The sequence below is a fragment of the Duganella sp. GW821-FHT01E12 genome (assembly GCF_059422325.1).
This window is the reverse complement of record NZ_JBWKWR010000001.1, coordinates 1070530-1127406: the sequence shown is the minus strand read 5'-3', so window position 1 is coordinate 1127406 and position 56877 is coordinate 1070530. Positions and strand designations below refer to the sequence as shown.

General features: G+C 66.9%; 48 protein-coding genes (2 of these 48 cut by a window edge). 17 read left to right on the top strand and 31 right to left on the bottom strand.

Annotated elements, in window-relative coordinates; translation table 11 throughout:
* From AC07WS_RS04850 to AC07WS_RS04795, 12 genes are all read right to left on the bottom strand, one after another.
* Positions 1–604 carry the 5' portion of a TonB-dependent receptor plug domain-containing protein gene (locus AC07WS_RS04850; RefSeq protein WP_494727947.1) on the bottom strand. 1865 nt of this gene lie to the left of the window's left edge, so 604 of the gene's 2469 nt are visible here — the first part of the coding sequence; it begins with the start codon at positions 602–604; its stop codon lies beyond the left edge, outside the window.
* 44 nt (positions 605–648) lie between these two features.
* The gene (locus AC07WS_RS04845) at positions 649–1161 is read right to left on the bottom strand and encodes a RidA family protein (RefSeq protein WP_494727946.1); all 513 of its coding nucleotides are present in this window, start codon (positions 1159–1161) and stop codon (positions 649–651) included.
* An 11-nt stretch (positions 1162–1172) separates the two neighbouring features.
* Positions 1173–1586, bottom strand: a complete 414-nt coding sequence (locus tag AC07WS_RS04840; protein WP_494727945.1) for a c-type cytochrome — start codon at positions 1584–1586, stop codon at positions 1173–1175.
* Positions 1583–3190: a flavin monoamine oxidase family protein gene (locus tag AC07WS_RS04835; protein ID WP_494727944.1), complete on the bottom strand. Its 1608-nt coding sequence runs from the start codon at positions 3188–3190 to the stop codon at positions 1583–1585. The genes AC07WS_RS04840 and AC07WS_RS04835 overlap by 4 nt, the downstream gene beginning before the upstream one ends.
* A 313-nt stretch (positions 3191–3503) precedes the next feature.
* A complete protein-coding gene (locus AC07WS_RS04830) occupies positions 3504–5411 on the bottom strand; it encodes a TnsB C-terminal domain-containing protein (RefSeq protein WP_494727943.1) in 1908 nt (635 codons plus the stop codon).
* Between the two features lie 233 nt (positions 5412–5644).
* On the bottom strand, positions 5645–7882 hold the full coding sequence (locus AC07WS_RS04825) for a DEAD/DEAH box helicase (protein WP_494727942.1): 2238 nt from the start codon (positions 7880–7882) through the stop codon (positions 5645–5647).
* A gap of 226 nt (positions 7883–8108) precedes the next feature.
* Entirely contained in the window at positions 8109–8354 is a 246-nt protein-coding gene (locus AC07WS_RS04820; RefSeq protein ID WP_494727941.1) for a hypothetical protein, read from the bottom strand.
* A gap of 39 nt (positions 8355–8393) precedes the next feature.
* Positions 8394–8702, bottom strand: coding sequence for a hypothetical protein (locus AC07WS_RS04815; RefSeq protein ID WP_494727940.1), 309 nt, complete (start codon positions 8700–8702; stop codon positions 8394–8396).
* Between the two features lie 112 nt (positions 8703–8814).
* Complete coding sequence (locus AC07WS_RS04810; protein WP_494727939.1) at positions 8815–9474, bottom strand: hypothetical protein; 660 nt, start codon at positions 9472–9474, stop codon at positions 8815–8817.
* A 361-nt stretch (positions 9475–9835) separates the two neighbouring features.
* Positions 9836–10096, bottom strand: coding sequence for a hypothetical protein (locus tag AC07WS_RS04805; RefSeq protein WP_494727938.1), 261 nt, complete (start codon positions 10094–10096; stop codon positions 9836–9838).
* A gap of 39 nt (positions 10097–10135) precedes the next feature.
* A complete protein-coding gene (locus AC07WS_RS04800; protein ID WP_494727937.1) occupies positions 10136–10444 on the bottom strand; it encodes a hypothetical protein in 309 nt (102 codons plus the stop codon).
* A gap of 143 nt (positions 10445–10587) precedes the next feature.
* Positions 10588–11394 (bottom strand): SDR family oxidoreductase, encoded by an 807-nt coding sequence (locus AC07WS_RS04795; protein WP_494727936.1) that lies wholly within the window; start codon positions 11392–11394, stop codon positions 10588–10590.
* 73 nt (positions 11395–11467) lie between these two features.
* Here AC07WS_RS04795 and AC07WS_RS04790 point away from each other — a divergent pair, with 73 nt between their 5' ends.
* The 3 genes from AC07WS_RS04790 to AC07WS_RS04780 all read left to right on the top strand — a co-directional run bounded on the left by AC07WS_RS04790 (position 11468) and on the right by AC07WS_RS04780 (position 14312).
* Positions 11468–13096, top strand: a complete 1629-nt coding sequence (locus AC07WS_RS04790) for a M28 family peptidase (RefSeq protein ID WP_494727935.1) — start codon at positions 11468–11470, stop codon at positions 13094–13096.
* Positions 13097–13173: 77 nt separating this feature from the next.
* The gene (locus AC07WS_RS04785) at positions 13174–13872 is read left to right on the top strand and encodes a dienelactone hydrolase family protein (protein WP_494727934.1); all 699 of its coding nucleotides are present in this window, start codon (positions 13174–13176) and stop codon (positions 13870–13872) included.
* Entirely contained in the window at positions 13872–14312 is a 441-nt protein-coding gene (locus AC07WS_RS04780; protein WP_494727933.1) for a thioesterase family protein, read from the top strand. Before AC07WS_RS04785 ends, AC07WS_RS04780 begins: the two co-directional genes overlap by 1 nt.
* 9 nt (positions 14313–14321) lie before the next feature.
* On the opposite strand, the gene AC07WS_RS04775 is transcribed toward AC07WS_RS04780, so the two are convergent.
* Complete coding sequence (locus tag AC07WS_RS04775; RefSeq protein WP_494727932.1) at positions 14322–14813, bottom strand: DUF3016 domain-containing protein; 492 nt, start codon at positions 14811–14813, stop codon at positions 14322–14324.
* Positions 14814–15031: 218 nt separating this feature from the next.
* Here AC07WS_RS04775 and AC07WS_RS04770 point away from each other — a divergent pair, with 218 nt between their 5' ends.
* The gene (locus tag AC07WS_RS04770) at positions 15032–16954 is read left to right on the top strand and encodes a PhoX family protein (RefSeq protein ID WP_494727931.1); all 1923 of its coding nucleotides are present in this window, start codon (positions 15032–15034) and stop codon (positions 16952–16954) included.
* Positions 16955–16986: 32 nt separating this feature from the next.
* On the opposite strand, the gene AC07WS_RS04765 is transcribed toward AC07WS_RS04770, so the two are convergent.
* Complete coding sequence (locus AC07WS_RS04765; protein WP_494727930.1) at positions 16987–18006, bottom strand: PDDEXK nuclease domain-containing protein; 1020 nt, start codon at positions 18004–18006, stop codon at positions 16987–16989.
* 364 nt (positions 18007–18370) lie between these two features.
* Between AC07WS_RS04765 and AC07WS_RS04760 the strand changes: the two genes are divergently transcribed.
* From AC07WS_RS04760 to AC07WS_RS04750, 3 genes are all read left to right on the top strand, one after another.
* The gene (locus AC07WS_RS04760) at positions 18371–19876 is read left to right on the top strand and encodes a response regulator (protein ID WP_117014315.1); all 1506 of its coding nucleotides are present in this window, start codon (positions 18371–18373) and stop codon (positions 19874–19876) included.
* Positions 19877–19969: 93 nt separating this feature from the next.
* A complete protein-coding gene (locus AC07WS_RS04755; RefSeq protein ID WP_494727929.1) occupies positions 19970–22447 on the top strand; it encodes a TonB-dependent receptor plug domain-containing protein in 2478 nt (825 codons plus the stop codon).
* Between the two features lie 12 nt (positions 22448–22459).
* Complete coding sequence (locus AC07WS_RS04750) at positions 22460–23377, top strand: SAM hydrolase/SAM-dependent halogenase family protein (RefSeq protein ID WP_494727928.1); 918 nt, start codon at positions 22460–22462, stop codon at positions 23375–23377.
* 69 nt (positions 23378–23446) lie between these two features.
* On the opposite strand, the gene AC07WS_RS04745 is transcribed toward AC07WS_RS04750, so the two are convergent.
* From AC07WS_RS04745 to AC07WS_RS04735, 3 genes are all read right to left on the bottom strand, one after another.
* Complete coding sequence (locus AC07WS_RS04745) at positions 23447–25390, bottom strand: GAF domain-containing sensor histidine kinase (protein WP_494727927.1); 1944 nt, start codon at positions 25388–25390, stop codon at positions 23447–23449.
* Between the two features lie 125 nt (positions 25391–25515).
* Complete coding sequence (locus AC07WS_RS04740) at positions 25516–26058, bottom strand: FxDxF family PEP-CTERM protein (RefSeq protein WP_494727926.1); 543 nt, start codon at positions 26056–26058, stop codon at positions 25516–25518.
* A 140-nt stretch (positions 26059–26198) separates the two neighbouring features.
* Complete coding sequence (locus tag AC07WS_RS04735; RefSeq protein WP_494727925.1) at positions 26199–26699, bottom strand: hypothetical protein; 501 nt, start codon at positions 26697–26699, stop codon at positions 26199–26201.
* A 407-nt stretch (positions 26700–27106) separates the two neighbouring features.
* Between AC07WS_RS04735 and AC07WS_RS04730 the strand changes: the two genes are divergently transcribed.
* Both AC07WS_RS04730 and AC07WS_RS04725 read left to right on the top strand, forming a co-directional pair.
* Positions 27107–27763, top strand: a complete 657-nt coding sequence (locus AC07WS_RS04730; RefSeq protein ID WP_494727924.1) for an Npun_F0296 family exosortase-dependent surface protein — start codon at positions 27107–27109, stop codon at positions 27761–27763.
* A gap of 13 nt (positions 27764–27776) precedes the next feature.
* Positions 27777–28328, top strand: a complete 552-nt coding sequence (locus tag AC07WS_RS04725) for a PEP-CTERM sorting domain-containing protein (RefSeq protein ID WP_494727923.1) — start codon at positions 27777–27779, stop codon at positions 28326–28328.
* A 77-nt stretch (positions 28329–28405) separates the two neighbouring features.
* Here AC07WS_RS04725 and AC07WS_RS04720 read toward each other — a convergent pair whose 3' ends face one another.
* A complete protein-coding gene (locus tag AC07WS_RS04720; protein ID WP_494727922.1) occupies positions 28406–28651 on the bottom strand; it encodes a hypothetical protein in 246 nt (81 codons plus the stop codon).
* Positions 28652–28866: 215 nt separating this feature from the next.
* On the opposite strand from AC07WS_RS04720, the gene AC07WS_RS04715 reads away from it, so the two are divergent.
* Positions 28867–29259, top strand: coding sequence for a hypothetical protein (locus tag AC07WS_RS04715; protein ID WP_494727921.1), 393 nt, complete (start codon positions 28867–28869; stop codon positions 29257–29259).
* A 15-nt stretch (positions 29260–29274) separates the two neighbouring features.
* On the opposite strand, the gene AC07WS_RS04710 is transcribed toward AC07WS_RS04715, so the two are convergent.
* Both AC07WS_RS04710 and queC read right to left on the bottom strand, forming a co-directional pair.
* Positions 29275–32307 (bottom strand): CHASE domain-containing protein, encoded by a 3033-nt coding sequence (locus AC07WS_RS04710; protein ID WP_494727920.1) that lies wholly within the window; start codon positions 32305–32307, stop codon positions 29275–29277.
* Entirely contained in the window at positions 32308–33015 is a 708-nt protein-coding gene (queC, locus tag AC07WS_RS04705; protein WP_494727919.1) for a 7-cyano-7-deazaguanine synthase QueC, read from the bottom strand.
* A gap of 202 nt (positions 33016–33217) precedes the next feature.
* Between queC and AC07WS_RS04700 the strand changes: the two genes are divergently transcribed.
* Together AC07WS_RS04700 and AC07WS_RS04695 are read left to right on the top strand one after the other, a co-directional pair.
* Positions 33218–34996: an autotransporter assembly complex protein TamA gene (locus AC07WS_RS04700; RefSeq protein WP_494728049.1), complete on the top strand. Its 1779-nt coding sequence runs from the start codon at positions 33218–33220 to the stop codon at positions 34994–34996.
* Positions 34996–39609, top strand: coding sequence for a translocation/assembly module TamB domain-containing protein (locus AC07WS_RS04695; protein ID WP_494727918.1), 4614 nt, complete (start codon positions 34996–34998; stop codon positions 39607–39609). Before AC07WS_RS04700 ends, AC07WS_RS04695 begins: the two co-directional genes overlap by 1 nt.
* Before the next feature lie 155 nt (positions 39610–39764).
* Here the strand turns inward: AC07WS_RS04695 and AC07WS_RS04690 are convergent, their stop codons facing one another.
* Positions 39765–42224 (bottom strand): alpha/beta hydrolase family protein, encoded by a 2460-nt coding sequence (locus AC07WS_RS04690; RefSeq protein ID WP_494727917.1) that lies wholly within the window; start codon positions 42222–42224, stop codon positions 39765–39767.
* A 171-nt stretch (positions 42225–42395) separates the two neighbouring features.
* Between AC07WS_RS04690 and AC07WS_RS04685 the strand changes: the two genes are divergently transcribed.
* Positions 42396–42923 carry a CcdC protein domain-containing protein gene (locus AC07WS_RS04685; RefSeq protein ID WP_494727916.1) on the top strand — a complete coding sequence of 176 codons (528 nt, stop codon included), beginning with the start codon at positions 42396–42398 and terminating at the stop codon, positions 42921–42923.
* A 1-nt stretch (position 42924) separates the two neighbouring features.
* On the opposite strand, the gene AC07WS_RS04680 is transcribed toward AC07WS_RS04685, so the two are convergent.
* Positions 42925–43767, bottom strand: coding sequence for an alpha/beta hydrolase (locus tag AC07WS_RS04680; RefSeq protein ID WP_494727915.1), 843 nt, complete (start codon positions 43765–43767; stop codon positions 42925–42927).
* Positions 43768–43847: 80 nt separating this feature from the next.
* Between AC07WS_RS04680 and AC07WS_RS04675 the strand changes: the two genes are divergently transcribed.
* The 3 genes from AC07WS_RS04675 (at position 43848) to AC07WS_RS04665 (ending at position 45280) form a co-directional block, all read left to right on the top strand.
* A complete protein-coding gene (locus AC07WS_RS04675) occupies positions 43848–44369 on the top strand; it encodes a DUF2975 domain-containing protein (RefSeq protein WP_494727914.1) in 522 nt (173 codons plus the stop codon).
* The gene (locus AC07WS_RS04670) at positions 44369–44611 is read left to right on the top strand and encodes a helix-turn-helix domain-containing protein (protein WP_494727913.1); all 243 of its coding nucleotides are present in this window, start codon (positions 44369–44371) and stop codon (positions 44609–44611) included. Before AC07WS_RS04675 ends, AC07WS_RS04670 begins: the two co-directional genes overlap by 1 nt.
* 111 nt (positions 44612–44722) lie before the next feature.
* Complete coding sequence (locus tag AC07WS_RS04665) at positions 44723–45280, top strand: hypothetical protein (protein ID WP_494727912.1); 558 nt, start codon at positions 44723–44725, stop codon at positions 45278–45280.
* 3 nt (positions 45281–45283) lie between these two features.
* Here AC07WS_RS04665 and AC07WS_RS04660 read toward each other — a convergent pair whose 3' ends face one another.
* The 5 genes from AC07WS_RS04660 to AC07WS_RS04640 form a co-directional block, all read right to left on the bottom strand.
* On the bottom strand, positions 45284–48115 hold the full coding sequence (locus AC07WS_RS04660) for an ATP-binding protein (RefSeq protein ID WP_494727911.1): 2832 nt from the start codon (positions 48113–48115) through the stop codon (positions 45284–45286).
* A 9-nt stretch (positions 48116–48124) separates the two neighbouring features.
* Entirely contained in the window at positions 48125–48913 is a 789-nt protein-coding gene (locus AC07WS_RS04655; protein ID WP_494727910.1) for a hypothetical protein, read from the bottom strand.
* On the bottom strand, positions 48906–50261 hold the full coding sequence (locus AC07WS_RS04650; RefSeq protein WP_494727909.1) for a hypothetical protein: 1356 nt from the start codon (positions 50259–50261) through the stop codon (positions 48906–48908). The genes AC07WS_RS04655 and AC07WS_RS04650 overlap by 8 nt, the downstream gene beginning before the upstream one ends.
* Before the next feature lie 61 nt (positions 50262–50322).
* Positions 50323–51087, bottom strand: coding sequence for a DUF3108 domain-containing protein (locus AC07WS_RS04645; protein WP_494727908.1), 765 nt, complete (start codon positions 51085–51087; stop codon positions 50323–50325).
* Position 51088: 1 nt separating this feature from the next.
* Positions 51089–52264, bottom strand: a complete 1176-nt coding sequence (locus tag AC07WS_RS04640) for a DUF3108 domain-containing protein (RefSeq protein WP_494727907.1) — start codon at positions 52262–52264, stop codon at positions 51089–51091.
* Between the two features lie 116 nt (positions 52265–52380).
* On the opposite strand from AC07WS_RS04640, the gene AC07WS_RS04635 reads away from it, so the two are divergent.
* Entirely contained in the window at positions 52381–53124 is a 744-nt protein-coding gene (locus tag AC07WS_RS04635; RefSeq protein ID WP_494727906.1) for a PhaM family polyhydroxyalkanoate granule multifunctional regulatory protein, read from the top strand.
* A gap of 16 nt (positions 53125–53140) precedes the next feature.
* Here AC07WS_RS04635 and AC07WS_RS04630 read toward each other — a convergent pair whose 3' ends face one another.
* The 4 genes from AC07WS_RS04630 to mnmC1 all read right to left on the bottom strand — a co-directional run.
* Positions 53141–53323 carry a hypothetical protein gene (locus AC07WS_RS04630; protein ID WP_494727905.1) on the bottom strand — a complete coding sequence of 61 codons (183 nt, stop codon included), beginning with the start codon at positions 53321–53323 and terminating at the stop codon, positions 53141–53143.
* 166 nt (positions 53324–53489) lie between these two features.
* Positions 53490–55208, bottom strand: coding sequence for a tetratricopeptide repeat protein (locus tag AC07WS_RS04625; protein WP_494727904.1), 1719 nt, complete (start codon positions 55206–55208; stop codon positions 53490–53492).
* Complete coding sequence (locus tag AC07WS_RS04620) at positions 55205–55930, bottom strand: sensor histidine kinase (protein WP_494727903.1); 726 nt, start codon at positions 55928–55930, stop codon at positions 55205–55207. The genes AC07WS_RS04625 and AC07WS_RS04620 overlap by 4 nt, the downstream gene beginning before the upstream one ends.
* Before the next feature lie 118 nt (positions 55931–56048).
* A protein-coding gene (mnmC1, locus tag AC07WS_RS04615; RefSeq protein WP_494727902.1) for an FAD-dependent 5-carboxymethylaminomethyl-2-thiouridine(34) oxidoreductase MnmC1 crosses the window boundary here: on the bottom strand, positions 56049–56877 show its final stretch. The gene runs 917 nt beyond the window's last position; only the last 829 of its 1746 coding nucleotides appear in the window; the start codon falls outside the window, past its right edge; its stop codon occupies positions 56049–56051.

Here is a 56877-nt window from a genome sequence, read left to right as displayed (position 1 = left end):
CGCCGCCGGTGGCGCTGGCGGTGCCGCCATGGTTGTTCGACTTGAGGATGATGTTGATCACGCCGGCGATGGCGTCGGAGCCGTATTGGGCGGCCGCGCCGTCCTGCAGCACTTCGATGTGGTCGATGGCGGAGACCGGGATGTAGTTCAGGTCGGCGGCCGCGCCGCCCTGGTATGGCCCGCCCAGCACGGCCAGGTTGGCGGTGCCGTGCCGGCGTTTGCCGTTGATCAGCACCAGCGTGTTGTTGGGGCTCAGGCCGCGCAGGCGGGCCGACAGCGTCAGGTTGGCGGTGTCGCCGCCGAAGGCCTGGGCGGTGAACGACGGCAGGTTCTGCGCCAGCGCCTGGATCAGGTCCGGCTGGCCGGTGCGCTGCAGCGAGGCCGAGTCCAGCACCTGGATCGGCGAGGCGCTGTTCTCCACCTTGATGCCGCTCGAACGCGTGCCGGTGACGATCACCGCGCTGACGACGGCGTCGCCCGTGGGCTCGGCGGCCGGCGTGGCGGCGGCGCTGTCGTCGGCGCCCGCTGCGGCGGCGTAGGCGGAGCCCAGCGCCAGGGTGGACAGCACGGCGGCGACGCCGGTCTTGAGTATGGCCTTATGCATAGTTAATCCCCATTGAATGAAAAAAAGTAAGACCTGCTGCGTAATTATTTTTTTGCGGCGACGACTTCGATTTCCACCAGCCAGCCCGGATTGCTCAGGGCCGCCACCTGCACCACGGCGCGCGCCGGCAGCTTGGTCTGGGCGCCGCCGAAGTGCTGGGTGTAGGCCTCCATGAAGCCCTTGGTGTCGGCCTTGCCGCCCTTCGCCGGATCGCCGACCAGGTAGACGGTCATCTTGACCACGTCGCTCATGTCGAGCTTCATGCCCTCCAGGACTTCCTTGATCTTCTTGAGCACCGATTCGGACTGCGTCCTGGTGTCGCCGAAGGCGGCCACGGTGTCCGGCGCGGCGCTGGCGTCAGCGATGGCGGGCACCTGGCCGCTGACGAAGTGGATGGTGGCGGTGGACGGCACGGTGACGGCCAGCGCGATCGGGAAGTCCGAGCCGGGGATCTTGTGGCGGACGATGTCGGCGGCGGCTTTCGGCGCGGCGCCCGCGGCGGCGGGCAACAGCGCCAATGCGGCCGGGATCAACAGGGAGGCGATAGTTTTTTTCATGCGTTCTTCCTTCAGTGTTTGTTGGACATCTGGCCGTTGCTAAAATGGTCGACTTGCAGCGCGTCGCGCAGCGCCAGCACCTCGGACTCGCTGAGCGGCGATGCCTGGTTGCCCCAGCTGCTGCGCACGAAACTGAGCACGGTGGCGATCTCCACGTCGCTCAGGCTGTCGCTGAAGTCCGGCATGCCGCCGCGCCCCTTGAGCAGCACCGTGGCGACGTCGGCGCCCTTCCCCTGCACGAATTTGTTCCCCGCCAGCGCCGGGAAGGCGCCCGGTATGCCCTTGCCGGTGGGCTGGTGACAGGCCGCGCAGTTCTTCAGGAACAGCGCCTTGCCGTCCATCTGCTGCGCGCGCGACGGCGAGCTGGCGCCGGCGGCCAGCAGCGCGACCACCGCCATCGCCGTCTTAATCAACGCTTCCTTCATGCGCTGGCCCTTTCGTGGATCTTGGCGATCTGCTGCCAGGCCGATTCGATGGCGCCGGCCTGCCAGCCGGTCAGGTAGCTCAGGTGCTCGCCGGCCAGCAGCACGCGGCCCTCGCCTTCAAGCAGGATCGGGTAGGCGGCGGCGCGGGTCTTCTCGGTCCACTCGGCCCAGCCGCCAAGGTTGTACTGCACGCGGTGCCAGGCGACCGAGAACGCGCTCTCGAAGTTCTCGGTGTACTGCGGGAAGATCTTCTGCCCCGCCGCCAGCGCGAACGCCACGCGCTCCTTGGGCGACAGCGCGCTGGTCTCGATGGCGGCCGTCTGGTACTGGTAGTACCCAAGCAGCACGCCCTTCTTCTTCTGCCAGCCGTAGGACGGCATCGAGATGGTGTTGATGCCTTTGAGGTCGGTGAGGATATGGCCGCCGTACAGGTGCTCGTCCTCCTCCCAGAAGCGGCGCTTCATCTGCAGGCCGATCTTGCCGACCGGCGCGTAGGCGACCGTGGCGACGGCCTTCTTGAACTTGTCCGAGAAGTCGGTGTCGATCTGGCGCAGCACCGACAGCGGCATCGCCACCAGGCAGTAGTCGGCGCCGATGCTGGCGCTTTTTCCGGTACCGGTGTCCTTGTAGGTGACGGTGACGCCCTTGTCGTTCTGGCGGATAGTCTGCACCTCGGCGCGGTAGCGGATGTTCTTGCCGACGCGCTTTTCAAACGCCTTGGCGATGGCGTCCATGCCGCCGACCGGCTGGAACATGGTGTTCTGCATCGGGAAGTCCTGCACCGCGCTGTAGACGTTGCCCAGCTTGGAGGCCAGCAAATCCTTGAAGCCCAGCGGATCGGACGGCGTGCCCGGTCCCGGCGACAGGCCGGCGCCGGGGTTGACGGTGAAGCCACGGCCGCTGCGGCCCTTGTATTGCAGGTCGGCGCCGGCCAGCTGGCCTTCGTGCGCCAGGTAGTCCAGCAGCAGGCGCTGGTCGTCGGCGGTCAGCTCCTGGTCCAGCTGCTTGTTCTTGACCGACTTGGCCAGCAGCTCGGAGACGTGGCCGCGCATGTCGGCCTTGATCTCGGCCACGCGCATGCGCTTGTCGGCGTAGGGGCCGGCGTTCTCCGAGTAGACGAAGGCGTGGTCGTTATCGTTGACCATGACCTCCAGCGGCACCTCGAACAGCCGCGTGTAGTGCAGCGTGGACTGGTGGTGCAGCGGGATGCGCCATGGGCCGTGGTTGATGTAGTGGCCGTCGTCGAAATCGCAGGTCTGCTTTTCGCCTCCGAGTTCGGTCAGGCTGAAGCCCTTGCGCGCGGTCTGGCAACGGCCGCCGGCGAAGGCGCGCGCCTCCAGGATCTGGCAGTGGTAGCCCAGCTTTCCCAGCTCGTAGGCGGCGGTCATGCCGGCCAGGCCGGCGCCCAGTATCAGCACCTTCTTGCCCTTGCCGCTGCCGCTCAGCGCCGGCGGCGCGGACGCCGTCGAATCCATGCCCATGCCCCAGGCGTTCATGGTGTTGAGCAGCAGGCCGGTGCCGCCGACCGCTGCCGCGCGGTACAGGAAATCCCTTCGAGTAAATGAACTAAACGATTTAAACGATTTTACTGTTTTGCTATTCATCGACGCCCTTTCGTGACTTGCGATTCCATAGCCCCTGTCTAGCAATCGGCGTGCCACGGAGCGGGACAAAATAAACATGCTTCGCCGTTGAAGCGATCCTTATGGCATAAGGCTGAACGACATAAAACAATGTTCTTTCGCTGCCCCATGGCCGGCGCGCCAGAGGCATGAAAAGGCGGCGGCGGCGACAGACTTTATTTGCGCCGGCGGCGCGAAAAAGTCGGATGCGAAGGCGATGCGCCGCACCAGCGAGAGGCGCGCACCGGGATGGAGGGAAGTGGAATGCACGGCGCTGGACAGCGCCGTGGGTGTTTCAGTTGGCGAAGCTGACGACGGCGTGCGTAGTGCTACGTAGGGGCGCTGCTGGGATGGTGGGAACTGGGCGCGGCAGCATGGCGATTTCCGCCGCCGCCAGGTGGCGCTGCGCGCTGCCGCCGTCGGCCATGTGGCAGGCGTGGTATTGCATCGGCGCGTTGGGGTCCAACAAATAAATCATCTCCATGCCGGCCGGATCGTAGGCCACCCGCACATGCCATTGTCCGCGCGAGCGTGCGCGCTCGAACCAGCGCTCGGTGATGGCGCGCGCGCAGGTGTAGGCGATGCCGAACAGCTCGATGCCATCGGCGGTGACGGTGGCCTGCGCCACCGGCATCAGGCTGCAGCGCAGCAGCTGTTCGGGGTAGGTCTTCAGGCTGCCGCCGCGCTGGGCCACGCCCCACTCCCACAGCGCGCGCGGCGTGGCGCGGCCTGCGTGCGGCAGCGGCGCGCTGTTGTTGTGGTACAGGATGCAGTCGATGACGATGCGGGTGAACTGGTCCAGATCGAGCACGCCGTCGAGACGGCACGGCGTTCCGGCGGCGTCCGGGGCCAGCAGCTGGAAGCGCTTGGCCAGCACCGCGCGCCAGTCGTCCGGGCCGTCGTTGGCGGCGACGCAGCGCAGGTTGAAGTTGTTGAGCAGCGTGTCGCGCTGGGCGCCGCCGCTCAGGGCGGCGTGGGTGGAGAGCGTGTCCGGCAGATGGCGGCTGGGCCACTGGCCGGCATCGATGCGGCGGCCGAACTGCTGGCTGTAGCGCTGCTTGTCGGCGCCGCAGTGGGCCAGCGCCAGCATGGCGTGCTGCCAGCTGGCGGCGCCCATGCCGATGTAGACGCCGGCCACCATGCGGCTGAAGGCGTCGACCGCCACGTACACCAGCGGCCGGCCTATGGTCTGCTGGCGGTCGGCGCGCGAGACCAGCTGCACCTCGGCGCGCACCACGTCAAGGTGGAAGCAGGCGCCGGGGCGGCCGTCGATCTGCGGCTGCCGGTCGCCGTCGATGACGCCATGGCCGGCGGAGGAGCCGGGGCCCGCGCCGCCGTCAGCCCCGGGGCCGGCGATGACGCCCGCGACCAGACCGGCTCCCGCCGGCTGCGGCCCGCGCGCGGTGGCGGCGGCGCTGCGGCGCGCCACCTCCGGCGGGCGGTCGTCGTCGTGGTCGAGCCAGTAGTTGAACTGGCCGAAGGTCGGCAGCACGGCCGCCGGCGCGTCCGGCGCGGCCAGCACGCGGCCGCTGCCGGCGTCGATGCGGCGGCCGCCGAAGAAGTCGGCCAGCATCTGCTGGTAGGCGCCCAGCCGCGAGAACTTGGCGTGGCCCGCCGCGTAGTGCGCGATGGCGACGCGGAAGGTGCGGCGGATTTCCTCGTCGGCGTTCAGGCCCGGGCCGTCGCCGGCGCCGTTCTTGCGCGGGCGGCCGCGCTTGACGCCGGCCGAGGCCTGGCGCACCTTGCCGCGCCCGCCCGAGTTGCAGTAGTCGGGCAGCAGCGCGTTGGGCGTCTGCCCGCGCTGCCAGTAGCGGCGCAGGTAGCGGTAGATGGTCGGATGGGAGACGCCGTGGGCGATGGTGGCCTGCGCCACCAGCTGGCCGCGCAGGCGCGCCTCGTAGATGCCCGGCTCCTGCGCCACCAGCGCCTCGACGATGCGCCACGCGCGCTCGCGCAGCTGCAGGTGCTTGGGCGGCAGCAGCTCCTGGCTGACCACCATCAAGTAGGGATCGGCCGCCAGCACGCGCGCGCGGCCGGCGCGCAGGTCGGCCTGCAGCAGCGGCAGCGCCACCAGTTCGACGTCGGCCGACCGCGCCGCCACGTCGAACACATAGGCGTGGCTTTGCTCGGGGGCGATCCACAGCACGCGCAGCGTGCGGGGCGCGGGGTGCGTGTACTGCAGCAGGTCATTCCGCAGCAGCATCGGCGCCTCGGGAGTGTAGAAACAATGCGGTCATTCCGTGCTCCTTACTCAACGACTGGTCGGTTTCCCTTAATCGAATGCAATAAACGGGCCAGCCGCCGTTCTCCTATGAAGGCGAGGGAGCGGGCGCGCAGGCCAGGCGTGCTTGTGGTGCACGGTGGCGGCCGGGCGCACCGTGCGCGTGCAGGCGGCCCATATGAAAACAGGGCCTTGCGGCCCTGTCGTTTGAGTTATCAGTACTTCTTCTTGAACTTGTCCTTGGCGCCCGGCGCCGGCTTTTTAGGCGGCGTCGATTTGCCGGACTCCGGCGGCATGCGCTCGGCGTGGCTGATCTTCAGCTGCGCGCCGCCGACCCACACTTTGCCCAGGTGCTTGAACAGGTCCGGCGGCATCCCGTCCGGCAGCTCCAGCATGCTGTAGGTGTCGAAGATTTCGATGCGGCCGATATGCTTGGCCTCCAGCCCCGCCTCGTTGGCGATGGCGCCGACGATGTTGGACGGCGTGGCCGCGTGGTTGCTGCCCACCTCGATGCGGAAGGCGCTCATCGGCAGCGTGACCTTGCCCGGCTTTTCCTTTTTCTTCTTCGGCGCGGCTTCTTCCACCTCGACCGGTTCCACGCGCGCGGCCTTGGCCAGCGGCGAGGCGGCCGGCGCGGACGACGGCGCAGCCTTGGCGGCGGCCGGCGCGCGGGCCGGCACCGGACGGGCCGCTGGTGCTGCCGACGGCGCCGACGGCGCGGCGTCGCCGTTATCGCGGCTGATGCGCAGCTGCTGGCCGCCCACCTTGATGCCGGCCAGGTGTTCGAGCACGTCGGCGGTCAGGCTGTCCGGCATATCGAGCACGCTGTAGTCGTCGTAGATCTCGATGCGGCCGATGTTCTTGGAGTCGATGCCGCCCTCGTTGGCGATGGCGCCGACGATGTTGCCCGGCTTGACGCCGTGCTGGTAGCCCACCTCGATGCGGAAGGTCTGCATGCCGGGATCGGCGGCGCGCACGATGCGTTCCTTTTTCGGGAAACGTTCGCTGCGTTCGGCGCGGTCGGTGCGCTCGAAACGGTCGCCGCGGTCGTTGCGGTCATGGCGCTCGAAGCCCACTTGACGGCCCGGACGCTCGTCCCAGGTGGCGGCGGCCACTTGCTGCTTTTTGTCCAGCAGCAGCGGCACGTCGCCGCGCGCCATCTTGGCCAGCGCGGCGGCGATCTCGATCGCCGGGATGTTCTGTTCGCGCTCGAAGTCCTCGATCAGCGACTGGAACTGTTCCAGCTCGCCCTGGGCCAGCGTCTCGCTGATCTGCGACTTGAACTTGGCGATGCGCACGTCGTTGACGGCCTGGATGGTCGGCAGCTCCAGCATGCCGATCGGCTGGCGGGTGGCGCGCTCGATCGATTTGAGCAGGTTTTTTTCGCGCGGGGTGATGAACAGGATCGCCTCGCCGCTGCGGCCCGCGCGGCCGGTGCGGCCGATGCGGTGGGTGTAGCTTTCCGGATCGTGCGGCACGTCGTAGTTGACCACGTGGCTGATGCGCTCCACGTCCAGGCCGCGCGCGGCGACGTCGGTCGCCACCAGGATGTCGATCTTGCCGTCCTTGAGCTGCTGGATGGTGCGCTCGCGCTGCGCCTGCTGGATGTCGCCGTTGATGGCGGCGGCCGAGAAGCCGCGCGCCTGCAGCTTCTGCGCCAGCTCCTCGGTACCGAGCTTGGTGCGCGAGAAGATGATCATACCGTCGAAGTTCTCGGCTTCCAGGATGCGGGTCAGCGCGTCCAGCTTGTGCATGCCGGACACCAGCCAGTAACGCTGGCGGATGTTCTCATTGGTGCCGGTCTTGGCGGCGACCGTGATTTCCTTCGGATTGCGCAGATAGGTGTTGGCGATGCGGCGGATGGCCGACGGCATGGTCGCCGAGAACAGCGCGGTCTGGCGCGATTCCGGGGTCTCTTGCAGGATGCGTTCGACGTCGTCGATAAAGCCCATGCGCAGCATCTCGTCGGCTTCGTCGAGCACCAGCGTTTTCAGCTTGGACAGGTCGAGCGAACCCTTGTCCAGGTGATCGATGACGCGGCCCGGCGTGCCGACGACGACGTGCACGCCGCGGCGCAGCGCCGACAGCTGCGGGCCGTAGCTTTGGCCGCCGTAGATCGGCAGCACGTGGAAGCCGGGGATATGGCCGGCGTAGGTCTGGAAGGCCTCGGCGACCTGGATCGCCAGTTCGCGGGTCGGCGCCAGCACCAGCGCCTGCGGCGTGGTCTGTTTGATATCGATGCGCGACAGGATGGGCAGCGCGAAGGCGGCGGTTTTCCCCGTCCCGGTCTGCGCCTGGCCCAGCACGTCCAGGTTATCGAGCAGCAGCGGGATGGTCGCGGCCTGGATGGGCGACGGCGACTCGTAGCCGACTTCCTTCAGGGCCTTGATCAACGGCGCGCTGAGGTTCAGATCGGAAAAAAGGGTGATGGGGGAGGTTGGGGTTTCAGACATGGCGTCACTCACAAGTATGTTCGAATCGCCTAATTGCGAAAGAAATTTGTGCGTAGTTTACTCTCTATCGACGCCTTGGGCCGGTTTTTGGGCAAAAACGGCCATTTGCCGGCAAAAGCGCGACGTTCGCCGGGCCCCAAAAAAAAGACAGGCCGGAGCCTGTCTTTTTCTTGCGCCGCCCAGGCCAGAGGTCCGGGGCGGCACGTCCTGCGCTAGCGGATGCGGATTACTTGCTGGCCGCTGGAGCCGATGCTGCGGGCGCCGGGGTCGAAGCTGCCGGTGCGCTGGCGGCTTTGGTGGTCTTGGCCTTCTTGTGATGCACTTTCTTGGCCGGTGCGCTCGATGCCGGTGCCGATGCGGCTGGGGCCGGGGTCGATGCGGCGGCGGTGGCTGGTGCCGAAGCGGCTGGAGCCTGGGCGAATGCGGCGCCTGCGAACAGGGTGGCGATCAGGGTGGCGATTACTTTTTTCATGATGTATTTCCTTTAAATTGGTTTATATGGTTTATTAAATTACTTGGCTGCTGCTACTTTGGTGTCTACTTTCGCAGCGGCGACTGGCGCTGCGACTTTGGGTTCTTTGTCTGCCTTGACTTTGTGATGCGTCTTGGTCTTCGCGGTCTTCACTTCGGTCTTGGTTTCGGCCTTGGCTTCGGTTTTGACATCGGCGGTTTTGACTTCGGCGGCTTTCACTTCGGTCTTCGCTTCGGTTTTCACCACGGCCGGCTTGGCGGCTGGAGCGGTGGTGGCGGCGACTGGCGCTTGTGCGAATGCTGCGGTTGCGAACAGGCCGGCGATCAGGGAAGCGATAATTTTGGTCATGATGTGATTTCCTTTTTCTGGGTTTCGGCATCGGGACTATCCCGTGTCGCATGAGCAAAAAACGGCGCAGACCATCGATCAGTTGACGACCATTACAACCTCTTACCGACTCTTACACTCGCTTACAAGTCGCCGCAAACACTCTCAGTGCGGTTTCGCCTGGTTCTTCAGCGCCTGCGGCTGATCGCGGCCACGTTTGACTGGCTGGGAGATGGCGCGCTGCGGGCTGGCGCGCAGACGGTTGCGGCGGCGCCGGAGCGCGTTCGCCTTCGGCCGGGCGGCTGTCAGCCTGCGCGCCGCCCTCGTGCAGACGCGCTATCGCGGCTTTGCGCGCCGAGCGGCAAACGTCGGCCAGCAGCCATTCGTTGCTGCCGGGGAGGCGCAGCCACACCGCTTTCCACGCATTGCGGTTGCCACTACCGTGCAGATTCGCGAAGCACGATGGCGATACCGTGTGCCCTTCATATTTGATTTCCGCTCCAACCACCGTGGCGAAATAGGGCTGGCTGCCGAAGCTGGCGCGCAGCCTGGTGCCCTCGGGAAGAAAAACCTGCTTCCATTGATATCCGGCCTCGGACACCGCCGCAGGCTGTTGCGGGACAGGCGGCGGATTGATGTAATTGCGGATCGCTTCGATGACGAAGGGCTCCTGCGCCAGGGAATCCGACCAGAAATTGCCGGTGAATTCGCCCAGCTCGACCAGCACGTCGTCAGGTACGCGGATTGGGAATTGGAGGTTGTACGTGGGCTTAATCTTGGGCGAGGTAGGCATGGGGGGGGGCTCTCTAAAATCGGTTTTTACTAAGCGCTGCTAACCACTACTAACCTGTACTACACAGCGCTATCACGTACTAAAAATGCCGTGCCGAATGCTAATCGCTACTAATTTTTTCGACCTGTATTCGTTAGAGGCGATTAGTATTTTTTAGTTCCGAAAATAGCGCGGAGTCTCACGAAATATCGATGGTTAGCATGGGGTAGTAGTGGTTAGCGCGTTTTAGTAAAAGCCGAAAAAACAGACCCCGCCCTGCATATGCCTGAGACGTGATTGGGATGAACGAAAAAAATGCCGCCCAGTGTGAACTGGGCGGCATTCCGGCCGAAGCCTCGCTGCGTTCCGCGATAGCGGCGGATTACTTGCTGGCTGCTGGAGCCGATGCTGCCGGCGCCGGGGTCGAAGCCGCTGGTGCCGAAGCTGCCGGTGCGCTGGCGGCTTTGGTGGTCTTGGCCTTCTTGTGATGCACTTTCTTGGCCGGTGCGCTCGATGCTGGCGCCGAAGCGGCTGGAGCCGGGGTCGATGCGGCGACGGTTGCGGAGGCCGAAGCGGCTGGAGCCTGGGCGAATGCGGCGCCTGCGAACAGGGTGGCGATCAGGGTGGCGATTACTTTTTTCATGATGTGATTCCTTTAAAATGGCTTATATGGTTTAGTGAATTACTTGGCTGCTGCTACTTTGGTGTCTACTTTCGCAGCGGCGACTGGCGCTGCGACTTTGGGTTCTTTGTCTGCCTTGACTTTGTGATGCGTCTTGGTCTTCGCGGTCTTCACTTCGGTCTTGGCTTCAGCCTTGGCTTCGGTTTTGACATCGGCGGCTTTGACTTCGGCGGCTTTCACTTCGGTCTTCGCTTCGGTTTTCACCACGGCCGGCTTGGCGGCTGGAGCGGTGGTGGCGGCGACTGGCGCTTGTGCGAATGCTGCGGTTGCGAACAGGCCGGCGATCAGGGAAGCGATAATTTTGGTCATGATGTAGTTCCTTTTTCTGGGTTTCGGCATCGGGACTATCCCGTGTCGCATGAGCAAAAAACGGCGCAGACCATCGATCAGTTGACGACCATTACAACCTCTTACCGACTCTTACACTCGCTTACAACTCGCCGCGAACACGCTCAATGCGGTTTCACCTCGTCCTTGAGCGCCGCCAGCGCCATGCGCTCCACCAGACCGGGCGCGATCAGCTTCATCCAGCGTCCCAGCTTGCCCTTGGCCGACATCACCACCTCGCGCCGGCGCGCCTGCATGCCGTCGACGATCAGCCGCGCGCACTCCTCCACCGGCATCGCCTTGTCCTCTTTCAGGCTGCTGCTGCCCAGCGCCCCGCCGGCCGCGTTAAAGCCGCGATAGCGTATCTGGGTCGCCACCACGCCCGGATAGGCGATCGTCACGCTCACGCCGGCCGCCTTCAGTTCCGCGCGCAAGGCCTCGAAGAAGCCGCTCATGGCGAACTTGGTGGCGCCGTAGGCCGTGCGTCCCGGCACGCCCACCAGCCCCGCCAGCGACGACACCGCGACGATGCTGCCGCGCGACTGCTTCAGGTACGGCAGCGCCGCATGCGTGCACCACACGCTGCCCCACAGGTTGATCTTCATGAGCTCCTCGTACCAGGCCAGGTCAGCCACCTCCTCGAACAGCGCGTGCGCCGAACGGCCGGCGTTGTTGATCAAGGCGTCGACGCGGCCGAAGCGCGCCACGCAGGCCGCCACCAGCGCCACGCACTGCGCCTGCACCGACACGTCGGTCGGCACCACCAGCGTCTGCGCGCCGGCCGCAGCGCAATCGGCGGCCACCTGTTCCAGCGCCGTGGCGTTGCGCGCCGCCAGCACCAGCGCCACGCCGCCGCCATGGCCGCGCGCCAGCTGGCGCGCCATCTCGGCGCCGATGCCGTCCGAACTCCCGGTGATGATGATGACTTTCATAGGCTCTCCTTTATTTTGGCAAGTACAGTAAGATAGCCCGCTTCTGCACCGAATCACACATTACGGAGTAAATATGCGTCTTCCAGTACTTGCCATCGCCGCCGGCCTCGGTCTGGCCTCCCTGCACGCCGCCGCCCAGCAGGCGCCGCTGCTGACGGAGGCGCCGCTGCGCGCCCACCTGTCCTTCCTGGCCGACGACCTGTTCGAGGGCCGCGGCACGGGCCAGCGCGGTGGCGACCTGGCGGTGCGCTATCTGGAGACGCAGGCCGCCGTCATCGGCCTCAAGCCGCTGGCCGGCGGCGGCTACCGCATGCCGGTCAAGATCGAGGGCACGAAGCTGCTGGAGCGCAGCTTCGTGCGCTTCGACGCCAACGGCCAAAGCATCACGCCCAGGAACGGCAGCGAGATCGTGTTCGGCACCGCCGCCGGCAAGGCCGACCTGACCATCGACGCGCCGCTGGTGTTCGTCGGTTACGGCGCCATCGCGCCGGAGGAAAAGTGGGACGACTACAAGGGCGTCGACATGAAGGGCAAGCTGCTGGTCATGATGGTCAACGATCCGCAGCCCACCACCGAGGAACCGAACCGCTTCGCCGGCAAGGCCTATACCTACTACGGCCGCTGGCTGTACAAGTACGAGGAGGCGGTGCGCCAGGGCGCGGCCGGCGTGCTGCTGATCCACACCACGCCGTCCGCGTCCTACCCGTGGAGCGTGCCGGCCAACGGCTTCAGTCACGAGCGCTTCCACCTGGCCGGCGCCGGCAACCCGGTCGAAGGCTGGCTGCAGGAGGACACCGCGCGCGCCCTGTTCAAGGCCGCCGGCTTCGATCTCGACGCGCTGCGCGCCCAGGCCGAAACCCGCGCCTTCCGCCCGGTCGACCTGAAGACCAGCGTGCACGCCGAGGTGCACAGCGCGATCCGCCAGATCGAGCAGTTCAACGTGGCCGGCATCGTGCCGGGCAGCGACGCCAAGCTGAAAGCGCAGGCGGTGGTCTACTCGGCCCACTGGGACCACCTGGGCATGGACGAAGGCGTGCGCCGCGACGACCGCGGCGACCATACCTGGAACGGCGCCATCGACAACGCCTCCGGCGCCGCCGCCCTGCTGGCGATGGCGGCCGAGGCGGTCAAGCATCCGGCCAGGCGCACCCAGGTCTTCCTGTGGCCGGCCGCCGAGGAGCAGGGCCTGCTGGGCAGCGCGGCCTATGTGCAGAATCCGGCCTGGCCGCTGGCGCAGACCACGGCCGACCTCAATCTGGACAGCATGAACTTCGTCGGCCTCACGCGCGATATCGGCGTCGCCGGCGCCGAGCGCAGCAGCCTGTACGAGGCGGCGCAAGGCGTGGCCCGCAAGATGGGGCTGAAGCTGGCGCCGGCCATCCCCGACCTGTCCGGCGCCTACTTCCGCGCCGACCACTTCAACTTCGCCAAGGCCGGCGTGCCGGCGTTCAACGTCGGCTCGGCGGTGTTCTCCGGCGACGGCCACTTCGAGTTCGTCAAGGACCCGGCGCGGTCGGCCGCGCGCCTGGTCGCGTTCAAGCAGGACTACCACCAGGTCACGGACGAATACCACGCCGACTGGGACTTGTCGGGCATGGTGCAGCAGGCGCAGTTCACGCTCAACCTCGGCTACGCGGTCGGCAACGCGCCGGCCATGCAAAGCTGGAAGGCGGGCGACGCCTTCGGCAAGGTCAAGCGCTAGAACGCACGGCCGCGCTGCGGCGCCGCGCAAAACAGGGTAGGATGGCCGCTCCCCAGAACCACCGCACAAGGAACATCATGGAAACCAACAGCCACTGGATCGACATCGCCACCGCCGACGGCAGCTTCGGCGCCTACGTCTCGCTGCCGCGCGGCGGCAAGGGGCCGGGCATCGTGCTGCTGCAGGAGATCTTCGGCGTCAACCAGCACATCCGCAACGTCGCCGACCAGTACGCGGCCGACGGCTACGTGGTGATCGCGCCGGACCTGTTCTGGCGCCACGGCGCGCGCATCGAGCTGGGCTACGAGGACGCCGACTGGAAGCGCGCCGTCGCCCTGATGAACGCCAACGACTTCGCGCTGGCGCAGTCGGACATCGCCGCCACCGCCAAGGCGCTGCGCGCGCTGGACGGCGTGGGCGACCAGATCGTGTCGATCGGCTTCTGCTACGGCGGCCGGCTGTCCTACCACACGGCCGCCAACGGCCTGGTGGACGCGGCCGTATGCTACTACGGCGGCGGCATCCATAACGCGCTCGAGCGCGCAAGCCAGATCACGGTGCCGATGCTGATGCACTTCGGCGGCGCCGACAGCCACATCCCGCCGGCCGCCGTGCAAAGCATCGCCGAGCGCTTCGGCGACAACGAGCAGGTCGAGATCCATGTGTACCCGGGCGCCGAGCACGGCTTCAACTGCAACCACCGCGCGTCCTACCACCAGCGCGCGGCGGCCCAGGCGCACGGCAACACGCTGCTGTTCCTCGGCGAGCAGCTGTAATGGCCCGCCTGACGCTGGCCTTCCCCGAGGACCAATATTATTACTCGACCCAGCTGACGGTGCGCGTGACCGACATCAACGGCGCCAACCACCTGGGCAACGACTCGATGATCTCGATGATCTCCGAGGCGCGCGCCCGCTTCCTGTACCAGTTCGGGGTGCAGGAGACCGGCAGCGACGGCGTCGGCATCATCGTCACCGACCTGGCCACCACCTACAAGGCCGAGGCCCACGCGCGCGACCAGCTGCTGTTCGAGATCGGCGTGATGGACTTCAACCAGTATGGCGGCGACATCACCTTCCGCGTGACCCGCCCCAGGGACGGCAAGCTGGTGGCGATGGCCAAGTCCGGCTTCGTGTTCTTCAACTACCAGAGCGGCCAGGTGACGCCGATGGCGCCCGAATTCCTGGCCAAGTTCCCCAAGGTCAACCGCATCTGACCCGGCGCGTCAGCGCTTGGCCACCTTCGGCACGATGGCCTTGTTGAACCAGTCGTCCAGCATCTGCTTCTCGTAGCGCAGCGTGTCGCTGTCGTTGTAGCGGCTGATGCCCTGCATGTAGTTCATGTTCGACACCTGCTCGTCGCCGCTGCGCAGCACCTTGCCGTCCTGCTCCAGCGTGTAGCGCAGATGCATGCGCGGCCAGTCGGCGCCGCCGTTGAGCACGCGGATATCGTCGCCGCCGTTACGGCGCGGCCACATGCGGCCGGCCAGGTCGATGTCCAGCACCTCGATCTTCAGGTTCTGCCCGGCCGGCAGCTTGGCGTTGAGCGTGGCGAAGTAGTCGCTGAAATCCTTCAGCACGCGCTCGCGGTCGATGGCGTTGCGCGGCACGTCGGTAAAGTCTTCCGGCTTGACATAGCTGACGCTGACATCGGCCCAGGCTGCGCCGGCCAGCAGCGCCAGCGAGGCGGCCAGCATGGTACGGGTGAGTACTCGCATTTGCTTCTCCTTCACGGTTGATGCTTTCAATATAGCCTTTTTCGCCGGCGCGGGCCTCGTTTGAAGCGCTTTGTTACCAAACTTACTTGGGCCCCATGTCACGCCCCTGTCATATCAAATCCTTAATATTACGCCCGTCGAGGTGCAGCCACCACCTCGCATGATGCCGCGCCCGGCGCCGGCACATGGAATGGCCACAACTACAACAGGATTTCCCCATGACCGAGTCCCTCGATCTGTCCCGCCGCAGCATCCTCAAGTTCCTGTCCAGCGCGCCGCTGTTGCCGCTGGCAGGCGGCAGCGCGACCGCCGCCCTGCTGTCGGCCTGCGGCGGCGGCGACACCGCCGCGCAAGCACCGCAACTGCTGTCCGTCACCTTCACCGGCATGGCCGCGCCATCGCTGGCCAACGCCGCCGCCATGGCCACCACCACGGTCGGCTCGACGCTGAACCTGAGCTATTCCGACGGCAAGACCCAGCCCTACTCGCTGGCCTACCAGACCTTCTTCATCACCGGCGCCAACGTGCCCAACGGCAGCGGCGGCACCATCCTGGCCGGCGGCTACTACGACATCAACAACCAGCCCATCGTCGACAAGACCGACGCCGGCGGCCGCCAGTTCTTCTCGGACTGCCCGGACGGCACCTCGCTGCTCAAGCTGGCCGCGCCCACCGTGGCCGGCGTCAAGGGCAACACCGTGTTCGCCGTGGTGCAGTTCGAATACACCACCCGCAACGTCAAGGGCGACTCGATGTACGGCATGCTGCCGTCGCCGATCGCCGTGCTGACGCTGGACCAGGACAAGACCACCGGCGCGCTGTCGCTGGTCAAGTACCACAACGTCAACACCGCCGGCGTCAACGGCCTGTGGATCACCTGCGGCGCCAGCCGCTCGCCGTGGAACACCCACCTGTCGAGCGAGGAATACGAGCCGGACGCGACCAGCATCGACAAGAACACCCAGTTCGCCAACTTCAGCACCAACCTGTTCGGCGACGCCACCAAGGCCAACCCCTACCACTACGGCCACATGCCGGAAATCACCGTCAACCCGGACGGCACCGGCAGCATCAAGAAGCACTACTGCATGGGCCGCATCTCGCACGAACTGGTGCAGGTGATGCCGGACGAGCGCACCGCGCTGATGGGCGACGACGCCACCAACGGCGGCCTGTTCATGTTCGTGGCCGACAAGGCGCAGGACCTGTCGAGCGGCACCCTGTACGTGGCCAAGTGGGCGCAGAAGACCGCCGAGAACGGCGGCTCGGCCACGCTGTCGTGGATCAAGCTGGGCAGCGCCACCAGCGCCGAGATCAAGGCCCTGGCCGATTCGCTCAAGGCGGCCGACATCCTCAGCGTCAAGACCAGCGATCCATCGGACGCCACGTACACCAAGATCCCGTTCAGCGGCAAGACCAACTGGATCAAAATCGTGCCGGGCAAGGAAAAGGCCGCGGCCTTCCTCGAGACCCACCGCTACGCCGCGTTCAAGGGCGGCAGCATGGGCTTCACCAAGATGGAGGGCACGACCGTCAACGCCAAGGACAAGATCGCCTACTCGGCGATGAGCTACATCAACGGCGCCATGAAGGACGGTTCCGGCGGCATCAAGATCCAGGGCCCGAGCGCCGGCATCGTGTACGCGCTGAACCTGAAGGCCGGGCAGGTGGACGACAGCGGCGCCGCCATCAATAGCGAATGGGTGCCGGTCGACATGGCCGCCGTGCCGGCGCTGGTCGGCGAGGACCTGGCCACGCCCGACGCGCTGGGCAACCTGGCCAATCCGGACAAGATCGCCAATCCGGACAACATCAAGTTCTCGGAAAAGCTGCGCACCCTGTTCATCGGCGAGGACAGCGGCCTGCACGTCAACAACTTCCTGTGGGCCTACAACGTCGACACCAAGGCGCTCACGCGCGTGCTGTCGACGCCGGCCGGCGCGGAGTCGACCGGCCTGCACGCGGTCGACGACATGAACGGCTTCGCCTACATCATGAGCAACTTCCAGCATCCGGGCGACTGGGAAGCGGCGCTGCACGGCAAGGTGCAGCCTACGCTGGACCCGCTGATCCGCGCCAACTACCGCGACCGCTTCGGCGCCGCCGTCGGCTACCTGACCGGTTTCCCGACGCTGAACTAAGTCACCCCAGCTGTCCCGGCCCGCAACGAGCGTCACGCTCCTTGCGGGCTTTTTTGCGTCCAGCGCTCAAGCCGGGCGACCAGCAGGCGCTCGTCGGGCAGCAGCATCTGGTATTCGGCGGCGATGATTTTGTTGGGCAGGCTGTCGAGCGCATAGCGCGCCTCGGCCGCGCCCTTGGCTGCGCACAGTATCAGGCCCACCGGCGGATTTTCTTCCGGCTTGGTCCAGTGCTCGCGGGCGTAGTTCAGATAGAGGTGCATCTGGCCGGCATCGCCAGCGCCGAACTTGCCGGTCTTCAGATCGATCACCACCAGGCACTTCAGGCGGCGATGGAAAAACAGCAGGTCGATGCGGAACCAGGTGTCGTCGAGCCGCAGGCGGCGCTGGCGGCCGACGAAGGCGAAATCGTCGCCCAGTTCCAGCAGGAAGTCGGCCATGTGCTGGATCAGGGCGTCCTCCAGATCGGACTCAGAATATTCGTCCTTCAAATCGAGGAACTCCAGCACGAAGGGGTCTTTGATCGCCTGTTCCGGCGTGAGGACATCGTCCGCTTGCGGCTGGGCGCCCTGCGCCAGCATCTTGGCCTGATTCCTGGAAAGCACGGTGCGCTCATAAAACTGGCTGTTCACCTGACGGTCCAACTGCCGAACCGACCAGCCACCACGCAGCGCCTCCGTTTCGTAGAACAATCTGGCGTCGGCGGTCTTGACGGACATCAGGCGCACATAGGCGGACCAGGGCAAAGTGAATTTGCCAGACACCGTCTGGTGAATTTCCGGCCAGAATAAATAAAAATTACGCATTTGCTGCAGATTTTGCCTGCTGAAACCACGACCAAAGCGGCTGCCAAGATCGGCCGAAAGGCGCAACATGAGTTCGTCGCCATACGCGGCGCGGTTCGCCCCCTCCTGCTCGCACTCGACAATCCTCCGTCCTATTTCCCAATAAGCCGCGGTCATCAGGGCATTCACGCTGCGCGCGGCGGCCCGGCGCGAGGATTCCAGCAATTCGACGATCTGCGTGTGGATGTCGGCATAGTTGGCGATTAGCATGTTTTCGCGCTCCGGACATGAGGATGCTTAAATCGTAGCCCCCATTACTTGCGCGCCTTTGGACCGGCGTCAAAGTAAGCGCAGCATGCCCCGCCGCCGGCTTGTTGCACACCCCGATAAAATATTTCTCACAGAGATAGCAATATTGCCAAAAACGAAGTATTGTTTCGGTTGCACAAAGGCGTTACAGAAGACTAACGCTGCGCCGCCGCCGAACAACGCGCCGTACAATAAGACCGCCCGCGGACATCACGGGAGTGTTGTGCAAAGCAACAGGAATTTTTGTTGCCTGTTGTTAATATCTTTGGGTAAGACTACAATCGAAAAACTCATTCAGTAGTGCCATTTTGCGGAACTCGTCCCTATGTCTTTTTTGTCTGCTGCCTCGCCTAAGCTAGCGCCCTGGAAAGTCCTGTTGGTCGACGACGAACCGGACATCCACGACATCACGAAGCTGACCCTGAGCCGCTTCCGTCTCGACGGCCGCGCCCTCAGTTTCGTGCACGCCTACAGCGGCGCCGAGGCCAAGGAGGTGCTGGCGCGCGAGGCCGACGTGGCCCTGGTGTTCCTCGACGTCGTGATGGAAAAAGAGGACAGCGGCCTGGAAGTGGCGCGCTGGATGCGCGAGGACCTCGACAACCAGTTCACCCGCATCGTGCTGCGCACCGGCCAGCCCGGCCAGGCCCCCGAGGAGCGCGTGATCGTCAACTACGACATCAACGACTACAAGGAAAAGACCGAGCTCGACCGCACCAAGCTGTTCACCACCACCTTCGCCGCGCTGCGCGCCTACCGCGACATCATGAAGGTCGAGGAGGCCCGCCGCCAGCAGCTCAACTACCGCGAGGGCCTGGAGCGCGTGATCGCCGCCTCGGCCCACATCTTCCAGCAGCGCAACCTGAAGGACTTCGCCAACGGCCTGCTGCAGCAGGTGGTGGCGCTGCTGCGGCTCGAGCACAGCATGCTGCTGCGCCTGCGCGGCGCCACCGCCATCACCGGCGAGAACGACTACGAGATCCTGGCCCAGATCGGCGACGAGGACGGCACCCTGCTCAGCCCCGACGTGCTGGCCCAGCTCGACGCCGCCAAGAGCAACAAGATCTCGCGCGTCGAGGGCGACACCTACATCGGCTACTTCCCCAACAGCAGCGGCAAGGCCTCGCTGCTGGTGCTCAAGGGCGTCGACGAAATCTCCGAGATCGACACCAAGCTGCTGGAAGTGTTCTGCTCCGGCGTCGCGATCGCCTTCGATAATATTTTGCTGACCCAGGAGATCACCGATACCCAGGCCGAGCTGATCCTGCGCCTGGGCGACGTGGTCGAGTCGCGCTCCAACGAGGCGGGCAACCACGTGCGCCGCATGTCCGAGGTGTGCCACCTGCTGGCCCAGGCCTCCGGCATGCCGGAGGACGAGACCGCCGTGCTGCGCCACGCCGCGCCGATGCACGACATCGGCAAGATCGCCACGCCGGACGCGGTGCTGCTCAAGCCGGGCAAGCTCGACGCGGCCGAATGGGAGATCATGAAGCAGCACCCGACCGTCGGCCTGTCCATCCTGGACGGCTCGCAGCGCCCCATCCTCAAGGCGGCCGCCGTGATCGCCCACCAGCACCACGAGAAGTTCGACGGCAGCGGCTATCCGCAAGGCCTCAAGGGCCACGACATCCACCTGTACGCGCGCATCGTCGCCGTGGCCGACGTGTTCGACGCGCTGATGCACAAGCGCTGCTACAAGGAAGCCTGGCCGATCGACCAGGTGGTGGCCCATCTGCGCGAAGTGGCCGGCCATCACCTCGACCCGCTGTACGTCGACCTGCTGTGCCAAAACATCGACAAGGCGGTCGCCATCAACGAGCGCTTCCCGGACTAGACCGACATAAGCATATGCGCAATAGGTTGTTGTTAAACTGAATTCCTTGCCATTAAGATCGTGGTCCGGTCCAGACCACGCAAGGAATCCACGATGCCACACACCCCGCGTCCGCACGCCCTCCCTCCATTGCCTTTGCGCCGCAGCGTGCTCGCCTGCGCGTTGCTGCTGACAGCGCAGTCCGAGCTGCACGCGCAGCAGGCCGCCGACGCGGCCATCGACCAGGTCACCGTGGTCGGCTCGCGCGCGCGCAACCGCACCGTGTACGACAGCGCCGTGCCGATCGACCGCTTCGGCGCGCGCGAGGTGGAGAACGCGCTGGCCAGCGGCGAACTGGGCGCGGCCCTGCAGAACCTGGCGCCGTCGATCAACTTCCCGCGCATCGAATCGAGCGGCGCCTCCGACTCGGTGCGCGGCGTGCAGCTGCGCGGCCTGGCGCCGGACCAGGTGCTGGTGCTGATCAACGGCAAGCGCCGCCACGCCAGCGCCGTGCTCGACACCGAGAGCAGCTTCGCCGGCACCGTGCCGGTCGACATCAACGCCATCCCGCCCGGCGCCATCGACCACATCGAGATCCTGCGCGACGGCGCCGGCGCCCAGTACGGCAGCGACGCCGTGGCCGGCGTCATCAACATCGTGCTCAAGAACGCCCGCAGCGGCGGCTCGGCCGCGCTCGGCTACGGCGCCAACCACACCGACTTCCAGCCCACCAACGAGACCAAGACCGACGGCCAGACCAAGACCGCCAGCGCCGACTACGGCGTACCGCTGGGCGACGCCGGCTTCCTGCGCTTCGGCTTCGACACCCGCAGCCGCGCGCCGACCCAGCGCGCCGGCTTCAGCGACGCCGGCTGGACCTCGTGGAATTCCACGCCGGCCGACCTGGCGCTGGACGGCAAGGTGGTGTTCAAGTCCGGCGACTCGCACCAGAACAACAACTACCTGTTCTACAACGCCCTGCTGCCGCTGGCCGGCGGCGTCGACGCCTATTCCTTCGCCACCGTCAACCAGCGCAAGTCCGACGGCAGCGCCTACTTCCGCTATCCGGGCGACCCGTCCAATGTGCCGGCGCTGTACCCGGCCGGCTACCGTCCGGTGACCAAGGGCGACATGAGCGACGTCAGCCTGGTGGCCGGCGCGCGCTTCACCCGCGCCGGCTGGAACTGGGACCTGAGCGCCCGCCACGGCGCCAACCTGTTCCGCTACGACCTCGACCACTCGGCCAACGCCTCGCTGGGCGCGCAAAGCCCGACCAGCTTCCACCTGGCCGGCTTCGACTTCCGCCAGAACGCGCTCAACGCCGACCTCACGCGCGAGCTCGACCTGGGCCTTGGGGCGCCGCTCAACCTGGCGCTGGGCGCCGAGGTCATGCACGAGACCTACCGCAGCTCGCCGGGCGACGCCGCCTCCTACGCGGCAGGCCCCGTCACGGACGCGCCGCCGGGCGCGCAGGCCGGCCCCGGCCTGCGCCCGCAGGACGCCTTCGACGGCGGCCGGGCTATCCGCTCGGTATACGCCGACGCCGAAACCGACCTCACCAGCCGCCTGCTGCTGGGCGCGGCCGCCCGCTACGCGCACTACAGCGATTTCGGCAGCGCCAGCACCGGCAAGCTGTCGGCGCGCTACAAGCTCAGCGAGTCCTTCCTGCTGCGCGGCTCGCTGTCCAACAGCTTCCGCGCGCCGGCGCTGGTGCAGACCGGCTTCCGCTTCTCCACGCTCAACTTCAACAGCGACGGCAGCGGCCTGCAGACCGCCTCGCTGCTGCCGGCCAGCGATCCGCTGGCGCGCAGCTTCGGCGCCGAGGCACTGAAGCCCGAGAAATCCACCAACCTGTCGCTGGGCCTGGCATGGCGTCCGCAGCGCAACACCAGCTTCACGCTGGACGCCTACCGCATCAAGATCCGCGACCGCATCACCCGCAGCAGCGACCTGCAAAGCGACGCCGCCACCGCCTACCTGGCCGGCATCGGCCGCGGCGACATCCAGTCGGTGGCCTACCTGGCCAACCTGCTCGACACCAGCACCACCGGCCTGGACGCGGTGCTCAACCACGACCTGGCCTTCGCCGGCGGCAAGCTGGACCTGAACGCCGCGCTCAACCTGAACAAGACCCGCCTGGACCGCGTGCGCCAGGGCTCGGCCGCGCTGGCCGCCATCGATCCGTCGCTGACCTTGCTGACCGACGCCAGCCTGTACCGCATCCGCCACGCCTCGCCCACCAGCAAGCTGGTGCTGAGCGCCGACTGGCAGGCCGCGCGCTGGAGCGTGCTGGCGCGCGCCACGCGCTTCGGCCCGCTCAAGGACTTCTCGTACGACAGCGAGGCGCCGCTCGACGACGGCGTGCACGCGCAAGCGTTCGGCGCGGTGTGGTCGGTGGACCTGGAGGCGCAGTACAAGCTGAGCAAGCAACTGACCGTGGCGGTCGGCGGCGACAACCTGCTCGACCGCTATCCGGAGCGCGTGCGCCAGACCAACAACGCCACCTACGGCGGCGCGCTGCCGTACAACTTCATCAACCCGATCGGCGTCAACGGCGCGTATTTCTACGGCCGCCTGCGCTACACCTTCTAAGCTGAGGAACCCATGAAGCTCAACCGCATCTCCACCCTGTTCGCCGCCGTCTGCCTCAGCTCGCTGATGGCCGTGCAAGCCCAAGCCAGCAACGCCCTGGTGCTGCTGACCGACTTCGGCACCTCGGACGGCGCCGTCTCCGCCATGCACGGCGTGGCCTTCGGCGTCGATCCCAAGCTGAGCGTGTCCGACCTGACCCACAACATCCCCGACTACGACATCTGGCTGGGCGCCTACCGCCTGTACCAGACCGCCAACTACTGGCCGCAGGGCAGCGTGTTCGTGGCCGTGGTCGATCCGGGCGTGGGCACGGCGCGCAAGTCGGTGGTGCTCAAGACCAGGGAGGGCCGCTACTTCGTCGGCCCCGACAACGGCCTGTTCACGCTGATCGCCGAGCGCGACGGCGTGGCCGAGCTGCGCGAGATCGACGAGAAGGTCAACCGCCTGGCCGGCTCCGGCGAGTCCTACACCTTCCACGGCCGCGACGTGTACGCCTACGTCGGCGCTCGCCTGGCCTCGGGCGCGATCAGCTTCGAGCAGGTCGGCCCGGTGCTGCCGAGCGAATCGGTGGTGAAGATCCCGTACCAGAAGGCTGTCCGCCAGGGCAAGGTGGTGCGCGGCATCATCCCTGTGCTGGACATCAAGTACGGCAACGTCTGGACCAACATCCCGAAAGCGCTGTTCAACGAACTGAACATCGGCGAGCACGAGCGCGTGCAGGTGCGCATCCTGCACAAGGGCAAGCAGGTGGACCAGGTGGTGGCGCCGTTCGAGCACACCTTCGGCGGCGTCGCGCAGGGCAAGCCGCTGGTCTACCTGAACAGCCTGCTGGACGTGGCGGTGGCCGTCAGCCAGGGCAACTACGCCAAGCAGCACCACATCGATTCCGGCGTGGATTGGGAAGTGGAGATCAGCAAGGCATCCAAGTAACCCGGTACGGCGGGGTCAGACCCCGTACGGGGTCTGACCCCAGTGGTTCATCGCCGTGCGGGGTAGGTCTTACTTGCGCCGCACCTTGGGGAAGCGCAGCTTGTAGTGCAAGCCCATGCCCGGCGCGCTGACCACCTTGACGGTGCCGCCCAGCGCGCCCGTCACCAGGTTGTACAGGATGTGCGCGCCCAGCCCACTGCCGCCCGAGCCGCGCTTGGTGGTGAAGAAGGGATCGAACAGCTGCGCCAGCGTGGCGCTGTCCATGCCGGCGCCGTCGTCGCCGTAGTCGAAGTCGACGAAGTCGCCGTCGACCTTGCCGCGTATCGTGATCTTGCCGGACTGCCCCTCCTCGAAGCCGTGCACCAGCGAGTTGACCACCATGTTGGTGACGATCTGCGACACCGCGCCGGGGAAGCTGGCCATGTTGATGTGCTCGTCGCAATCGATCTCCACGGCGATGGGCTTGCCCTTGAGCTTGGGCTGCAGCGACAGCAGCACCTCGTCCAGGTATTTGCGCAGATTGAAGCTGCGGATATCGTCGGACGACTGGTCCACCGCCACCTGCTTGAAGCTGCGCACCAGCGCCGCCGCGCGCTGGGTGTTGGTGGTCATGATGCGCAGCGATTGCGAGATGATGTCGAAGAACTGGTTCAGGCCGTCCTCGTCCAGCGTGCCGTTGGCCATGTCCTCGCGCGTGAGCTTGAGCTCCTCCACCAGATGGCTGGTGGCCGTCACGCAGATGCCCAGCGGCGTGTTGATCTCGTGCGCCACGCCGGCCACCAGCCGGCCCAGCGAGGCCAGCTTCTCCTGCCGCACCAGCTCGCCCTGCGCGTCCCTGAGCGAGGTCAGCGCGTTCTCCAGCGCCGCGTTCTGTTCCTCCAGCGCCTCCTTGGCGCGGCGGATCTCGCGGTCGGCCTGCATGCGCGCGATCGCCACCGCCACGTGGCTGGCCATGAAGGCCAGGATGTCGAGGTCGGCCTGGGTGTAGGTCACCGACTCGTCATAGCTCTGCACGATGATCACGCCGTAAGCCACGTCGCCCAGCAGCATCGGCGCGCCCATCCAGCTGGCGATGTCGGTGTTGCCCAGCGGGTGCTCCATCTCGCCGCTGTCGACCAGCGCGGTGAAGCCGGCGCGGTCGAGCAGCATGGCCTGCTTGCGCTGCAGGATGTAGGAGGACATGCCGACCCCGTAGTCGAAGCGCTTGACCGGCGCATGCTCGTCCTTCTGGTCGACGAAATACGGGATGGAGATTTCCTTGGTGTCCGGGTGGTACAGCGCCATCAGGAAGTTCTGCGCCGGCACCAGTTCGCTGATGATCTGGTGCAGCCGCATGTTCAGGCGGCTGCCGCCGGTGGCCGTGGCCGACAGGTTGGCCAGCTCGTACAGCGCGCGCTGGATGGCCTCGGCGCGGCGCCGCTCGGCCACCTCGTGCGACAGCTGGGCGGTGCGCTCCTGCACCGCGCGCTCCAGCCGGTCCATGCTCTGCAGGCCCTGCAGCGCGCCCGACACGTGGTTGGCGATCAGCGCGAACAGCGCCTGGTCTTCCTCGCTGAAGGTGTGTTGCTTGTCGTAGCTCTGGATCACGATGGCGCCCAGCACCTGGTGGTTCTGGTCCAGCAGCGGACAACCCATCCAGTGCTCGGCGATGGTGCCGATGCCGAAGCCGGCGTTCGCCTCGCGCCGCGACTGGTGCTCGGCCGCCGTCATCACCATGCGCTCGCGGGTGGCGATCACGGTCGCGGTCGGCGACTCGCCCTCGACCAGCTCGAACAACGCGTCGCGGCTGGGCGGATCGTCCACCTCGTCGACGAAATACACGAAGCGCACCTGGTTGACCGGGCCGTCGCGGTCGCTCAACGCCACGAAGAAATTGGCGGCGTACATGATGCGTCCCAGCGCCGCGTGCACGGCCTGCAGGAACTCGCTGATATCGGTGCAGCTGCTCGACTTCTGCCCGATTTCAAGCAGCATGGTTTGGACGGCTTCCAGACGGGTGAGGCGACTTTCCATCGATTTTCCTATAGTGGGCTGATGCGCATAGGAAATACTAGCAGTTCCGGCCCGGCCCGGCCACAGAAACAAAAACAGCCAGGCCGTCCTGCGACGGCCTGGCTGTTCGCACGCGCGGCGAAAGCTTACGCGTTGCCGGCTTGCTTGCGGCGGCGGACCACCGCGCCGATCAGGCCCAGGCCACCGAGCAGCATGGCATAGGTTTCCGGTTCCGGCACGGCCGAAACCGACACGCCGGACGAGTACGAACCGGACGACTTCGACACGGCGCTGCCGCTCACCAGCAGGTAGTAGCTGCCGGCGCCCAGGACGGCCGAGTCGAGCTGCCACTGGTCGGTGGCGCCGGTCGACAGCTGGGTGCCGGCCAACAGCAGGCCGCTGCCGTTGAACAGCGACAGGCCGGTGATGTCCAGGCCGTTTTTCGCATTGCCGGTATGCGAATAGACGTCGGCCGAAATGGTCGACGCGCCGGTCAGGGTGAAGGTGTACTTGTCGGCGAAGGTATTGCCTTGGTTGTTGCCGGCGATAAAGTGGCCGACGAAGTCCGCACCGCTGCTCAGATCGAGCGGGGTGTCGGGATTGCTGATGTCGGCCGCCATCGCGCCCTGCGACAGGAAGGCGGCGCCGGTCATGACCAGAATGCCGGCCAGTGCTTTGATTTTAATCATATCGAACTCCTAAAAAAAGGGAGTCCAAAATGTAGCAGCCTCGTCCTTGCCAGCCGGCCCCGCACAATTGAATGTTACATTCACTTACACGTTTATTTAACGAAATCTTAATTCTAGTAAAGAACTAATGATGTAGGTAACTATGGCTTACGATAGCCACTGTCGATCCACGCCGAGGCGCTGGCCACGCTCAGCTTGAAGGTGGGCGCCACCCGCACCCGCGCCAGTTCCTCGCCGTACGGGTCGAAGGCGCTCAGCGTGGCGTAGGGGTCGTCCTCGTCGGGCACGATGTCCAGGTTGACCTTGACCTGGCCCTGCTCGCCGTTGACGAAGACATTCTTGTGCAGCTGCGCGTGCAGCTGCTGCTCGTGGCGGCGGATCACCTCGTTGGCGGTCTTGACCAGCGTGTTGAAGGCGTTGACGTCGAGCGGCTTGGGGTTCTTCTTGTCGCGGCCCATGGTCCAGGGGCCGACCAGCGCCGGTTCCGGCTCGCCATCCTTGATCATCGCCACCGCCCAGCCCTCGTCGTCGTCGTTCTTGATGACGCGCGCGGTCCAGCCGTTCCCCTGCCATACGCGCGCCTCCTGGATCGGGGCGTCGTCGTCCTGGTGCTGTTCGGTATCGGGGTAGTCTGCGCTCATGCTGATGGCTCGTCTGGAATGGTGGGTGGGGGTGGAATGATAAGCGCACGGCCCCGTAACAACAATAGAAACACATAGATCAAGCGCAAAACCGCGGATTCCGGGCCGATGCGGCCAGTGTTTGTTTTTCGCACCCAATTGTGACATCTGCACAGAGGTGCGTTTGACTAGTCTGTGCGCGGCGGACCCGGCGCTTCCGAGGAGAGGACGAAATTTCCAATTCCCCTCGGCATCTATTGTTAACACTTCCACGCGGCAGTTCACAAAAACCGACGAAACATTCTAAATGCAAGGAAGCGTTAACAGAGAATTATGATTATTATCAATCTTGAATCACCAGTTTCCAGTTGTTAATAAAAGTGAAAGCCGGGCGCAAGCGCTCACCGGCTACTACAAAGGAACGTCAGATGATCGCTAAAACCCTGCTGGGCCTTGGCCTGGCCGGCGCAGCATTGACCTGCGGCGCCGCCGTCACCTACACCGCAACCGGCGGCATCACTTCCGGTGTCGCAGGCGTGACCACCAACACGTTTGACGACGGCTTGCTGCCGGTCGGCTTCGCCACCTATGACCAGGTTGGCGCGCTGATCCCGTCGCCGGGCAATCCCGGCTACGCGGCACAACCGCCGGGAGACCCCACCGCCTTCTTCTCGGTGGGCGTGAGCAACGGCCAACCTTCGTCATCGAGCGTGACGTTCGGCGGCCTCGGCGTGAGCTACTTTGGCTATTACATGGGCTCACCGGACAACTACAACATCGTCACCATGTACAGCGGCAATACGATGGTGTTGCAGATCAACGGCAACGACATGGCTTCCGCCGCCAGCCAGTTAGCGAACGGCAATCAGCAAACCGGCTTCTACCTGAATTTCTTCACCGACAGTGGCACGACCATCACCAAGGTCACGTTCTCGTCCAACCAGAACGCCTTCGAGTCGGACAACCATTCTTACATCGCGGTGGTCCCTGAACCCCGCACCTATGCGATGTTTTTAACCGGCCTCGGTCTGCTGGGTCTAGCCAGCCGCCGTAGCAACCACAAGACTAACCCGCGTTTCTACTAAACATAGGCTCCATATGAAAAACTTACTTCCAAAAATTGCCGCAGCAGCGCTGCTGTCGGTCTCCGGCCTGGCGTCGGCGGCCACCTGCAGCCTGACCGATATCTATTTCGATGTGCCCGGCGTCACGGTGTCGAGCTGCTTCGGCTTCGTGCCGGGCAACCTGATCAACAATTCGCCGGCCGACAAAGCCACCGTCAGCGGCATCCTGGCGACGGATTTCTTCTTCCTCGGCCAGAGCGGCGCGCCGATCGAGTCGATCAACGTCGCCCCCGATCCGATCAGCCACATCACGACCTATGACTTCGCCCAGCTGCTGGTCGGCGACGTCATCGTCGGCCTGCACTTCGGCAAGGGCAAGGGCGGGCCAGGCGTGGAAGGCACGGCCTTCTACGAGTTCAACGCCGGCTCCGGCGTGGACAAGTTCTACACCGCCCTGCAAGCGACCTCGAACGCCGGCCTGTATCGGGTCGAAACGCCGGTTCCGGAACCGGAAACCTACGCCATGATGGTGGCCGGCCTGGGCCTGGTGAGCTTCATCGCCCGCCGCCGCAAGACACGGGCATAAGCACCCCGCCCAGCACGAAAGCCCGCGCAAAGCGGGCTTTTTTTTCGTCTGGCGGAAGGCCGCTCAGCCGGCCGTCATCAGCACGAGATGCACGGCCGCGGCGGCGGCACGATGGGCGGACGCAGCGGCGTCACACGCGGATCGATGGCCGGGTCCGGCATGTGGTAGCTGTACGGCGTGATGATGATGGGCGGTATCGTCGGCGGCGCCGATGGCGGGCCCTTGGGGCCTCCGCCGGAAAGGTGCTGGGCGCTACGCTGGCGCCAGGTCCGCTTGCACATCGAGGATAGCGATTGACCCTCGCTCAATTCTAGCCAAGCCATGTTAAAGCCCTCCCTGCAATGGTCAGGTTAACAGTATAGGCAGGCATAACTTTAATTCAAGGAACATTCCGGCTCGTCGCGCCGGACAGGCATTCCATCCCGCCAATTTGCCGGTCTGTCGCAATCCGCTGGCCGCTGCCGGGCGCCATCGCTACAGTTCAACCATGCCTTAACGGCACAGGAAAAACAGAACCACCCAACCACCGAGGTCAGCCATGAAAATCACTGCTAAAAAACTGGTATTTGCCGCCTTCGTCACGCTGCTGGCTGTCGCCGCATGGCAGTCGATCTTCGGTGACGGCATGCACGTCAACATCGACGGCGACGAGATCGACGGCCCGCTGGGCTTCCTGCTCGGCACCCTGTTCGCCGGCGGCGGCCTGCTGATCGCCACCGTCGCCATCACCTGCGCCGCCGTGTTCGTCGGCCTGCTGTTCGCCGGCCTGGGCATCCTGATGATCAGCGGCATGGTGCTGCTGGCCGTGGTGGTGGCGGCGGCGGCCTCGCCCCTGCTGCTGCCGCTGCTGATCCCGGTCGGCCTGTACCTGGTGTTCCGCTCGCGCTCCCGCAAGCAGCAGCTGCGCGCCACGCTGGAACACGCCGTCTAAGCAAACTCCACAGTTTCAATCGGAAGCGGCCGGGACCTGAACTCCCGGCCGATCCGCCTCTTCCCCCGCAGCTTCCCCCGCCAGCGCCACCCGGTTGCGGCCGCCGCGCTTGGCGCAGTACAGCGCCTGGTCGGCGCGCCGCAAGGCCGCGTCGCCGCCGCCGTCCATCGCGCCCAGCGCGGCGATGCCGATACTCACCGTCACCGCCAGCGCCGCGCCGTCGTCGCGCCGCACCGCCGTCTCCGCCACGCGCTGGCGCAGGCGTTCGGCCAGCACCGCCGCCGCGTCCAGCGCCGTGCCCGGCAGCAGCAGCGCGAATTCCTCGCCGCCGATGCGGCCCAGCATGTCGATCTGGCGCTGGCCCTCGCGCATCACCTCGGCCAGCCGGCGCAGCACCGCGTCCCCGGCCGCATGGCCGTGCTCATCGTTGATGCGCTTGAAATGGTCGACGTCGAGCAGCAGCACGGCGGCGCAGGCGGTGACGTCGCGCCGCAGCCGCGCGTGCTCGTGGTCCAGCCGGCGCATGAACTCGCCCCGGTTCGGCAGGCCGGTGAGGAAATCGGTGGTGGCCAGCATGCGCAGCTCGTCGTGCATGCGGCGCCGCTCCGTCACGTCCAGCGTCGAGACGATGACGAAATCGAGGCTGTGCGTGTGGCCCGGCATCACCAGCAGGGTCAGCTCGTTGAGCCGGGCCGTGCCGTCGAGGCGCTCGAAGCTGCCCTCGCAGGCGAAGAAGTGCTGGCCCTGCGCCAGCGCGGTCAGCGCCAGCGCGAAGCTGGGCATGGCGGCCTGGTCGAAGTTTTGCGCCAGGCTCAGCTGCGGCGCCTGCTGGCGGCCCGGCGCCGCGCCCACCTGCGCCAGCGCGGCGGCGTTGCAGTCGACGATGCGCACCAGCGCCGCCAGGCGCCGCAGCTGGCCGGCGTTGGCCTGCAGGTGGCGGCCCAGGTCGTCGACGCCGGACAGTTCCAGCTCGGCCAGCGCGGCCCGCACCGCCGACCAGTCCTGCTCCCACAGCGCCACCGGCGCGTGGTCGTACAGGCTGCGGAAGCGGGCCTCGCCGGCGCGCAGCGCCACCGCCGCCTGCGCCTGCTCGATGGCGATGCCGGCCAGCCGCGCGGCCTGCTCGATCAGCGCGATATTGGCCGCGCTGGGCAGGCGGGCGTCGCGGTGGAAGATGGCGAAGGTGCCCAGCACGATGCCGCCGGCGCCGAAGATCGGGTCGGACCAGCACGACCCCAGCCGTGCCTGCAGGGCCAGCTCGCGGTACTCGCCCAGGCCGGGCGCGTTGCGGATATCCTCGACGATCACGCGGCTGCGCGTGAGCACCGCCTGGGCGCAGGCGCTCTGGCCGCCGCGCACCGGGCGGCCGTGCACGGCCGCGTTGAAAAAGTCCGGCAGGCTGGGCGCCGCGCCCACCAGCAGGTGTTCGCCCTCCTCGTCCAGCAGCAGGATGCAGCACAACATCTCCTCGTTGCCCGCCTCGACGCCCAGCACCACGCTCTCCAGGATGGTCTGCAGCGGCGCGCCGGTGGCCAGCAGCTCCAGCACCTGGCGCCGGGTCTGCTCGCGCTGCTCGCCCCGGGTGCGCTCGGTGATATCGCGGAACGACCACAGCCGCGCAGGTTCGCTGCCCAGCTGCAGGCTGCGCGTGTGCTGCTCGATCACGCGGCCGTCCTTCAGGTGCAGCAGCGCCAGCGGGCCGGCCGGCTGCAAGCCCTGCGGCGCCAGCGGCGTCGCTTGGCCCGGATGGAGCAGCTGCCGCGCCATGAGCTCCATCAGCGCGCCGCCGTCGGTCTGCCAGTCCAGATGCTCGGGCAGGTTCCACAGTTCGCGGAAGCGGCGGTTGGCGTTCAGCACCCGGCCTTTCAGGTTGTCGACCAGGATGCCGTCGACGGTCGAATCGAGAATGCTGCGCAACATGGCCTGGCTGCGCTGGGCGCCGTCGGCCAGCACGCGCAGCGTGGCCTGGCCCTCCCGCAGCTCGCCGGCCAGCCCCTCGGCGCGCGCCTGCGCGTCGCGGGCCAGCACGCGGCCGCGCGCCAGCAGCCAGGTCAGGCCGGCCAGCAAGGCGCTCAACAACGCGCCGCCCAGCGCGACCTGCTGCGCCTGGTCGCGCTCCGGCGCCGCGCCCGGCCGCGCGGCGATTTGCAGCGTCCAGCGGTGGCCGCCGGCGCTGATCTGCTGCAAGCTGCTGCGCCGGCCGGCCGCGCGGCCCGGATGGCTGTCGTACATCAGCGCCGCCGGCGCGCTGCCGTCGCCGTCGTAGATCTTCACCGCCAGCGCGGCGGCGCGCGCCCCGCCCAGCCCCGCCATCAGGTCGCCGACGCGGAACGGCGCGTACACCCAGCCCTCGATGGCGGCCCGGCGCGCCGCCGGCGTGTCGGCCGCCTGGCCGCGCCGGTACACCGGCAGCAGCATCAGGAAGCCGGACTGGGCCGGCTCGACCTCCTCCTGCACCAGCCGTATCTTGCCGCTCATGGCCGGCAGGCCGGTATCGCGCGCCTGCTCCAGCGCGGCGCGCCGCACCGCCTCAGACGCGGCATCGTAGCCGAACGCGTGCCGGTTGCTGCCGCCGGACGGCTCCAGATACACCACCGGCGCATACCAGTCGCGCGCGCCGTCCGGCCGCACCCGGTAGTCGGGCAGGCCGTCCAGCCTGACCAGGCGTTCGTGCTCGGCGCGTCGGGCCGGCGTCACCATCGCCATGTAGCCGACCCCGTGGATGCCGGGAAAATGCAGGTTCATGTTCTGTCCGGCCAGATAGGTGCGGAACTCGCCGCGGTCGACCGCGACGGAGCTGGCGAACAAGCCCTGCACGCCGTACAGCACCTGCACGTAAGTCTGCATGCGGCGGTCGAGGTTGTTGACCAGTTCGCGCACGCGGCTGTGGAAATCGGCCTCCAACTCCTGCTCGGCATGCTGGCGCGCGCCCAGCCACAGCACGCCGGTCGCGCCCAGGCAGCCGGCCAGCACCAGCAGCGGCAGCACGCCCGGCGAGAGCGAGTCCTGCAGCAGCCGGCGCAGCCGTGCCTGGGGGTCGGGAGGCATCTACACCTCGGTACCCGCGAACTGGCGGTAGCCGCGCGCGCGCAGCGCGCACGCCGGACAGGTGCCGCAGCCGTAGCCCCAGTCGTGCAGCGCGCCGCGCTCGCCCAGGTAGCAGGTGTGCGTGCCGTCGCGGATCAGGTCGACCAGCGCCTGGCCGCCCAGCTCCTGCGCCAGCTCCCAGGTCTGGCGCTTGTCGCGCCACATCAGCGGGGTCTCCAGCTTGAGGCGGGTGTCCATGCCCAGGTTGAGCGCCACCTGCAGCGCCTTCATGGTGTCGTCGCGGCAGTCCGGATAGCCGGAGAAATCGGTCTCGCACATGCCGCCCACCAGCACCGTCAGGCCGCGGCGGTAGGCCACGGTGGCGGCCACCGTCATGAACAGCAGGTTGCGGCCGGGGACGAAGGTGTTGGGCAGGCCGTTGGCCTGGGTTTCGATGGCGATGTCGTGCGTCATCGCGGTCTGCGAGATTTCGGAAATGAGCGACAGGTCGATCATGTGGTCGTCGCCCAGCTTGGCGTTCCACTCGGACGAGTGGGCGCGCAGGCGCTCGATCACGGAAGGGCGCACGGTCAGCTCGACAGCGTGGCGCTGGCCGTAGTCGAAGCCTATGGTCTCCACGCGCGCGTAGTGCTTCAGCGCCCAGGCCAGGCAGGTGGTGGAATCTTGGCCACCGCTAAACAGGACCAGGGCGGAATCGGTAGGCAGCATTGCTATGTTCTTTCAAGGACTTGCAGGGCGTTGCAACGTTATAAGTACGCCATCTTTTAGGGCAATCCGGTAACATGTCAGCTAGCGTACACCCAGATGGAGTCTCATGTTACCGGCATCGCCAGCAAAAATAATGGCAGGATCACGAATTTTGGCACAAGTTGTGGCAAAAGTATCCGGCCGCCTCGCCACGGCCGGCGCCATGGCCGCCGTCACGGCCACCCTGGCGCTGCCCGCCGCCGCCCAGGGCCTGAAGTACGACGTCCACATCGACGCCCCCGGCCCGCTGCAGGAACTGCTGGAACAAAACCTCGACCTGCTGCGTTTTCGCGGCAACGCGCGCATGGACCGCGAACAGCTGGTGCGCCTGGTGCGCGCCGCGCCGGCCCAGGTCAAGACGCTGGTGGCCACCGACGGCTACTACTCGCCGGTGGTGACCGCCCGGCTCGACCGCGACGGCGACACGCCCAAGGTCGAGATCAGCGTGCAGCCTGGCGAGCCGGTGCGGGTCGGCGAGATCGACCTGGAACTGCGCGGCTTCGCGCCGGTGCCCGGGCTGGCGGCCGACCAGCAGTTCGACACCGCCGCGCTGAAAGCCGGCTGGACGCTCAAGCAGGGCCAGGTGTTCCGCCAGACCGACTGGGAACAGGCCAAGCGCGGCCTGCTGCGCCAGGTGGTGCAGACGCGCTACCCGCGCGCGCAGCTGAGCGACAGCCAGGCCACGGTGGACCCGGACAACCATCTGGCCGCGCTGCGCGTGGTGCTCGACAGCGGCCCGGAGCTGCGCTTCGGCGAGCTGCGCGTCGAAGGCCTGAAGCGCTACCCGGCCGCCATCGTGCGCAACCTGAACCCCATCCATCCGGGCGACTACTACAGCGAGGCGGCGCTGCAGTCCTACCAGGCGCGCCTGCAGGACACCGGCTACTTCAGCAGCGTGGAAGTGAGCGCCGACATGGGCGCGGTCCTCAACGAACAGCTGGAGGCCGGCGCCGCCACCCCGGCGCAAAACGCCGACGCCGCGATGGCGCCGCTGCCGCTGCTGGTGCGCGTGAGCGAGAACAAGCGCCGCAACGTCAGCGCCGGCCTGGGTTTCAGCACCAACACCGGCAACCGCGCCTCGCTGACCTACGACGACCTGTCGGTGTTCGGCCTGCGCATGAAAAGCGCACTGACGCTGGAGACCAAGAAGCAGACCGCGCGCAGCGATTTCTACTTCCCCACCACGGCCGACGGCTACAACGACAGCTTCGGCGCCTCGTTCGAGCGCAGCGACATTTCGGGCGAGGTGACCAGCGTGGCCAGCGTGGCCGGCAAGCGCGCCTGGGGCACGCCGCTGCTCGAGCGCAGCCTGTCGCTGGAGCTGCTGACCGAGACCAAGACCATCGACGGCATCCCGTCCAGCACCAGCAAGAGTTTGCCGCTGACCTACGGCGTCACCTGGCGCAAGCTGGACAACCTGCTGTTCCCGACCAAGGGCTACGCGCTCAACGCGCAGCTGGGCGGCGCGCTGCTGCCCATCCTGACCGACGAGGCCTTCGTGCGCGGCTATGCGCGCGCCGTGTGGTACCGGCCGCTGACCGCCAGCACCAACCTGATACTGCGGGCCGAACTCGGCGCGCTGGCCTCGCGCGACAAGAACGGCGTGCCGGCCGTGTACCTGTTCCGCGCCGGCGGCGACCAGTCGGTGCGCGGCTACGCCTTCCAGGAGCTGGGCGTGCACGAAGGCGACGCGACCACCGGCGGCCGCTACCTGGCCACCGGCAGCGCCGAGTTCCAGTACTGGTTCAAGCCCGCGTACGGCATGGCGCTGTTCTACGACGCCGGCAACGCCGGCGACACCTTCAGCGCGCTGCATCCGAAATCCGGCTACGGCGCCGGCGGACGCTGGAAAAGCCCCGTCGGGCCGATCAACGTGGACGTCGCCTACGGCCACGCGGTCCATAAATACCGATTGCACTTCTCGCTGGGATTCACCTTCTGATGGCCGACAACCAAGACAAAACCGCACCTGCAACCCCGGCACAGCCGCCGCGCCGCCGCTGGCCGCGGCGCGTGCTCGTCTCGCTCGGCGTGGTGGTGGCGCTGCTGGCTGGCGCCTTCTGGCTGCTGGGCCGCGAATCGACCTTGCAGCAGCTGGTGCAGCGCATCGCCAACGCCAGCGGCGGACAGGTCGCCGTCAGCGGCGTGAGCGGATCGCTGTACCACCGCATGCACATTGTGCGGCTGGTCTATCGCAGCAAGGACAGCGTCATCACCGCCGACAACATCGACATCAACTGGTCGCCGCTGCAGTATTTTTCCGAAGGCCTGGCCATCAGCGAGCTGCATGTGGCCGCGCTGACGGTGCAGAGCATCGGCCCGTCGGAGCCGCCCAAGATACCCGCGTCGCTGGCCGCGCCCTTCCGTCTCAGCCTGTCCGACGCGCGGCTCGACAAGCTGACCCTGACCAGCGCCACCGGCAGCAACGTGATCGAACGCCTGCGCTTCCAGCTGTACGGCGACCGCACCAGCTGGCACCTGCAGGACGCCAGCGCCCACACCGCCTTCGGCGACGCCAAGGCCGACCTGACCCTGGGCGCCAACAAGCCGTTCGCGCTGCAAGGCAAGGCCGCGCTGGCGCAGACCGGCGGCGCCGCGCGGCTGTCGCTGGAAGCCGGCGGCAACCTGGCCCTGGTGACGCTCAAGGCGCAGGGCAGCGCCAACGGCGCGAGCGGCAAGGCCAATGTGGCGCTGGCGCCGTTCGATCCCATCATCCTGCGCGCGCTGGACCTGAACGCCGGCGACCTCGATCCGGCCGGCTTCGATCCGGGTTGGCCGCAGGCGAAATTCAGCCTGCAAGTCAGCGCCGCCATCGCGGCCGATCAAAAACTGTCCGGCCAGTTCTCCCTGCTCAACCAGGGCAAGGCCGCGCCGCTCGACCAGCAAGGCTTGCCGCTGCAAGCGTTCAGCGGCAAGCTGGCGGGCACGCTGACCGCCTCCCTGCTGGAAAACGTGGTGCTCGACCTGGGCGCGGCGGGACGCTTCACCGGCGGCGGCCACGTCAAGCGCAGCGCCCCCGACGCGGGCGTGGACGCCGCGCAGTTCGCGCTGCACACCGACCGTCTCGACCTGAAGAACATCCACAGCAGCATCAACCAGACCAGCGTGGCCGGCGACATCGCGCTGGGCAGCACGCCAAGCCAACAAACGCTGAGCGCCAAGCTGGCGCAGGACGGCCTGCGCCTGGACCTGCAAGCCTCGCTGGCCGACGCGCTGCTCCAGCTGCACGAAGCGCGCCTGCTGGCCAAGAAAGGCAGCATCAGCGCCACCGGCCAGGCCAGCCTCCAGGGCAAGCAGGAATTCAGCGCCAGGCTGCGCGCCGAGCACTTCGATCCGTCCACGCTGGGCTCCGGCTATCCGGTGGCAGACCTCAATGCCGACATCAACGCCAACGGCCGCATCGCCCCCGCATGGCAGGTGGCGGCGGGCTTCGAGCTGAAGGCCAGCAAGCTCGCGGGCCAGACCCTGTCCGGCAGCGGCAAGCTGAATGCGGACGCGCAGCACGTCAGCGGCGTCGACGCCCATCTGGCGATGGCGCAAAACACCGCCGACATCAACGGCAGCTTCGGCGCGCCGGGCGAACAGCTGCGCTGGAAGATCGACGCGCGCCAGTTGTCGGCGCTGGCCTCGGACTTGATCGGCGCCGTCAACGCCAGCGGCATCGTCAGCGGCAGCATGGCCGCGCCGCGCACCACGTTCGAAGCCGACGCCAGGGGATTGGGCCTGGCCTCCGCCAAGCGCCCCGCGCCCGATAGCCTGATCCACGCGGCCGGCGACATCGCGCTGGCCGGGCCGAAGAAAACGCCCGAGCTGAAAATGAACGGGACCATACAGCGACTGAATCCCGCTGCCTTCGGCGCGCCGCAGGCGGGCTCGGTCAACGCCGGCTTCACCGCCGACGCGCGCCTGGCCGCCGACTGGCGCGCAGGCGTGAACCTGACCTTGCAACCGTCCACCTTCGCCAACGCGCCGCTGAGCGGCTACGCCAAACTGAACGCGGACAAGGACAGCGTCGACAACGCCGACATCGACCTGCGGCTGGCGTCCAACAGCCTGCAGGCCAAGGGCAGCTTCGGCAGCCCGCGCGACAAGCTCGATTGGAAACTCAGCGCGCCGCAACTGGCCGCGCTGGGTCCGCAGTTCGCGGGCGCGCTGCAGGCCAGCGGCAGCCTGTCCGGCTCCACCGCCAAGCCGGCGCTGACGCTCACGCTGGACGGCGCCAACCTGCGCATGCCCGGCCAGCAGCAGATCGGCACGATACGCGGCAGCGCCACGCTGGGCAGCACCGCAGCACTGGCGGCCGGCACGCCGCCATCCATCTCGTCGACCATCTCGGCGGTCACGTCGGCCGTCACGTCGGCGGTTAAATCGGCGCCTAAATCGGCGGCCACTTCGGCGGCAGCACCAGCCGCTGCCACGGCATCGGATCGCCACGCGGCCACCGGCGCCAACGCCCGCGCCACTGCCCGCGCCAACGCAGCACGCGGTGGCGACGCCGACACCTACGCCGACGTGCCGCTGGTGAGCGACATCGAAATCACCCGCTACGTCTCGCCTTCCCTGTCGCTGGACAAGGCACGCCTGCAAACGAGCGGCACGCGCAGCAGCCACACGCTGCAGGTCAGCGCCAGCAACGCCGACTTCGACGCCGCCGTGCGCGTCAAGGGCGGCTGGGCAAACGACACCTGGACCGGCGCCATCGACACGCTGCAAAACCGTGGCCGCTACGCCTTCACGCTGGCCGCGCCGGCGCCGCTGAAACTGGCCGCGCCGGCCGGCCGCGGCGTCGCCGGCCTGCTGCATCCGGAGCAGATCGCCCTGGGCGGCACCACCATCAAGCTCCCCGACGGCAGCATCCGCATCGACAGCCTGGAAAAAACCGGTCCCGCCTGGCGCAGCAAGGGCATGGCCGCCGGCGTGCCGGTCAACTACCTGGCCCAGTTCTCCGACGCCTGGCGCGACAACGTCCGCAGCACCATGACCGTCGGCGCGGAATGGAGCCTGCAGCTGCAGGCGGCCAGCAAGGGCAGCCCGCCGGTGTTGGGCGGCATGCTGCACGCCTACCGCGAACAGGGCGACCTGACCATCACCGGCGCCGACCTGCCGCAGCCGCTCGGCCTGCGCACGCTGGACGGCCGGGTCGATGTCAACGACGGCACGCTGCGCCTGCAGCTGAAGGTGGACGGCACCCGCGCCGGCCAGGCCCGCATCGACGCCAGCGCGCAGCTGCACGACGGCCGCCTGGCGGAAAGCAGCGCCATCACCGTGAGCGGCAACGCCAATATGGGCTCGCTGGCCTGGCTGGCGCCGCTGACCGGCCAGCCGGGACTGGAGATCGACGGCGCGCTCAAGCTGGCCGTCAGCGGCGGCGGCACCCTCGGCGCGCCGCAGCTGGACGGCGACATCAGCGGCGACAAGCTGGTGCTGAACTGGGTGGACCAGGGCATCAAGCTGCGCAACGGCCAGTTGCAGGCGCGCCTGGCCGGCGACCAGCTGCAGCTGCAAAAGCTGGCCTTCGACGGCAACGAGGGCCACGCCCAGGCCGACGGCTGGATACGCTACGCCGGCAACGAAGCGACCATGAACCTGCGGCTCGGCGCCGACAAGCTGGAAGTGCTGTCGCGGCCCGACCGCATCCTGGTCGTCAGCGGCCAGAGCACGCTGGTGCGCGACGCCAAACGCTTCCAGCTGGACGGCAAATTCCGCGCCGACCGCGCCAACATCGAACTGGCCGGCGAGAACACGCCCACGCTCAGCGACGACGTGGTCATCATCGGCAAGGGCGCGCCGCCGGCCAGGACGCCGCAAGGCCAGCCGCTCAACATCGACCTCGAGGCCGACCTGGGCGACGCCTTCAACCTCAAAGGCAAGGGCCTGGACGCCCAGCTGGCCGGCGCGCTGCGCATCCACGTGGCCGACCGCCGGCCGCCGCGCATCAACGGCAGCATCCGCGTGGTCAGCGGCACGTATGCGGCGTATGGACAGAAACTGGCGATCGACCGCGGCGTGATCAACTTCACCGGCGCCTACGACAACCCGGGCCTGAGCATCCTCGCCGTGCGCCGCCGGCCGGAGGGCGAGGCGCTCACCGAGACCAATGTGGAGGCGGGCGTGGAAGTGCGCGGCACGGCGCTGGCGCCGGTGGCCAAGCTGGTGTCCACGCCGGCCGTGTCGGACAGCGACAAGCTGGCCTGGCTGGTGCTGGGCCATGGCATCGACAACACCGCCGGCAACGACATGGCGCTGCTCAGCGCGGCGGCGGGCGCGCTGTTCGGCGGCGGCCAGGGCAAGCTGGCCAATGCCTTGGGAGTGGATGAACTGGGCGTGAGCCAGGCCGCCGGCACCTCGGCCGGCGCGGCCACGGGCTTGCAGACCACGGTGGTCACGGTGGGCAAGCGGCTGTCGTCGCGCGCCTACCTGAGCTTCGAGCAGGGTGCGGGCACGGCGACCAGCCTGGTCAAGCTGAAGTACAAGCTGAACCCGCGCATCTCGCTGCAGTTCCAGACCGGCACCAACAACGCGCTGGACGTGCTCTACACCTGGGCCTTCGACTAACTGGGATTATGGTCCGGCACCGGGTCGTCCTGCGGCACGGGATGGGGGATGGCCGGCGGCGCCGGATCATCCACCGGGACAGGGTCGGGGGCGCGGTGAGTGAGGTGCATGGTCGGTACTCCTTGAGCGGACTCGATCCCCCATTCTACGCCGCTCTACCCCGGTTTCGCGTGCTTGACGTATTTATCGAGCCACGCATTGGTCTCGTACAGCATGTGCAGGATCGATTCGCGCGCCCGGTAGGCGTGCGATTCGTTCGGCAGCATCACCAGCCGCGCCGTGCCGCCCAGCCCCTTGATGGCCTGGAACATGCGCTCGCTCTGCAGGGGGAAGGTGCCGGAGTTGCTGTCCTCCGCGCCATGGATCAGCAACATCGCATCCTTGATCTTGTCGGCGTTATTGAACGGCGACATGGCCTGGTACACCTCCTGCGCCTGCCAGAACGCCCGCTCCTCGGACTGGAAGCCGAACGGCGTCAGCGTGCGGTTGTAGGCGCCGCTGCGCGCTATCCCCGCGCGGAACAGCCGCGTGTGCGCCAGCAGGTTGCCGGTCATGAAGGCGCCGTAGGAATGGCCGCCGATGGCGATGCGGTGGCGGTCGGCCACGCCGCGCCGCACCACCTCGTCCACCGCCGCCTGCGCGTCCGCCACCAGCTGCGGCAGATAGCTGTCGTTCGGCTCCGCGTCGCCGGCGCCGATAATGGGGAAGGATGGATTGTCCAGCACCGCGTAGCCCATCGCCAGGAAGGCCGCCGGCCCCCAGTAGCTGACCGCGTTGAAGCGGTAGGGCGAGCCGGTGGTCTGGCTGGCCGCGCCGGCCGATTTGAATTCCTGCGGATAGGCCCACATCAGCAGCGGCAGCGGGCCGTCGCGCACCGCGTCGTACCCCGGCGGCAGCATCAGCGTGGCCGTCAGCTCGACGCCGTCGTTGCGCGGGTAGCGGATCTGCTCCTTGCGCACGTCCCTCAGCTGCGGGGTCGGATGCGGATAGTTGGTCAGCGCCTTGAGCTGCAGGCCCTCCGGCCGCGTCAAGTCGCGCAGGTAGTAGTTGGGCCGCTCGGTCGGCGATTCGCGCGTCGTCAGCAGCAGCGTGCCCTCGTCGTTGAGCACCGCCGCCACGTTCTCGAAATACGGCGCCTCGCTCTGGAACAGACGCACCTTCTCCTTGGTGGTCAGGCTTAGACGGTCGATGAAGGGACGGTCGCCCTCCGGCGTGGCGCCGGCGCCGTCCAGCAGCACCGTGGTGCCGGGGCCGATCAGCAGGCGCGGGAAGCCGCTGGCGTCGGCCCGCATCACCGGCGAGCCGGGGCTGTTGTAGCGGTCCTCGTACGAGCCGGCGTAGATCAGCTCCGGCGGCGTGGACAGGTGTTCCGGCTCGATCATCCACTGCTTGTAGTCGCGCGTCTTGTGCCAGCGCTCGTTGATCAGGGCGACGTCGCCGCGCCCCCAGGCCACGCCGGCGTAGCGCATCGTCAGCCGCGCCAGCACCAGCGGCGGCGCGTTGAACGGCGCCGCGTGCAGGTAGACCAGGTCGCGGATGTTGTCGATCACCGGACGCGCCGGGTCGCCGCCGTCCTGCGCCTCGGTCCACACCAGCGTGGCCGGCACGTCGGCCCGCCACGACACGTGGCGCACGCCTTCGGACACCGCGTCGTTCCCCGGCGGCAGGCCCTCCTCCAGCGGCAGCGTGGCCACCGTGTGCAGCACCTCGCCGTTCAGGTCGCGCACGTCCACCCGCTCGCCGAAGCTGGACGCGGGCACGATGTAGGAATACGGCCGCGTCACGCTTTGCGTCAGCAGGTACTGGCCGCCCGGCGCGATCGAGGTGCGCGAGAACTGCCCCGGCGCGCCTATCATGCGCGGCTTGCCGTGCAGGTCCAGCAGCACCATCTGCACCGTGACGTAGTACTCGAACAGGCGCGCGTCGTCCTCGTTCTTCAGCAGGTCCTGATAGGTGCGCAGCTGGCGCGGCGCGCCTCCCGGTTCGCTATCCTGCAGCATCGGGCCGGCCGGCACGCCGTCCGACTGCGGCGCCTTGCCGATGCCGGCGGGACGCCAGTGCACCAGCAGGCCGCTGCTGTCGGGCAGCCAGTTGAAGCCGCGCGTGAGCACCGCCGACAGCGGCTGCGCCGACAGCCGCCTGGCCTTGCGCGCCTCGATATCGACCAGCCACAACTCCACCGCGCCGCTCGCGCCCTTGTAGCTCACGTGCGAGAACGCCAGGTGGCGCTGGTCCGGCGACCAGGCCAGGTCCGCCAGGCGCAGCGCGCGCGGCAGGCCCTTGATGCGGCTTTCCTTTTGCGTGGCGATGTCCAGCAGTCCGAGGTCGGTGCCGAACGAGAAGCGCGACGAGGAACAGGTACGCGGGTTGATGCGCAGGCCGGCCAGCTTGAGCTCCGGCTGCGCCACTTCGGCGATGCCCGGCAGCGGCGGCGTCTGCACCACGGCGGCCAGGTTGCGTTGGGGGCTGAGGCTGAGGGCCGGCGCGCGCGGCGCGTCGACGATGTCCATCAGCGCGGCGGGCGGCAGGCGGTAGCCGTTCTCCTGCGCGCCGGCTTGCGGCGAGGCGGCCATCAATCCCAGGTTCAGGGGCAGCATGGTTAACGGTTTGTTCATGGATATCCTTTCGGTCCAGAAGCGAGGCTGCTGCGGACCAGTTTGCTTATGCTATCCGCGAATGTCAATCACTGCCGGATTTTCCGTGACAATCTGTAACGCTGTGGCGCGCAGGCGGAGTGGCGTACAATCGCGGTTCTTCGAATCACGCCGTTGGAATCGTCTATGGATATGCCTACTCTCGTCCTGTTGCTGCTGGTGCCCCTGGCCATCTGGCGCATCTATTCGCGCCTGAAGCGTCTGATGGGCCGCACCAAATCGGAACTGTGGCGCCACTACACGGCCGCCGTCGGCATGGCCGGCGTGCTGGGCGTGCTGGCCGCCACGCTGCTGGGCAAGTGGGACGCCATCGCCGCGCTGGCGGTGGGCGCCGCTGTCGGCGCCGCGCTGGGCTACCGCAACATGCAACTGACCCGCCTGGAGAACACGCAGGAGGGCTTCTTCTACACGCCCAACCGCCGACTGGGCCTGCTGGTGGCGATGCTGTTCATCAGCCGCCTGATCTACCGCCTGTTCGAGGCCTACCTGCACATGCACGACCATCTGCCGCTGGACCCTGACTTCGTCGGCAATCCGCTGACGGCCGTGCTGTTTGGTTTGCTGGCCGGTTTCTACGCCTGCTACAGCGTGCTGCTGATCCGCTGGCGCCGCACCCAGGTGCCGGTGCCGCGCCCGATCGACATCTTCGATATCAAATAAACTATTTGGCCGCCAGCTGCCGCACGAACTCGCAGTAGGCCGGCCGCACCGCGGCGTTGGACAGCACGCCATTGTGTCCGGCGCCCGGCACCATCACCATGCGCTTCGCCGTTGACGGCAAGGCGTCGTACACCTGCCGCGCCAGGCGCGGCGGCGTGACCTTGTCGTCGCTCCCCTCCAGCACCAGCGCCGGCCCGGCGTAGCCCGACGCCGCCGCCACGTTGTCTATTCCCTGCAGCGATGCGCCCAACTCCACCCGCACGAACGGCCACACATACCAGGGCATCATGCTGTTGGCCCAGTCGCGCGCATTGGTGGTGGTCGATTCCAGCACCAGCCCGCGCACGGCCGGCCGCTGCTGCGCCACATAGGCGGCGATGAAGCTGCCCAGCGACTGTCCGTGCACGATCACCCTGCCCGGCGCCTGCGCGTTGACCAGGTCGAACTCGCGCAGCGCGTCCTCCTTCAGCGCGGCGATGGTCGGCACGCCGGTGCTGCGGCCGTAGCCACGATAATCGATCATCACCACGTCCGCGCGGCACGGGCCGACGGCGGCCAGCACATGGTCGCCATGCTGGTCCAGGTGGAAGGCGTTGCCGCCGAAGTAAAGCACCGTCAGCGCGTTACCCTCACCGCCGGCGGCGCTGGCGCTCACGCCATTGAGTTGCGCATCGTCCGCGGCCAGCGACACCGGCGCCAGCTTGTAGTCCGCCGCGCCGCCGTCGCCGATGCGCCCCGCGGGCCGCGCCTCGCCCGCGCGGTCGGGATGCACCACGTTGCCCTCGCCGATCTGCACCGCGCAACCGGACAACATCGCCACCATCAGCATCAGTATGAATTTCATTATCGCCTCCAATAAAGGTACAATATATAACAACAAAATCTTAATGTAAAACGATAATTTTTTACTGTATTACGATAAATATGAAAATCACCCTGATCCGCGCGTTGCTGTGGCTGTGCGTGGCCGTGCAAGCGGCCTTCTTCGTGCTGGCCTGGACCACCTACGTGCCCAGCATCGGCTCCATGACCATCGACATGACCGCCATCGGCATGCCCTTCGGCGCCCGCCTCGCGCTGTCGCCGTCCGCGCGCCTGCTGGGCGCCGCGCTGGCGCTGCCCACCACGCTGGTGCTGGTGTATGGCCTGTGGCGGCTGGACCGGCTGCTGCTCAACTTCCACCGCAGCGATTTGTTCAGCGCCCAGTCGATCGGCCACCTGCGCGCCTTCGCCGGCGCCACGCTGCTGTCCACCATGCTGTCCATCGTTGAAGCGCCGGTGCGCACGCTGGCGCTGCGCCTGGCCGGCGAAGGCACGCAGCACTTCGCGGTCGGCGTCAATTCCGAGCAGCTGATGCTGATGCTGGTGTGCGGCATGTTCTACCTGATCACGCGCCTGATGCAGGAAGGCCGCCGCCTGCGCGAAGAGAACGAGGGCTTTGTCTGATGGCGATCCTCATCAACCTCGATCTGATGCTGGCCAAGCGCAAGCTCAAGTCGCGCGAGCTGGCGGCCTATGTCGGCATCACAGAGCAGAATCTGTCGCTGCTCAAGTCGGGCAAGGTGAAGGGCATGCGCTTTTCCACGCTGGAGAAAATCTGCGAGCGCCTGGCCTGCCAGCCGGGCGACATCCTGAGCTGGGTGCCGGATGAAGGCGAGGCGGATGCCGACGCCGGCGAGCTGCTATAGCGGCGACGTCGTTTTCGCGACAGTGCTATCGTAATTGATGTGGAGGGGTGTGCATTTGGTGGTATGCTGAATGTATCCCTAGTGCAATCTTCTTGCGCTGTAATCACAGTTATGAATACGTCCATCTACGACAAAACAGGCAAAGGCCGGGAAGAGATCGCGACACGCAAGCATCAGCTGGCGCCGCGTCTGCGCACTTTGCTGGTCTTGATCGACGGCCGCAAGACCGAAGAAGAACTGCTGCGCAACGTGGCGGGATTGGGTCTGACCGCCAGCGCGCTGAGCGAACTGCTGGCGGGGGAATTCATCGTGCTGTCGACCAGCTACGCATCGCTGGCGGAAGCGCCGCTGGAGGAACCGCTGAAGGAGCCGCCCGCGCCGGAACCCGAGCCGGCGCCGGTGCAGCCGCTGGCCGCCCAGGTCCAGCAATTCCAGTCGCTTTACAATTTCTACAACAAGACCATCAAGAGCACGATAGGCCTGCGCGGCTTCACCTTGCAGCTGAAGGTGGAAAAAGCCAGCTCGGTCGACGACTTCCGCGAGCTGCGCATGCCCTATCTGGAGGCGGTACAAAAAGCCAAGGGCAACGACACCGCCGCCGCCCTGGCCCTGCAGCTGGACCGGCTGCTGGGCACCGCCCCCGCCGCCGACAGCCTGACCTTCGACTGACGCTCAGGCCACCTTGGCCGCTTCGGCCGGACGGCGCTGCAGCACGAAGATGGGCTGCGCCCACTCCGTGTCCTTCTTCTTCTTGCTCGTGATGAGCGTCAGCTCCGAAGGATCGTAGACGTCGGTGTTGTGCGTCAGCGGCGTCGTCATCAGGTACTGCGCCTCGGTGTTCTTCAGGAACTCGCCGACCAGCTGGATGTTGCGGATGTCCAGGTGGGCAAACGGCTCGTCGATGAACACGAAGCCGCCGGAGCCGTCTTCCGACTTCAGCAAGCCAATCAGCAGCACCAGCGATTTCATCACCTGCTGGCCGCCCGACGCTTCGCCGTCGTTCATGCCGATGATGCCCTTGCCGTCGAACTTAAAGCGCACGTGCAGGCCCGCCTGCGACAACTGCGTATCGTCGTTCTCCAGCCGCACCGGGTCCGAGTGAACCTCGATGCCCGCCAGCTCGCCCAGCTCCTTGATGTTCTTGGAGTAGGTCTTGATGGTGTAGCGCAGCCGCTCCATGTAGGCGCCGCGCGCGTTGCCGGTGGCCTCGATGGCGCGGTTGTTCTGGTAGCGGCGTTCCTCGGTTTCCGACTGGCGGCCATGCAGCTGCTCGTTCAGGCGCTGGTACTGGTCGATCACGGTGGCGTCCAGTTCCCAGTCGCTGCGGGCCAGGCTGGCCTCCAGCGAGTGGACGCGCAACACCACCTGGTGCGAGTTCTGGTGCTCGCTGACCAGCGCCGTGCGGCGCGCCGGACGACGCCAGCTCTTCGGCAGGTGACGCCAGGCCTTGCGCAGCGCGAGCAAGGCGCGCGCGTGGTCGGCGCGCTGCTCGATCTGGCGCTTGTTGTTCAGACGCAGACCGGCTTCCGATTCCGACAGCGCAAAGCGCGCGTTCTGCCACGTCGTGTCGGCACGGGTGCGCGTGACGACGGCGTTCTTGATCAGCGTTTGCAGCTCGCCCAGACGGGTGCCGACTTCGGTGCGTTCCTCCTTCAGCGGCACGGCGTTGCGCGCCGCCTCGTCGAATTCCTCCTGGCGCGCGGCCAGTTCCTTGGCGGCGTCCACACCGGCCAGGCGCGATTTCAACGAACTGATTTCCGTCGCCAGCTTGGAGACGATCAAGGTCAGTGCATCCTCCTGCGCCTCCAGCGCCGGCAGCGATTTCTGGATCGCTTCCATACGCTGCGTGCGGCCGGCGGAACCGAAGCGGTAGCGCGAAGCTTCCACGAACAGCGAGCGTCCACCACGACGTTCGCGGTGGTAGGCGTCCGGCGTGATCCACTCGTCGTGGCTACCCAGCTTGGCGCCGGCGTCCACGGTGTCCACGCGGGTGATGCGCGAGAGCTGCTCCACCAGCCACGATGGCACCTTGGCCGAAAACTTCACCACCGACATCAGAGTATCGTCCTTGACCGTCGGCGCATGCACCAGGTCCGGCACGATGAAGTGGCGATAGCGCTCCTTCTCCGCCAGGCGGTAGGCTGCCGAGGCATCGGACGCTTTATCCAGCAGCACCACGGAGGCATAGCCACCCAGCACGCCCTCGATCGCGCCCTGCCAGCGCGCATCGGTCACCTCGACGATATCGGACAGCATGGCGTGGCCAATGCCGGCGTCGTTCAGCGCGCGACGCATGCTGCGCTGCGCCTCCGGTTCCGGCATCGCGGTCTTGCCCTGCAGGGCGGCGATGGTCGACAGCTCGCCGGCGATCTTGGCGGCGACGGCGTCGCGCGCCATGCGCTGGCGCGCCAGTTCGATTTCCTTCTCCTGCAGCTGCTGCGCCACTTCGGCCAGGTCGGCGCCGGCGTCGGCGGCCAGCTTCTGCAGGCGCGCCTTCTGTTCCAGCAGGCTGTCGAGCGGCTTGAGTTTGCCGTTGATCTGATTCAGGCGGCTTTGCAGCGCGGTAGATTCCTGCTCCAGCACCGTCTCGTGCTGTTGCGCGTCGCTCAACGCCTTGGCCTGCGCGGCCAGCGCGTTGCGCTTGTCGGTCAGCTGCTGGTCCGCCTGCATCAGCGGCTTGCGGGCATCGCGCAGCTGGCGGCTGATGTTGGCGTGCTTCTCGCGCGCCTCGTGGTACTCCAGCGTCGGCAGCACTTCTTCCTGCAGGTTGCGGCGTTCCTTGTTCAGGTCTTCCCACTGATGGTAGTTGGCCACGCGCAGGCGCAGGCCCTCCAGGTTGGTCTTGGAGGCTTCCAGTTCGGTCTCGAAGCGTTTCAGCTCGATCTCGGTGTCGCGCTGATGGCGCTTGGCTTCGTCGTAGGCGTCCAGCACCTCCTTGTCGCCGAAGACCTGGAACACCAGGTCCAGCAACTGGCGCGGCGCGTATTCGCACAGTTTATCGGTTTCGCCCTGCTCGAGCGCCAGCACTTTCGCCATCGCCGGCGACAGGCCGGCGTTGGCCAGGCGCTTGCGGTAGTTCTCGACGCCGAGCCAGTCGTTGCCGGCCTCGCCGATGTCCTCGATCTGCACGTTACCGGGACGCATAAGGTACTGGCGCTTCCAGTCGCCGCCGTTCTTCTGGATCTGGCAGAACAGCGTGACCTCGTCGTCGCTGAAGAAGCCGGAGCTGCGGAACGGACGGTTGGACAGCTGCTTGCCGACGTTCTTGTTGTCCACCACGGCGCGCAGCCAGGCGGTCTGCTGGCCGCTGTGGCGGGCGTAGTGCTTGTAGGTGCGGCCCATCGAGCAATCGAGGCCGAACAGCGTGCGCAGGGCGTCCAGCAAGGTGGTCTTGCCGGAACCGTTCTGGCCCGCGATGGTGATGATCTTGGCGTCCAGCGGGATGTTCTTGATGCGCTGCCAGTAATCCCAGTGGACCAGCTCTAACGATTTAATGTGAAACATGGCTTAGTCCTAGTCTGGAAGTTCGGTGTCGGGCGATTCGGGCAGCGGCGCCGGCGGCGGAGCTTCGAAGGCCGGGATGATCTCTTCTTCCTCTGGCTGCGCCTCTTCCTCAGGCAATGCCTCGTCGTTGGCGGCGGCCGGCGGCGCGCTGCGCGGCACCGGGATGATCTGCGCCGGCGAGCGTTTGAACACGTCGGCCAGCGCGCCGTTGATGATGCGCTCCTTCAGCAGGTCGGTGTCCATCATCAGGTCCAGCAGCGGGCCTTCGACGATGATGTCACCGCGGCGCTCGATGAAGCCCAGCTTGGCCAGGATACCGAGGTTCATGTCCAGGCGGGTCTTCTTGCCCAACTTGTCACCGAAGTCGGCCAGCAGCGCCTTGTAGGCGATGCCGATCGAGGTGTCCTCCGCGCGCGGCAGCGGCTTCTCCACGCCGAACATGTCGTTCTGGTCGTCGTCCGCGTGCTGGTGGGTCTCCTGGCGTTCGCGCTTGGGCAGGATGATCTGCGCCCACAGCACCACCAGCAGGGCCACGCCGTCGCGCGACAGGCCGAAGTTATTGTTTTGCCAGACGTCGCGCGCGCCGAAGATCTTCGGCTCGATGGCGCGGTGCAGCGCGATCGTCACGTGGTCGGCGTAGACGTTGTCCAGCAGTTTGAGGCCGGTGGCCAGCAGGCGCGCGTCCACTTCGGCGCGGAACAACTCGTCCGACAGCACGCGCTTGACCAGTTTATCGTCGCGGCGCAGGGTTTGATGCGTCAGCAGGCGCGCGATCAGGATTTGGGAATCGTCATTCATCTGACTTGTCGCCTTCCGTATTCAAAGACAGTGAGAGGGAGGCCAGGGACATCGCCGCCACGTGCAAATCGGGCAGCTGTATCATTTCGTCGGTTGGGGTGAACTTGACCGGCAGGCGCGCCAGTTCGGCGGTGGCGCCTTGCAGGCGGGCCTCGTCGGCGTCGCCCAGCAGCGGCAGCATCGAGGCGCGGTAGGAGGCCACGGCGAACGACGCCGGCAGCAGCGAATCCTGCACCGGGATCGATTTCGGGCCCTCGTCGGCGATGCTGGGGAAGTTGCCCAGCGCGGCGAAGTCGGACAGGCGCGCCAGCCAGTCATCGAGCTCGCGCTGCATCTGCGGGCCGTCGCTGATGGTGGTCGGGGCGTCGGTGCCGGTCGGCAGGCCGGTGGAGACGGCGCTGACGGCGCGGTCCTGCAGCAGCTCGGTCTCGGCCACGTCGATCATCTCGGCCGGCGTGATAAACAGCGGCACCACCGGCTGGTCGATGGCGTCGGTCGCCAGCGAGGCCAGGTCTTCGTGCAGCAGCAGCCAGCGCTTGATGTCGGTGGTGGACAGGCCGGACTGGCCCAGGTGCACGCGCTGACGTTCGATCTGGTTGAGCGCGCGCGAGAACATGCCCTGCATGTTGAGCAGCGCCGATTGCGCGCGGCCGATGGCCTGCGCCGCCTTGTGCGTGGCGCCGTCGGCGTTTTCGTCGGACAGGATGGCGCGCAGGATCTCGGAGCCCTTCTCCACCCAGTCGCAGGCGGTGTGCCACTTGGCCTGCGAGGCGCGCAGGCGGAACTCGGAGCCGGAGGCGATGGCGTCCGAGAACTCCTCGGTCAGGTCGACCAGGCGGCCCAGCAGGTGGTTCAGCTGTTCGACGGTGACGCCGCCCATCACCTGGGCGCCGGCCACCTGCGACAGCAGGAAGCCCATGTCGGCGTTGTCCTCTTCCTTGCCCAGCGCGAGCAGGCCGTCGATGGCCGACAGCACGTTGCGCGCCATCGGCGTGACGCGGTACACGGCTTGCTGCGCGTCCCAGGCCAGCAGCTGGTTGGTGCGCAGGCGCATCAGCACCGTCTCCAGCGATTCGGGCAGCAGGTAGGCCAGGCGGGTGTTGATGTCGGCGCGCGAGAAGGTGGACGAAGCGGCGTCGGAGGCCAGCTCGCGCAGCACCAGCAGGCGCACCAGGACGCCGTCGAAGCCGCCGTGGAACAGCGCGGTGAACACCTGCAGCAGCGGCTGCGCGCGTTTCAGGTGGTAGACCTGCTCGATCTCGTCGGCCGAAAAATTCGGCTGGAAGTGGGCTTGCAGGCTGTCCTGCTGCTGTTGCTGATCCAGCTCACTTGTTATAATTTCTATCATTCTTTGCCATTCTGTACGCATCGCAACGACTAGATTGCGGGGGCGTCAGTATAGCAGGAGCTCACTTTTTCACGGCCTTTTCCAGTGTCTGGTCGACGAAGTCGCCGTCGGCGTCGTTGAAGCGCACCCGCACCGGGTACCAGTCCATCGACGGCGCCAGCCACAGGTCGACCTGCTGCCCCTGCGCGTCCGGCGGCGGCGCCTTGACCAGGTGGACCGCGTTGACCTCGTTCGCGCCGATCTGCACCGGCTCGTTCTTCATCACCTTGAAGGTCCACGCCTCGGCGTCGCGGCGGCCGGCCACGAAGTATTTCCACTCGCTGCCCGGCTTGAACTTGTCCGGCGCGGCGTGCGCCTGCGCCGCCAGCTGCCACTGGATGCTGGTGCGATCCTGCTCGCCGCCCTTGATCGGATAGCTTTCGTCGCCTTCGCTGAAGGTGATGGTCCTGGCGTCGCGCTGGAAGGTGGTGGTGCTCGGGTCCTTGCGGAAGCGCTTCTCGTAGAAGATGGCCGGCGCCAGGCCGAAGTCGTCGACCGCGCCTTCGCTGCGGTTGTCGAGGATTTTACCCAGCAGCGAAACGCGGCTTTCGGTGGCCACCGAATATTTGCCGTCGCCGGCGCGCCACTGCACGGTGGCGGCGCCGCCCAGGCTCAAGCCGTGCTGCTTGGCCTTGATGACGTAACTCAGGTCGGCCGACGGCGGCAGGCTGTATGGCCGCTTGACGCTGGGGTGCTCGCCGGCCGGGACGTCGGCGGCGCGCGCCGCGCAGCTCAGCAAAATGGCGGCGCTCATGCCCAGCAGGCGCGCGGTGTAAGAACTATGCATATTATTTTCCTGTTTCTGTCATCGTGATTTTGGAGACGGTCTGCGTGGTCAGCGCGCCGCTTGCTTCGGTGTTGCGCAGCTGGACCGGGTACCAGTTCAGTCCCGGCGCCAGCCAGATGTCCAGCCGCGACGAGTAGCTGCCGGGGCGCGGCGGCCGGCTCAGATGCCAGGTCACCACCTTGCCCATCTTGGTTTCCAGCTCCTCCTCGCCCACCAGCTGGAAGCGGAACATATTCGCCTCCTTGTCCTCGCCGACCTGCATGTCGATATCGCTGCTGAACTGGTTGACGTCGGCGCGGCCGATGCCGCCCAGCTGGAACGGCACCGTCGTCATGTCCTGCGCGCCCACCATCAGCGGGTAGCTGCGCTCGGACGCCGAGAACGTGATGGTGCCGGCGTCGCGGTTGAAATGGGTCGCCGTCTCGGCCCTGCGGGCGCGCTTCTGCGTGCTGGTGGACGGCGCGATGCCGTAGTCGTCGATGGTGCCGGCGCTGCGCATCACCAGCAGGTTCAATCGCGTCACCAGCAGGCTGATGCCCGCTTCGGCCGAGGCCTGATAGTTGCTGCCGTCGGTCTGCCAGCTCATGTTGGCGGAGCCGGTCCATTTGGTGCCGTCGGCGTCGACCCGGGCCACGTCCATGTCAAGTTTGGCCGACGGCGGCAGGTTGACCTTGTAGCGGCGCGCGCCCTGCGGCGGCGCCTCCACCGGCACGGCGGCGGCCGGAGTGGGGCCGGTGGTGTCGGGCGGCGACGGCGTGCCGGTCTGCGCCTGCGCGGCGCCGGCCTGCGCGCCCGCCGCGTTTGCGTTCGCGCTGGCGTCGGCGGCCGGCGCCGTCGTTGGCGTGGCCGATGGCGCTTCGGACGGCGCGCTGTCGGCCACCGGCGGCGCGGCCGGTTCGGGCGCCGGCTCAGGCACGGGCGCGGGCTTGCGCTTGCGGGGCGGCTTGGCGGCCGGCGGCAAAGGCTGGACCTCTTCCGCTGGCGGCGTTTCCACATGCTTGGGCAAGGCCAGGCGCAGTTGCGCCGTCATCAGCGACGGCGGCAGCGGCGACGGCCGGTGCGATTGCGCGGCAAGGCGGTCGCCCACCCAATCGATCGCCAGATAATGCAGCGCCAGCGTGGCTGCACATAAAACCAGCAGGCGTCGGCGTGGGAATAGATGGGTGGGTAAGCGCATGCCGCTAGTTTAACGTGTTCGGCCCGAGCCTGCGCCCACGCAGAAATGTTGTCAAAATCTTTTGAAGCATGCGCCGTTATCTGCTACGCTGGACGTTATTCTTATAGGAGACCGCCATGGCCCACCCACAAATGCCGAACATCCCAGGTGCAGCAGTGATGACCGATACGCTGGATTTCGTCAAAAGCCTGTGGGGCAGCATGAGCGTGCCCGGCCTGACGGCGCCCACCCTGTCGGTGGAAGAGCTGGACAAGAAGATCAACGACCTGAAAGCGGTCGAGACCTGGCTGAACCTCAACATGAGCATGCTGCGCGGTAGTATCCAGGCGCTGGAAGTGCAGCGCGGGACCATCGCCACGCTCAAATCGGTCGGCGCCAGCCTGGCGGCGGCCGTCAACCAGCCGCAGAGCGGCGACCACAAATCCATCTTCGACGCCAATCCTTACGCCTCGGCCTTCTTCCACCATGCGCGCGAGGCGGACAAGGACAAGGCCGCAGCGCCGACGCCGGCAGCAGCACCGGCCGCCCCCGCAGCAGCAGCCGAAAAGCCGGCAGCCGCGGCAGAGGCCAAGCCGGCCACCGCTCCGATGGCCAATCCGGCGATCTGGTGGAATATGCTGCAGGATCAATTCAAGCAGGCCGTGTCGACGGCCATGGCGTCCGAATCGATGATGGCCACCGCAGCCGCCCGCGCCACCGATACGGCGGCCAAGTTCGCGGCGGCGGCCTCGCAGCCGGCCGCCAAGGCCAAGCAAACCGCGGCCGCAACCCCAGCCACGGCCTCCAGCGCCGCCGCGCCGAAGAAGGCGCCGGCCAAAAAACGCGCGCCGGCCAAGAAACCGGCCGCCGACAAGGTCTAGCGGCCCGCCGCGCCGCTCACGCCAGCCGCTGGATGCGGATGGCGTCGATCAGGCCATCGGCCTGGCGCTGCACCTTCTCGATATCGATCAAGCCCTCTTCTTCCAGCACCTTGGCGCTGGCGTGGGCGGCCTGAAAACTGTCCAGCGTATCTCCCTTGGCGGCGACCGGACGTATCCAGGCCACGCTGCCGATTTTCATTTTTGTATAAACTTCTTTTGCGATATCGCGCATAGATTGGTGCCCTTTATTTGCCCTCAATATTGACAGCGAATCAAGGCGCAGACAGGGCTGCGCCGCGATTCAGTGTAATCATTTGCCGTCCCCGAAACAAGGCTGCCGCAGGCCCCGTTGTTGCGCCCAGCCGTCACTCGCGCTGGTCCGGTATGGCGCCGTTGGCGGCCTCGTACTCGCTGGCGGCGGCCGCCGCCACCACGCCCGACATCGGCGCCAGCATGGCCAGTTGTTCCATCAGCTGGGCGAAGCGCTGCTGGCCCGGCGCGATGGCGTCGACATGCATCAGCACCGCGATCGCCTCGTCGGCCAGCTCGCGCACGTAGCCGGTCTGCTGCAGCTGCGAGATCAGGATCTGCGCGGAGTTGAACAGGATGCGCATATTGTGCGGCAGCGCCTTGCGCGCCACCCGCATCCACTCGACCGCCTCGACCAGCTTGCCGGTCTTCCACAGCAGCACGCCCTTGTTCATCATGTCCGCCGCTTCCTTGCGCGAAGCCTTGATCAGCTCCACGCCCTCGTCGGTCATGCGCGCCTTGTCGAAGATCTTCTGCACGTCCTCCAGCAGCGGCGCGTTGTCGTGGTTGTTGCGGGTGACGTAGCACAGCAGCCCCACCGGCGCTTCCTTCACGCCCACCGCGAACAGCAGCGTCGCCATGTCGAGGCAGGTGTCGGTGTCGGGACGCTGCTTGCTCTCGTCGGCCAGCATCGCCTCCAGCTCGTCGCCGGACTTGCGCGCGCGCCGGTAGTCGCCGGTCTCGTGGTACACCAGCCCCTCGGTGATCTTGGCGCGCAGCTCCACCTGGTCACCGCCGAACTGGTGGACCGCCGCGTTCAACAGGCGTATGGCTTCCTTGGTGTCGTTCTTCTGCGCGCATACGCGCGCCAGGCCGAAGAAGGCGTCCACCGTCTTCATCACCGAATACTCGCCGATCTCGATGCACTTGCGGAAGGCCTTCTCCGCCACCGGGATGTTGCCCAGCTTGAGCGCAGTCTGGCCCAGCGCGCGCTGGCGCGGCACCGAATTGGGCGACAGCTTGGCGGCCTTTTCCAGCACGCCGAAGGCTTCCTCGGTCTTGCCCTGCAACTGGTAGGTCTTGGCCAGCTGGTCGAAGGCGTCGATGTAGAAGCGGTTGTCGGTGATCACCGCCTGGAACATGGTCAGCGCCGCATCGAGCTCGCCGTTGTTCATCAGGATCTTGGCCAGGCCGCAGCGCGCCCAGTTGTAGTCGCGCTCCTCCAGCACCTGCTCGTAGACCTTGCGCGCCTGTTCCGGCTCGCCGCTCTTGAGCAGCAACGCGGCCTTCATGCGCAGCAGGTCGATCTCGTGCAGCGGATTGTGGGCGATCTGCTCGTCGCACAAACGCGCCGCGCGCAGGTAGTCCTTGTCGGCGAAGGCCTGGTCGATTTCGCGGAATATCTGCTTCTTGTTCCACACGCGGTTCAGGCGCGTCAACAGCACGCCCTCGGTGATCGGCTTGATGATGTAGGCGTCCGGCTGATGCTCGGCCGCGCCCATCACCGACTCCACGCTCTTCTCGGCGGACACCATCAGCCACACGCTGCTGGGCAGCATCAGGTTGCGGATGCGCGCCTCCTCCAGCACCTGCTGGCCGTTCTTGCCGTCGCCCAGGTTGTAATCGCACAGCACCACGTCGTAGCGGGTCTTCGACAGCAGCATCATCGCCTCGCCGCCGCTGGCCGCCTGGTCGATGTGCTTGGCGCCGAGGTTGCGCAGCGATTCGCGCAGCAGCTGGCGGATGCCGACGAAATCGTCCACCAGCAGGTAGCGCTTCTCCGCCCAATCGACGTCGCCGTCGGCGGCCGAGGCGATCGCTTCGACGCCGCTCATGGCAAGCGCAGCACGAAACAGCCGCCGCCCAGTGTGCCGCCGTTCTCCAGCGCGATGCCGCCGCTGCGCTGGCGGTACTTGTGCATCTTCGCCACTTCGCTGGAGAAGTAGAGACCGAGGCCGCTGCTGTTGTTGAGGAAGTTGATCGCGCTGCGCTGGCTGTTCATGGCGCTGGCGCCGGCCTCCAGCAGCGCTGGCGGGAAGCCGTCGCCGTTGTCTTCGACGCGCAGTTCGAGGTAGTCGCCATCGATGCGAATCGCCACGCGCAGGCGGTCGCGCGTGTAGCGAATGGCGTTGTTGATGGCGTGGACCAGCACCCCGATGATCAGGTCCTCGTCCAGCGTCCAGATGGCGTCCGGCGGAAAGTCCAGGTCCAGCGCGATGCCGCGCGATTGCAGCAGGATGCGCGCCTGCGCCGCCACCTGCTCGACCAACTCGCTGACGCGGCAGGCGGCGGGGTCGAACGGGTAGCCCGGCTTGCCGACATCCTTGTACAGCGCCAGCAGCTGGATCAGGTTGTCGTTGAGGCGTTTGGTCTGGTACAGCATCTGCGCCAGCTGGCCGTAGCCCGGCTGCTCGGGCGACGTGGGCGCCGCGGCCAGCAGGTTCTCCAGCGTGCCATTGAGGACGCCGATCGAATTCTTCATGTCGTGCACAGTCGACGCCAGGAACATGAACAGCTCCGGCGAACCTTCGTGGTGCTGCGCTTCTTCTTCATCCATCGTTCGGTTCTCCATGGACGGCGCGAGTCGGGATGGTTATTTGTGCCGCAATTATAGCCTGTTGATATAGCAGCGCCAACGCGGCGTTGGCGCGCATGCAACGGCTGCCTGTCCCCGGCTACTGGCTGCGGCGGCGCTGCTTGAGCAGGAAGCGGCCGGGATCGAGGGCGTCGACCAGCATCGCCTCCAGCGGCGGCGGCGCGTTTTCCAGCTGCGACACCAGCAGTTCGGCCATCAGCGGCGCCCAGATCAAGCCGCGCGAGGCGTAGCCCAGCAGGCCATACAGGCCGGGATGGCGCGGCACGTCGCGCAGGCGTTCGAGCCGGCCGGCGGACGGATAGTCGGGCAAGGCGCCCGCCAGCGGCAGGCGATCCGGCGCGGCGCAGCGGAAGCCTACCCGTCCCGCCAGCGGCGCGGTGGCGGCCAGCGCGGCGACGGCCTCGCCGGGCACGATCTCGGCGAGGCGGGTCAGGTTTTCCAGCTGGCTGTCGGCGCGCAGTTCGGGGTCGTCGTCGTTGTCGTAGGTGGCGCCGGCGCAGACGATGCCGCCGGACGGCGGTGTGACATAGGCCTCGCGGCAGACCACCAGCGGCAGCACCGGCGGCATCGGCGCGGGTGCGGGCGTGGCGCTGGCAGCATTGGACATCGACGGCGCCGGCGCGGCGGCGGCGCGGGTGGCATCCGGCACCGGCAGGTGCGTGACCTGGCCGCGCAACCGGGTCAGCGGCAGTTCCGCCGCCTGCGCGATGTTGACGGCGCTGGTGCCGTTGGCCAGCACCACCGTGGGCGCCTGCGCGATCAAGGCGCCGTCGCCGCCGCGCACCTGCCATTCGCCGTCCACGCGCCGCAGCTCCAGCGCCTCAGTGGTGAACACGCGCCGCAGGCGCTCGCCGCACGCGTCCAGCATCGCCGCGCACAGCGACGCGGGACGCGCCCAGCCGCCCTGC

Coding starts and splice junctions, on each gene's coding strand:
- AC07WS_RS04780 (WP_494727933.1), top strand. CDS start 13,872: ATGGCCCGCCTGACGCTGGCCTTCCCCGAGGACCAATATTATTACTCG.
- AC07WS_RS04755 (WP_494727929.1), top strand. CDS start 19,970: ATGCCACACACCCCGCGTCCGCACGCCCTCCCTCCATTGCCTTTGCGC.
- AC07WS_RS04805 (WP_494727938.1), bottom strand. CDS start 10,096: ATGAAAAAAGTAATCGCCACCCTGATCGCCACCCTGTTCGCAGGCGCC.
- AC07WS_RS04660 (WP_494727911.1), bottom strand. CDS start 48,115: ATGTTTCACATTAAATCGTTAGAGCTGGTCCACTGGGATTACTGGCAG.
- queC (WP_494727919.1), bottom strand. CDS start 33,015: ATGCTGCCTACCGATTCCGCCCTGGTCCTGTTTAGCGGTGGCCAAGAT.
- AC07WS_RS04645 (WP_494727908.1), bottom strand. CDS start 51,087: ATGCATAGTTCTTACACCGCGCGCCTGCTGGGCATGAGCGCCGCCATT.
- AC07WS_RS04640 (WP_494727907.1), bottom strand. CDS start 52,264: ATGCGCTTACCCACCCATCTATTCCCACGCCGACGCCTGCTGGTTTTA.
- AC07WS_RS04815 (WP_494727940.1), bottom strand. CDS start 8,702: ATGACCAAAATTATCGCTTCCCTGATCGCCGGCCTGTTCGCAACCGCA.
- AC07WS_RS04740 (WP_494727926.1), bottom strand. CDS start 26,058: ATGATTAAAATCAAAGCACTGGCCGGCATTCTGGTCATGACCGGCGCC.
- AC07WS_RS04810 (WP_494727939.1), bottom strand. CDS start 9,474: ATGCCTACCTCGCCCAAGATTAAGCCCACGTACAACCTCCAATTCCCA.
- AC07WS_RS04635 (WP_494727906.1), top strand. CDS start 52,381: ATGGCCCACCCACAAATGCCGAACATCCCAGGTGCAGCAGTGATGACC.
- AC07WS_RS04790 (WP_494727935.1), top strand. CDS start 11,468: ATGCGTCTTCCAGTACTTGCCATCGCCGCCGGCCTCGGTCTGGCCTCC.
- AC07WS_RS04685 (WP_494727916.1), top strand. CDS start 42,396: ATGCCTACTCTCGTCCTGTTGCTGCTGGTGCCCCTGGCCATCTGGCGC.
- AC07WS_RS04820 (WP_494727941.1), bottom strand. CDS start 8,354: ATGAAAAAAGTAATCGCCACCCTGATCGCCACCCTGTTCGCAGGCGCC.
- AC07WS_RS04695 (WP_494727918.1), top strand. CDS start 34,996: ATGGCCGACAACCAAGACAAAACCGCACCTGCAACCCCGGCACAGCCG.
- AC07WS_RS04835 (WP_494727944.1), bottom strand. CDS start 3,190: ATGAATAGCAAAACAGTAAAATCGTTTAAATCGTTTAGTTCATTTACT.
- AC07WS_RS04760 (WP_117014315.1), top strand. CDS start 18,371: ATGTCTTTTTTGTCTGCTGCCTCGCCTAAGCTAGCGCCCTGGAAAGTC.
- AC07WS_RS04625 (WP_494727904.1), bottom strand. CDS start 55,208: ATGAGCGGCGTCGAAGCGATCGCCTCGGCCGCCGACGGCGACGTCGAT.
- AC07WS_RS04795 (WP_494727936.1), bottom strand. CDS start 11,394: ATGAAAGTCATCATCATCACCGGGAGTTCGGACGGCATCGGCGCCGAG.
- AC07WS_RS04715 (WP_494727921.1), top strand. CDS start 28,867: ATGAAAATCACTGCTAAAAAACTGGTATTTGCCGCCTTCGTCACGCTG.
- AC07WS_RS04845 (WP_494727946.1), bottom strand. CDS start 1,161: ATGAAAAAAACTATCGCCTCCCTGTTGATCCCGGCCGCATTGGCGCTG.
- AC07WS_RS04720 (WP_494727922.1), bottom strand. CDS start 28,651: ATGGCTTGGCTAGAATTGAGCGAGGGTCAATCGCTATCCTCGATGTGC.
- AC07WS_RS04710 (WP_494727920.1), bottom strand. CDS start 32,307: ATGCCTCCCGACCCCCAGGCACGGCTGCGCCGGCTGCTGCAGGACTCG.
- AC07WS_RS04840 (WP_494727945.1), bottom strand. CDS start 1,586: ATGAAGGAAGCGTTGATTAAGACGGCGATGGCGGTGGTCGCGCTGCTG.
- AC07WS_RS04735 (WP_494727925.1), bottom strand. CDS start 26,699: ATGAGCGCAGACTACCCCGATACCGAACAGCACCAGGACGACGACGCC.
- AC07WS_RS04785 (WP_494727934.1), top strand. CDS start 13,174: ATGGAAACCAACAGCCACTGGATCGACATCGCCACCGCCGACGGCAGC.
- AC07WS_RS04655 (WP_494727910.1), bottom strand. CDS start 48,913: ATGAATGACGATTCCCAAATCCTGATCGCGCGCCTGCTGACGCATCAA.
- AC07WS_RS04825 (WP_494727942.1), bottom strand. CDS start 7,882: ATGTCTGAAACCCCAACCTCCCCCATCACCCTTTTTTCCGATCTGAAC.
- AC07WS_RS04690 (WP_494727917.1), bottom strand. CDS start 42,224: ATGAACAAACCGTTAACCATGCTGCCCCTGAACCTGGGATTGATGGCC.
- AC07WS_RS04680 (WP_494727915.1), bottom strand. CDS start 43,767: ATGAAATTCATACTGATGCTGATGGTGGCGATGTTGTCCGGTTGCGCG.
- AC07WS_RS04650 (WP_494727909.1), bottom strand. CDS start 50,261: ATGATAGAAATTATAACAAGTGAGCTGGATCAGCAACAGCAGCAGGAC.
- AC07WS_RS04620 (WP_494727903.1), bottom strand. CDS start 55,930: ATGGATGAAGAAGAAGCGCAGCACCACGAAGGTTCGCCGGAGCTGTTC.
- AC07WS_RS04700 (WP_494728049.1), top strand. CDS start 33,218: ATGGCCGCCGTCACGGCCACCCTGGCGCTGCCCGCCGCCGCCCAGGGC.
- AC07WS_RS04775 (WP_494727932.1), bottom strand. CDS start 14,813: ATGCGAGTACTCACCCGTACCATGCTGGCCGCCTCGCTGGCGCTGCTG.
- AC07WS_RS04745 (WP_494727927.1), bottom strand. CDS start 25,390: ATGGAAAGTCGCCTCACCCGTCTGGAAGCCGTCCAAACCATGCTGCTT.
- AC07WS_RS04725 (WP_494727923.1), top strand. CDS start 27,777: ATGAAAAACTTACTTCCAAAAATTGCCGCAGCAGCGCTGCTGTCGGTC.
- AC07WS_RS04770 (WP_494727931.1), top strand. CDS start 15,032: ATGACCGAGTCCCTCGATCTGTCCCGCCGCAGCATCCTCAAGTTCCTG.
- AC07WS_RS04630 (WP_494727905.1), bottom strand. CDS start 53,323: ATGAAAATCGGCAGCGTGGCCTGGATACGTCCGGTCGCCGCCAAGGGA.
- AC07WS_RS04665 (WP_494727912.1), top strand. CDS start 44,723: ATGAATACGTCCATCTACGACAAAACAGGCAAAGGCCGGGAAGAGATC.
- AC07WS_RS04830 (WP_494727943.1), bottom strand. CDS start 5,411: ATGCTGCTGCGGAATGACCTGCTGCAGTACACGCACCCCGCGCCCCGC.
- AC07WS_RS04730 (WP_494727924.1), top strand. CDS start 27,107: ATGATCGCTAAAACCCTGCTGGGCCTTGGCCTGGCCGGCGCAGCATTG.
- AC07WS_RS04750 (WP_494727928.1), top strand. CDS start 22,460: ATGAAGCTCAACCGCATCTCCACCCTGTTCGCCGCCGTCTGCCTCAGC.
- AC07WS_RS04800 (WP_494727937.1), bottom strand. CDS start 10,444: ATGACCAAAATTATCGCTTCCCTGATCGCCGGCCTGTTCGCAACCGCA.
- AC07WS_RS04765 (WP_494727930.1), bottom strand. CDS start 18,006: ATGCTAATCGCCAACTATGCCGACATCCACACGCAGATCGTCGAATTG.
- AC07WS_RS04675 (WP_494727914.1), top strand. CDS start 43,848: ATGAAAATCACCCTGATCCGCGCGTTGCTGTGGCTGTGCGTGGCCGTG.
- AC07WS_RS04670 (WP_494727913.1), top strand. CDS start 44,369: ATGGCGATCCTCATCAACCTCGATCTGATGCTGGCCAAGCGCAAGCTC.